Below are 57,671 nucleotides of genomic sequence, written 5' to 3' on the forward strand. Positions count from 1 at the left end.
TTGGAGCGTAGCATATCAACACCATCCGTTCTACAATAGTTACCTATATTATACAACATTAACGCGGTGTCGTCTTAAACAAAATTAACATAAAATAGGCTGTCGAGACTTTCTCGACAGCCTGAAAGCATTCCTTCATTATTTTATGAAGGAATGCTTTTTTTCTTTAGATGACGAGTTTTCGTCCATCATATGCTGATTAACAGCAAAAGCGGTTCTAAATCATACGGCCCCCTTCATAAGCTAAGAACAGAAGGAGGGGTACATGCCATGATTGAACAAGGGAAGTCGAAGCACCATGATCTGCGCATGCAAAGCCGCAAGCAACTCGATATTTCAGGCGTCAGCAATGTGGAGAGCTTTGACAGTGAAGAATTTTTGCTTCAGACCGAGCTGGGCCATCTCACCATTCGCGGACAACATTTACATATCAAAAACCTCAGCCTAGAAGAGGGACTGTTGTCCATTGAAGGTCTGATTACTTCCCTCGTCTACCTGGAGCCCGGGGCCCCGGCTAAAAACGGAAAAAGCCTATTCGGCAAGATCTTCAAATGAACCCTTACACGCAATGGCTGACGTTAACGTGGATGCTGGTGTCGGGCATAGCCATGGGAGTGGTGTTTGACAGCTACCGGGTGCTGTCCATCCGCTTTCATTTTGCCCGCTGGAGCGTTCATATATTGGACGTGCTGTACTGGGTGGCCTCGGCTTTGTTTATTTTCCGTGTGCTATACGCGAGTAATCGCGGTGAGCTGCGGTTTTATGTCTTTTTAGGACTACTTTTGGGGGTTTGGCTCTATTTTTGGGCCTTTAGTGTTACAACCCAACGTTTTGTGGTAATGTTATTAGAGTTAGTTCGCAGACTGACGTTGATCGTGAACAGCATACTGCGCATCCTGATTGTTCTTCCGGTGTTAGCGCTGTATCGGCTGTTACGCAAGCTAGTCGGATGGACATGGGCACTTATTGTGTTCCTGGGAAGGATGCTGATATACATCCTGATGCCGGTTTGGAAGCCGATCCTATGGCTGATCGGTCCACTTAAGGCGCGCTGGAGGACTCCAGAGTCGCTCGTAAAGCTGGGTATCAGACTGAAAAACACAGCGAAAAGATGGTTTGGAAGGAGGTAGTATCATGCGTAATTCGTCTGTAGATCGCCATTCATCTTCTACGTCCAAGTCCAACGCGGGCGGGCGCAGGCGAATCATGATTTGGTTGCTATCGCTTGCCGCCTTTGGTAGTTGGGCAATTTTTACCTTTTTTTCTCAAGGCATGATTATGGCCGATCGAAATGAACAGCTCATCCAGAAGGAAAAGCAGAAGCAAGCTGCTACACAAACGGAACAACAGCTTCAAACCGAAGTGAATCGTCTCAAGGACCCTGAGTACATTGGCGAGATTGCCAGAAGCAAGTACGGTCTTTACAAACCGGAAGAGACGCCAATCATCGGAGATCAGAAATAGGAACATTATCGGGCCAATGCTTAGTTGACCTTGGTTCCGCCATTTTGTATAATCAAATCACCACAGCGGGATTTTTTTGCAAAAAAATCGGTTGTATATTTTAAGGGAGGATCATTTTATTCTATGGCAATTGAAGTGGGCACCAAGTTAGAGGGCAAAGTGACAGGCATCACGCATTTTGGAGCATTTGTGGATTTGTCTGGAGGTGTCACGGGTCTCGTTCACATCTCGGAAATCGCCGATAACTATGTTAAGGATGTTAACGACCACCTGAAGATTAATGATGTCGTGACGGTGAAAGTCATTAATGTTGACAAAGATGGCAAAATCGGACTTTCCATTAAGCAAACGATTGACAAGCCGGCAAGTGAAGCCCGTCCCCCAAGAGCTCCAAGACCGGAGCGTACAGGAGGACCAGGCGGAGGCGACCGTTTCGGCGGTGGAGGTTCAGGTCCAAGTCAAGGACGCGGTGGTGGCGGTGGTTTCAACCGCGATCGTGGAGGCCGTTCTTTCAAGCCTGCACCGGGTAAACCTTCATTTGAGGATAAAATGTCACGCTTCCTGAAAGATAGTGAGGAACGCATTTCGTCGCTGAAAAAGAACACCGAAGGTAAACGCGGAGGACGCGGCGCGAAGCGTGTTTAATTCACTTTGACAACCGTATCAACCATACACGGAAAACCGTACAGTCGAAAGACTGCTACGGTTTTTTTGCGTTCTACCGACAATAGATGCGACATGCAATGGGTGTGGGCGATAAATCCGGTTATCGTTATACATGTATTTTATGAGATTCGCAATTTTGATGAAGACGAGGAAGCATTCGTGCTGGAAAGCGAATGTTTTTTTTGTCGTGAGGACATAATCGTCCGACAAACTCCAACGGTTTTCCGTCTATCTTCTGTGCAAATCGCTAGTCTTGGTCATAGTGATGGACGACATAGAGAGGTCAAGCAAGGAGTTAAGAGACGCAACTTCCATCTGCTTCCATACGGGCGTAGCTTGATGTTCAAGGTGATGCTCTGTCCTTTCGCGCAGAACGTTTTTTTGTCGGAAATTTCTTGGAATAAGACGTGAGGTTCTGACAAACTTTCTCAATCATTCCGGTTTAAGATGGGAACATCAAATTGATGAATGGGGTGCCTGACGCATGATGGAGAAATGGAACGTGGTACATTTTCCGGGGTTAAAATCTAGAAAGTCCAAATCCAAAGAGCGTACGGAAGGTTGGTCTTCCAGACTCAGAAAACGGCTGGATTCACATAAAGTGGTGCAATGGGTAACAGCGCAAAGATGGATGCTGCTATTGTCGGCTATGGGAGTTCTACTGGGACGCGCCACTATTTTGGACGAGCTTTCTCCTTTTGCCCTCGCTTATTTTGCGGTCATAACGTTCCTTCGGCGTGACCTGATGCTGCCTGTAGCTGTGTCCGTTGTGTTAGGCAGCCTGTTAGCTCCTTACCCATCGTTATTTATGATTGGTGGTGAGCTACTGGTATTTTATCTCCTGTATCGCGGGTTACGAACCTTCGATCGTCTGGAACTATCCTATGCTCCGCTTATGGTTTTCTTGTCTGTGTTTATGGTCAATTTATTTAACGCCGTGATGGCTCCAACTTTCACATGGTATGAACTTATCATTGTGGGAACGGATGCGGTTCTCAGCTTTATGCTTACGCTGGTATTTACACAGGCCATACCGTTGTTTACGTACCGCAAGAAGACAAGCCAGCTCAAAAATGAGGAAATTTTATGTCTTATTATATTATTAGCCTCTGTGATGACGGGAGCAGTAGGATGGACTGTTCATTCATTGTCTGTCGATCATGTATTGTCGCGATATTTGGTCTTGGTGTTTGCTTTGGTGGGAGGTGCTTCGCTGGGTGCATCGGTCGGTGTAATTACCGGTTTAATTTTAAGCTTGGCCAATATGTCTGCAATTGTGCAGATGAGTTTACTCGCTTTTGCAGGTTTGCTGGCAGGGATGCTGCGTGAAGGGAAAAAAGGTGCTGTTGCGCTTGGGATGCTGCTAGGCTCCTCCATTCTGACGATCTATTTGGATGGGACCGGGGACGTGCTGACGTCAACCTGGGAGAGCTGTGCGGCGATTCTATTATTTTTAATGACCCCAAAAAGTTTCTTTAAAGCGGTTTCTACCTATGTTCCCGGTACGCAGGACCATGCTAAATATCAGCATGAATATGCCAAAAGGGTTCGCGATCTCACCGCAGAGCGGGTAACGAAGTTTTCCCGTGTATTCAGTCAGTTATCCCGCAGCTTTCACCAGATATCTGCGAGTGAGAGTACGAAGTCGGACGGAGAAATCGAACATTTTATGAATGCGGTGGCCGAAGGGACATGTGCCTCCTGCTTCAAGTGTGAGCAGTGCTGGGACGGCAAGTTTATGCAAACCCATCAGTATATGACGGAAATGATGAGCGCCATTGAGGATAACCCGGATTTGGAGCCGGAGCAGATACCCCCGCAATGGAGCAAGGCATGTGCTAAAACGGGCGCTGTCCTGCAAGTGATGAAGCAGCAGTATAGCCTCTACCAACATAATATGCAATGGAAGCGCCAAGTATACGATAGTCGTCAGCTTGTTGCTGACCAGCTATCGGGTGTATCACAAATTATGGAGGATTTAGCGCGAGAAATTCAGCGGGAAGGGCAGACCATGCATCGGCAGGAGGAGCAAATACGAGAGGCTCTTGATAGACTGGGATTGTCCATCCAATCTATTGAGATTATTAACCTGGATGCAGGTCAGGTAGAAATAGAGATTGTCCATGCCTATACAAGGGGATTTGATGAATGTCGGAAAATCATTGCTCCACTGCTGTCGGACATACTGGACGAGCATATAGCTGTGATGCGCGAAACGGAGGCAGATCGCCGCCAAGGCTTAGCTACAGTCATGTTCGGCTCTGCTAAAACGTATGAGATTGCTACAGGGGTAGCTAGCGCCGCCAAAGGAGGCGATTTTTTCTCAGGAGACAGCTACAGCATGATGGAGCTAGGGAACGGGACTTTTGCAGTCTCGTTAAGCGATGGTATGGGGAACGGAGAGCGCGCGCAGCAAGAGAGCAGTGCAGCACTTAACATTTTAGAGGAATTACTGCAATCGGGTATGGACGAAAAATTGGCGATCAAGTCGGTTAACTCTGTCCTGATGCTGCGATCACCTGAGGAAATGTATGCTACGGTCGATATGGCGCTGATTGATCAGTATACGGCCCAGACAACCTTTATGAAAATTGGGTCTACGCCAAGCTTTATTAAAAGAGGAGAGGAGGTCATTCCCGTATCTGCCAGCAATTTGCCGATTGGCATTATACAGGATATTGAAATTGATTTGGTATCCCTGCAGCTCCAGCCGGGTGATATTCTCATTATGATTACAGACGGTATATACGACTCACCGGGTTACGCGGTTAATAAGGAAATATGGATGAAACGCATGATTCAGGAGATTGAAAGCGAAGATCCTCAGCAGTTGGCCGACTGTTTGCTAGAACGGGTTATTCGATACCAACAAAATCAAATCTATGACGATATGACAGTAGTCGTTAGTAAAATAGATCACTTCCGCCCAGAATGGGCAACTCTCCATGTACCTGGCATGAGGTGGTTGGAACGTCCACGGACGGTGAGCTAATCCGACATTGCCCGGGAAATTCCTTATTCGCTTTTTAAAAATCCGCATCCTTCGTTTGAATCGTTCCGGATTAGGCAAAGATAGAATCTATCGGAATAGATTAAGAGGAAGCGGAGGTCAAAAAACGATGAAGCAAATTTTGATCATAACAGACGGGTGCTCAAATGTAGGTGTTAGTCCAGTCATGGCGGCTGCCCAAGCTCTACGGGAAGGTATTACAGTGAATGTCGCCGGAGTCATAGATTATGGAACTATTGGCGAGCTTGGCAGCGCGGAGATTCAAGAAATTGCTAAAGCAGGGGGAGGGTTTAGCCAAATCGTTGGGACGAAGCAGTTGGCACAGACCATGCAGATGATGACGCGCAAAACGGTGGTTCAAACCATTCAGCAGGCGGTTAATAGAGAGTTAACGCACATTTTGGGCGAGGGTGGCGCCAAACATATCGGTGAACTTCCTCCGGCAAAACGAGCCCAAGTGGTTGAGGTGATGGATGAGCTGACAGAAACAAGCACCCTGGAGATTGCTTTACTCATTGATGCAAGTGCGAGCATGAAGCCCAAGCTGCCTGCTGTAGAGGACAGCATTCGTGATTTGCTGCTCAGTTTACAGTCCAGAAGCGGACACAGCCGTATATCTGTATTTCATTTTCCGGGCGGCAAAATGGGAGAAGACGCAGTCATGGATATCGGTTGGACCTCTGAGCTTAATCAGATCAAATCGATATTTGGACGCTTGCGGATGAAAGGGGCAACACCGACAGGTCCTGCCATTTTACAAGTGATTGATTATTACCGATATGTTACACTAGGAGAACAGAAAGATCTGGAAGAATCCTATGGCAAAGGAGAAGGGATGCTCGGTGACTACGTCGTCTGATCCCGTTCTTGCACCCGGAACGGTCATCAAGGGCAAGTGGAAGCGGAGCAGCTATGTCATCCAGCGCTTGCTGGGCCGGGGAGCGAACGGAACTGTATATTTGGTAAAAGAAGCACAGGCCGATCGGCAATTTGCTCTGAAAATGGGGAAGAACACGCTTGATCTGCAATCGGAGATTAATGTGCTAACCACATTGCAGTCTCAGGGCACTCAGACCGCCCTCCAGCGAAATGGGAATCCTTCCTTTTTGTTTGAGGTGGATGATGTAGTGTTACGCAGCGGAGAGATACCCTTTTATGTTATGCGGTACGTTAAGGGTGATCCACTTCATCGCTTTGTGGCAGCCAAAGGGCCGGAATGGTATGGCGTGGCTGGAACCGGTATACTGAATCGTCTGGCGGATCTCCATCAGGCAGGGTGGGTGTTTGGCGACCTGAAGCCGCAGAATATTTTGGTCAATGCCTATGGAGAGGCTGAATTAATTGATTACGGTGGGGTGTCTCTTGCTGGCCGGAGTGTTAAACAATTTACAGAGTGGTATGACAGGGGATTCTGGAATGCTGGCAGCCGAAATGCCGATTCCCAGTATGACCTGTTTGCCTTCGCTCTTCTAACGATTCATATATTGGAGAGCGAATCTTTAAAGGCGGCTGCAAGTAGGCTGCCACAGTTGCGTAATACGGCAGAATTGACGGTCATCATTCGCCGCAGCCGTGTATTACGCCCCTATGCCGAATGGCTGCTGGGTGCAGTGCGTGGAGAATATTCCGATACTCGTGCAGCGGCCCGATCTTGGTCACGTTTGGCTTCCGCACATGTCAGGCAATCGTCGGTCAAAAAAGGGAACCCACGCTGGCTGGGATATGCTTTCACGGTATCGCTTTTGCTGCTTGCCGGAGCGCTCTGGATTGCGTTAAGGTAGCAGCATGACTTACATAAGATAACAGATGATCATCATTTTTACGGTCGGAAGAAAAGAGGGTCGGGAATGGGAACAACAAAACCGACCGGTGTTGTACAGGAAGTGCTCGCCTTGGCGCGAGATCATTCACTGTGGAGCCCCGGAGACCGCATTGTGGTTGCTGTATCCGGTGGGCCGGATTCGGTGGCCCTTTTGCACATTTTACATGAAATATCCGTTATACATATGCCTTTACAACTCGTCTGCGCTCACGTTCATCATGGATTCAGACCAGAGGAATCGGATGCGGAGGCTGAAGTGGTACGCAATATTGCCCGAAAGCTTGAACTTCCATTTGAAATGACTCGGGTCGATGTACCCGCTTATATGAAGGAGAGTGGTAAGGGACCACAGGAAGCAGCACGCGAGCTGCGCTACAGCTTTTTACATGATATGGCTACAAAGTGGGAAGCACAGCATATTGCAATGGCTCACCATGGCGACGATCAAGCCGAAACGGTTCTCTTGCACTTGCTGCGTGGTAGCGGCCCAGCAGGTTTGGCGGGTATGCGTTTGGCACGCAATGAAAAAAATGTGCAACTCATTCGCCCGCTGCTACGTATGTACAAGGCTGACCTGATTGAGTTTTGTAACTTGTATGGTCTTTCCTACGTGATAGACAGCACTAATTTATCGTCCAAATACCGCCGTAACGCCATCCGCATGGATGTGCTTCCTTTTTTGGGGCAATATAATGAGCGACTGACACCATCTCTGAACCGGCTGGCCGAAACGATGGCTGACGAAAATGACTTTATGGAGGCATCTACGCTGTCAGTATACGAGAAAATGGTGAGCTTGGATAATGGCAGGTACATGTTTCCCATCGCTTCATACCGTAAGCTACCCGTTGCTTTACAACGGAGGTTGATTAAACTAATATTAAATTATCTGCCTTCGGACAGTGAAAATTTTGATTTTCGTAAAATTGAGACCGTTCGACTAAGACTTCTCCAAGAGGCATCGTCTACATGGAGTTTGGATTTGGGAGGCGGTGCGGTTGGAGTCCGCGAATATGACCAAGCGGTTTTGTTTGACCGTACGCAAGTCGTTATGGGCGAATGGTGCTATGGACTAAGTGTATTGCCTATTTCCGGTGAGCTAGAGTTGCCTGAGGCAGGTGGTATACTTCGGTGGCGAAGGGCTTCCTATTTGGATGGGGATCATCCGGCCAATAAGGAGGAAGCGTGGTTCGACGCAGATCAATTGAGTCTGCCTTTGACTGTACGCTCGCGATTACCTGGAGATACCATGTATGTAATGGGATTAAACGGAAGAAAAAAGGTTAAAGATATTTTTATTAATGAAAAAATACCTCCTTCAATGCGTTCCGTTATTCCCATCGTCTGCGACCACTCTGGAGCTATTCTCTGGATTCCGGGCGTACGACGTTCTGTACATGCCGCGGTGCAAGAGCACACGTCTTCGGTTATATATATGTCATGGCAAAGACGAGAGAGTCCGGGGCACCGGTAATTGCACAGGAACGGCTTTCATAGTATAAACTTAGGAGGTTTACACCGTTGCAAAATGATATTCAGGAAATATTGATCAGCGAAGAAGAAATTCAGAGTAAAATTAAGGAATTGGGTGCACAGCTCAGCGTAAAATATGAAGGGAAAAATCCATTGGTGATTTGCGTACTGAAAGGTGCGTTTATCTTTATGGCTGATTTGGTTAAATCCATTACAGTGCCATTGGAGCTTGATTTCATGGCTGTATCAAGTTATGGAGCGTCCACAAAATCCTCAGGTATCATCAAAATCATTAAGGATTTGGACGCATCTGTGGAAGGACGCGACGTTCTGATTGTCGAAGATATTATCGACAGCGGCCTGACGCTGACACATTTGATTGAACTGCTCAAGAATCGTAATGCCAATTCGGTATGTGTCGTAACCTTGTTCGACAAGCCTGCACGCCGGACGGTTAATCTTGAAGCAGATTATACTGGATTTACGCTTCCAGATGCGTTTGTTGTCGGCTATGGTCTGGACTATGCCGAGCACTACCGGAACCTCCCATACATAGGGATTTTGAAGCCGGAAATCTATACCAGCTAATCTCAGCCTCCAGTCCTAGGACTAAATAAGGCCCTTTGTTGAGAAGGACTTACAGGCTATGGTAAAATAACTTAAGTGTCTCGAGAGGAGGTAGGGGATGAATCGGTTCATCCGGAATTCTGGTTTTTATTTGATTCTTTTTTTAGTTGTGGTGGGTATCGTTCAGTTTGTTAGTAACAGTAACGAAGCCTCCGATCTCCCTAGATATGACCAATTACGGCAAGAGGTTAAAGCTAATAACATCTCTAAAGTAACGGTCCAATTTGACGGTTACGCCTATCTTGTAACCGGTGCATATAAGAAGCAGCCGGCTAATGCTAAATCGACCAATTTTTCCGTATATGTTCCACCAACGGATCAAGCACTAAGTGAACTGGTAAATGCCAGCGAAACGAACGGGTTTGAATATGTACAGAAGAAAATGGAAGGCGAAAGCATCTGGCTGACGTTTTTGACTTCTATCATTCCTTTGGTGATCATGTTCCTGTTGTTCTTCTTCCTGTTTAATCAGGCACAGGGCGGTGGCGGCAAAGTTATGAACTTCGGCAAGAGCAAAGCCCGTCTGTATAACGAAGAGAAGAAGAAGGTTACGTTCGAGGACGTGGCAGGGGCTGACGAAGAGAAGCAGGAGCTTGTCGAAGTCGTAGAATTCTTGAAGGACCCACGCAAGTTTGCAGCTGTGGGCGCTCGTATTCCGAAAGGTGTCCTGTTAGTGGGCCCTCCAGGTACGGGTAAAACACTCTTGGCAAGAGCTGTTGCAGGCGAGGCTGGAGTACCGTTTTTCAGTATCTCAGGTTCTGATTTTGTAGAAATGTTCGTCGGGGTCGGTGCTTCCCGTGTTCGTGATTTGTTCGAGAACGCTAAGAAGAACGCACCTTGTATCATTTTCATTGATGAGATTGATGCCGTTGGACGTCAACGTGGCGCTGGATTGGGTGGCGGACATGATGAACGTGAGCAGACGCTCAACCAATTGCTCGTAGAGATGGATGGATTCGGCGCAAACGAAGGTATTATCATCGTAGCTGCTACAAACCGTCCGGATATTCTCGACCCGGCGTTGCTTCGTCCAGGACGTTTTGACCGTCAAATTACGGTTGACCGTCCAGATGTTAAAGGCCGTGAAGCAGTATTGTATGTACATGCTCGCAACAAGCCGTTAACGAAGGATGTTAAATTGGACGTAATTGCGAAACGTACAACAGGCTTTACAGGCGCTGATCTCGAAAATCTGTTGAACGAAGCTGCCTTGTTGGCGGCTCGTCGTAACCGCAGGGATATTTCGATGCGAGAAGTAGATGAAGCAATCGACCGTGTTATCGTAGGTACAGAAAAACGCAGCCGCGTAATCAGTGACCGCGAGAAACGAATTGTTGCTTATCATGAAGCAGGCCATACGATTATTGGTTTCTTCTTGGAAAATGCCGACATGGTTCACAAGGTAACGATTATTCCACGTGGACGTGCAGGCGGATATGTCATCATGCTTCCGAAGGAAGACCGCATGCTGACAACTAAGCAGGAATTGCTGGACAAAATCACTGGATTGTTGGGTGGACGCGTATCCGAGGAACTGTTCATTGGTGAGATCGGAACAGGAGCCTATAGCGACTTCCAACAAGCAACAAGCATCGCACGTAGCATGATCGTAGAATATGGTATGAGTGAGAAACTTGGTCCGATGCAGTTCGGTACTTCACAAGGCCAAGTATTCCTTGGACGCGATATCGGTCATGAGCAGAACTACAGTGATCAGATCGCTTATCAGATTGACCAGGAGATGAATCGTTTCATCACTGAATCTTATGAGCGTGCTAGAGAACTCCTGACCAAGTATTCCAAAGAGGTTCATTTGATTGCTCAAACCTTGCTGGTAGAAGAAACCTTGGAACTTGAACAAATCAAACGTTTGATTGAGACAGGTTCTTTGGATGGTGGCACGACTGAGGGAGAAGGAACACCGGAAAACGGTGAGCCTGTGATCGACAACATTGGAGACGTCCGTGTACGTATTCAAGGTAAGGATGAAGAGCCTAAGAATACAACAGATCAACCGAATGATATCCCTAATCTGCAAAAGCCAGAGGATGATAACAATTCGGGCAACTCCGGTGGTACTCCACCGACAACAACCTAATCATTCAATGGATAGTTGAATAAGCTTATATGCAAGCTCCGGGGAACCAGGTATTATTGGTTTTCCGGAGCTTTTTAAATGGAAGATTATTGCTAACGTGATTTGACAGACACCGGAACGTTGTGTACATTTATTGTTAAATAAACGGCTGTCGTCTTCTTAGCTTATAAAAGCCAACAGCTGCTGCAATCGACTTTCTATTATTTTGAACATATACGTGAGCGCATACTGTAGAACCTATGGTGTGCGCTATTCTTCTGTGAAATCAGGTGAAGGCATGATTCCAAGATATCTAGTTGATTTTGATGTAGCGGAATTGACCCGATTGGAAGCCGACGTGTTAATTATCGGCTCGGGCATTGCGGGCTTATATACAGCCATTAAGGCTGCAGAGAATCGGAAAGTGTTGCTGATCACCAAGAAGACTTTGATGGAAAGCAACACACGTTATGCTCAAGGCGGCATTGCTGCTGTCACATCGGATGAGGATACACCTGCTTATCATATGCAGGACACCCTGATTGCTGGTGCAGGTTTGTGCGAACCAGAGGCGGTCAGAACGCTTGTCCATGAAGGTCCAGTTGGTATTCAAGAGTTAATACGTATGGGAACGGCTTTTGATCGTGTGGATGGTGAACTAGCATTGACACGGGAAGGAGCGCATAGCCATCGGCGTATTTTGCATGCGAATGGAGACGCTACGGGTTATGAAATTGTTCGTGCGTTGTCAAAGCAGGTTGCTGCTCATCCCGGTATCGAAGTGTGGGAAGAGTGCATGGTCATCGACCTGCTGACTGAGCATGGTGAGTGTATTGGGGCCCTCGTCCAAAAGCCAGGTGGGGAAAGGTCGTATATCACTGCTAATGCAACGATTTTGTGCTCAGGAGGTAGCGGGCAATTATACCGTTATACGACTAACCCGGATATTGCAACCGGGGATGGTATTGCTATGGCGTATCGTGCTGGGGCGATTGTCCGGGATATGGAATTCATACAGTTTCATCCTACGGCGTTGTGCCATCCGGGCGCTCCAAGGTTTCTAATTTCCGAAGCTGTACGGGGAGAAGGAGCCGTGTTACGCAATATTCACGGAGAACACTTCATGGACAAGTATGATTCACGGCAGGAGCTTGCACCCAGAGATATCGTAGCTCGTGCTATCATTCATGAGATGGAACGCACCCAAGCTGCGTTTGTATACTTGGATATTACGCATGAGCCGCCTGAGCGGGTGAAGCGACGTTTTCCAACCATTTATCGGACATGTCTGTCATTTGGTTTGGATATGACGACAGACTGGATTCCCATTGCGCCTGCTGCCCATTATATGATGGGTGGTGTTCAGACCAATTTACACGGGGAAAGCTCCATTGCGCGTTTATTCGCCTGCGGGGAGACCTCTTCTACAGGTGTTCACGGAGCTAATCGTCTTGCGAGCAATTCATTATCTGAAGCTATTGTATTCGCCAGCAGGATTATTGAGCGACTGCATTCATTGCCACCGCTGGTCGGCCATACGTTGATATCTTATAGCGATAACCGCACAGAGTTCCCGGCTTCATCCGTCACGGAGCAACGGCATAAGATGCAAGAAGCAATGGTTCGTTATGCTGGAGTTCGTCGGCACGGCGAGGGGCTGCAAGCAGCATTAGATGAGCTGCAAGGGCAATTGCCTATTTTCGAGGCTGTGATCGCTAGCCGGGAAGAGATCGAATTTGCCAATTTGCTCACATGTGCTTTATTAGTAACAGATGGTGCGTTACTGCGTGAGGAGAGCCGGGGAGCGCATTATCGCGAGGATTTTCCTGAGACAGATGATAGCGCCTGGCGAAAGCATGTTCAGCAGCGACGTGATCAAGGGATAACGGAGGAGTACGTTCATGACATCTAACAGCGAGCTTTATGGAGAGTTTAGTGGATATCAGGAGGAACTGACGGCACAAATTCGCAGCTGGCTGCGAGAAGATACAGGCTCTGGCGATGTGACCACGCGCTGGACGATTGAGCAGGGCCACCAATCCAAGGCTGTCATTCATGCCAAGGAGAGCGGCGTAGTTGCGGGTTTACCCGTGGCTGCCCTTGTATTTCAGGTAGTGGACCCTTCCTTGTCGTTTACTCCGCTGGTGACCGATGGACAGTGGATTGAAAAGGGAAGCGTTTTGGCTGAAGTAAATGGAAGTACCCATGCGATTTTGACTGGAGAGCGACTGGCGTTAAATTTGCTCCAACGAATGTCTGGCATTGCCACGCGGACTCGAGCTTTTATAGATCAATTGCATGGCTTGTCCACCCGCTTGGTGGATACACGCAAAACAACACCGGGACATCGGCTGCTGGAGAAGTATGCTGTTCGTGTAGGCGGTGGCTCGAATCATCGCTTTGGCCTGTACGATGCTGTTATGATTAAGGATAATCATATTAAGGGCGCAGGTGGGATTGAACAAGCTGTGAGTCGAGCGCGCGCTAATATACCGCATACGATGACGATTGAAGTAGAGACGGAAAACATGAAACAAGTGCAGGAAGCCCTGGAAGCTGGGGCGGATATCATTATGCTGGATAACATGTCTGCCCCAGATATGAAGGAAGCCGTTCGGTTCATTCGGGAACGGGCACCACATGTCAAAACAGAAGCCTCGGGCAATGTATCGCTGGATACAGTGCGTGAGATGGCTGAGAGTGGCGTAGATGTGATTTCTGTAGGCAGGCTGACATACTCTTTTCATAGTCTGGATATCAGCCTTGACCTTAACGCAAAGAAAGATAGGTGACACCCATTGATTCTTGTAGTGGATGTAGGTAATACCAATATTGTTCTGGGGATGTACGAAGGGCGGGAGCTGTTGCACCATTACCGGATAAGTACCTCCAGACAGGCAACCGCAGATGAATACGGCGTACTCATACATAATCTTTTTAGTATGGGTGGCGTATTAAAGGATGACATCCATGGAGTTATTATTTCCTCTGTCGTTCCGCCATTGGTCCGTGTATTAGAAGAAATGTGCGATAAATACATAGGCAAAACGCCGTTAATCGTCGGACCGGGAATCAAGACCGGTCTTAACCTGCGTTATGAGAATCCGCGTGAAGTAGGTGCGGATCGGATCGTGAACGCTGTTGCGGCTGTCGAACGGTTCGGCGGGCCGCTGGTTGTGGTGGATTTTGGAACCGCGACGACGTTTGATTGTATTGACGATAAGGGAAACTACTTGGGTGGTGTAATAGTGCCGGGTATCGGAATTTCGACAGAGGCACTGTATCAACGGGCTTCCAAGCTGCCCCGTATCGAGTTGGAGAAACCCAAAAAGGTTATTGGTCGTAATACGGTTCATGCCATGCAAGCTGGGATTATCTTCGGTTATGCTGGGCAAGTGGATGGCATTGTGAGGCGCATTAAGGAAGAAATGCAGGCGGAGCCTACGGTTATTGCTACCGGAGGTCTTGCAGAGCTAATCGCATCAGAGACAGAGAGCATTCAGAAAGTGTTGCCGATGTTGACGCTTGAAGGATTACGTATCATTTACCAACGTAACGCTGAATAAAAAAAAGTGGATATAAGCTGCCGCTGCGTCCAACCGATGATCTTATCGGTTTGGATTAGCGGCGTTTTTCGTCTATACTGAAATATGTTACGTTTTTGAACAATTCGCGTGATCTGTCGATGCAGGTTGTTTATATAGTAGGAAATTATGCTTCAATGATGAGCAATACTAACGAAAATAAGCAGCATAGCTGTCCTGGAGAATAGGGGAGGATATCAATATGGAAAATAAGCAGGATCGACTTATTCGTGGCACAGCCATGGATGGGAGGGTTAGAGCTTTTGCTGTTCGGACAACTCAATTGGTAGAGGAATTGCGGAGAAGACATGATACGTATCCAACGGCTACCGCTGCTTTAGGGCGAACCCTCACAGCAGGAGCTATTATGGGTTCTATGCTAAAAGGCAAAGAGCGATTGACCATTCAAGTTAAAGGTGATGGACCGATTGGGCAAATCGTCGTTGATGCCAATGCTGTAGGGGAAGTACGAGGTTATGTTACTGAACCACATGTGCATTTGCCGAGCAATAGTATGGGCAAACTGGATGTAGCGGGTGCTGTAGGTACAGAGGGGTTCATTCATATCATCAAGGATTTGGGGTTAAAAGAACCGTATCGCGGCAGTACTCCGATTATTTCCGGTGAACTGGGTGAGGACTTTACCTATTATTTTGCCAAATCGGAGCAGACCCCGTCAGCGGTGGGCTTGGGTGTGCTGGTAGATACTGATAACTCGGTTATTGTGGCCGGTGGATTTATTATTCAGTTGCTTCCAGGCTTGAATGATGATGAGATAACTGCGATCGAAAATGCAGTCAGCTCCATTCCGCCCGTTACCGCTTTGCTGGATCAAGGGCTGGAACTTGATGAAATGCTGCGCTGGATGCTGCCGGACGTTCGGATTCTCGATGAATTGGATATCCATTTTCAATGTGAGTGTTCACGTGAGCGCGTGGAAAAAACATTGATCAGTTTGGGAGAAAGCGAATTAGAGCAGTTAATTGAGGAAGAAGGACAGGCTGAGGTCGTATGTCACTTTTGTAATGAGGCTTATCAGTTTAATAAAGATGAGCTGCAAAATCTGTTAGATCAAGCCAAAGCCTAACCGGATGGGCGGTGCAAGCGATGACTACACGGGAAAAGGGATTATGGACAGCTGTCATTATTCTGACCGTTAGCGTCGCCGCCTTGGGTGGTCTTATCATGCTTCGGGGGCTGCCAAAGCCGGGTGATGTAAGCAAGGATGACGGCGATCATACTGTGGCGGAGATGGGTCAGGAAGGCATATCGGAGGAACAGTGGGTAGCGGAACTGAAAAAGCGATATGGAACCAATACGCTGTTGCAAATGTTGAATCGTAAAGCCGTGCAGGCTGAAACCAAGCGTCTCGGTATCAAGATCACCCAAGAGGATTTACAGCAGGTGCTGGAGCAGGATAGTAAAGGGTATGAATCAGATCATACCTACTTTGATGAAATGCAGCGACAGTTTGGCTTAGATCCGGTTGACTTGCGGAATGAAGCGGAATACCGGATTGGTTTGGAGAAAATAGCTACGCAGGGTATTCAAGTTCAGGAAGCTGAGATTGACGAGTATTGGGAGCAGCATCCCGAGGAATTTGCCGTCGGTAAGCAGATCCAATTGGCAGCTCTTTATGTGGATAATGCGGAGGAAGCAGAAGCGTTGCTAGACCGGGTTAAGAAGGGGGAGAGCTTCGATGTGCTGATTCAAGAGCATTCAGGTAAGCCTTTCGACAAAGATAGCAGTGGACAGCTGGGATGGGTGGATGAATATGATCCATTGCAACCGGAGGCGATTATGAAGGCGGCGAGAGAGCTAAGCTCTGGGGATGTTGCGGGTCCAATCTCTGTTAACGATGGCTATGCTGTCATTTATGTACAGGATGTCCGGTTGAAGAATTCTCCGGATAAGCAGCAGATCCGGCAGCAAATTCGTCGATCTCTTGCGCTTGCACAAGCCGCTCCTTTGGAAGAGGTTGAGAAGAGTCTGCGTGATAAGTATGGAGCGCGTATTTTATCTGGAAAGAATGCATCCTCCGCTTCTCTGTAACGTAGTGAAAGAACATTGGTTTGAAGGAAGCGCGATGCTGATAACGCGGGTTGACAGCATCGCAGCTTACTCACTCGTATTGACATTGGAATTGAAGATTGTTATGATTAGCGTATAAAACCCACTATTTTTATCGGAAATTAAATGAACGGTACAAAATTAAAGTGATTGACTAAGATTGATCTACAATATGATTTCGCATTTTTTAATATATCATCTACAGTCAGGGAGGAATTATCATGGCTAAAGTTGTTAATAACATCACCGAACTTATCGGGGAAACCCCCCTCGTTCGCCTCAACCGGATCGTACCGGAAGATAGCGCTGAAATCTATTTGAAACTGGAATATCAGAACCCAGGCTCCAGTGTAAAAGACCGTATTGCGATTAGTATGGTAGAAGAAGCTGAACGTGAAGGTCTGCTTAAGCCAGGCGGTACCATTATTGAAGCAACTAGCGGTAATACAGGAATCGGCTTGGCTATGGTTGCTGCTGCGAAGGGCTATAAGGCAGTCATCGTTATGCCAGAAACGATGAGCATAGAGCGTCGTAATTTGTTGCGCGCTTATGGAGCCGAACTTGTGTTAACACCAGGATCAGAAGGCATGAACGGGTCCGTTAAGAAAATGGAAGAATTGCTGAGTGAAAATCCGGATTATTTTGCTGCTGAGCAGTTCAAGAACAAAGCTAATATCAAAATTCACCGTGAAACGACCGGTCCTGAGATTGTGGAAGCCATTCATTCCATTGGCGGAACTCTGGACGCTTTTATAGCGGGAATAGGTACTGGCGGAACCATTTCTGGAGCCGGTGAAGTGCTTAAGAAAGAATTCCCTGATATTAAAGTTGTGGCCGTAGAACCTGCCTCTTCCCCGCTGTTAGCAGGCGGTAAGCCAGGACCCCACAAGATCCAAGGGTTGGGTGCCAACTTTATTCCTGAAATTTTAAACCGTGATATCTATGATGAAATTATTCATGTAGAAAACGACGAAGCTTTCGAGGTAGCACGTAGAGTGGCCAAGGAAGAGGGCATTTTGTCCGGTATTTCATCTGGCGCGGCTGTCCATGCGGCTTTGAAACTTGCTAAGCAATTGGGCAAGGGTAAACGGATCGTTGTCATTATTCCAAGTAATGGAGAACGTTACCTGAGTACACCACTGTACAATTTCGAGCTGTAATTATGTCGTAATTGTGTATACTATACGTAAGGATTCCCTCATTTCCCTGTTGCAGGGGAGTGGGGGTTTCTTTTTAAGGAGAGAATGTAGACTTATTGAAAAGTTGGGAAGGGGAAGCACACACGGATGAAATCGACAGCTAGAGTGACGGAGGCGCAGTGGCAGGTTTGGCAGGAGGAAGGCTGGAGCATACTTCCCTATATCGCTGAGTACCCATTACCCGTGGGAGGGCTACCGTCATCGTGGCGGAAGGCTTGGGAGGATTCGTCGCCATATGCCTTTTTGCTGGAGAGCGCTAAAGGTGGGAGGTACACCTATCTGGCCTTAAATCCGGTTGCTGTATTGGAAGGCAAGGGAGAACATGCAGTTTGGACTGACTTGCAAAGTGGGAAGCATGGAGATATACATGGTCAACCTTTGAAAGTCATGAACAACTGGATCGCTCCTTACCGTGCACCGCGTGTACCTGGCATGCCCTTTTTCTCTGGAGGATTTGCGGGTTATCTTGGATACGATGTAGCTCGCTCGTTGGAGCGTTTGCCATCTCAAGCTGCAGACGATACGGGCATACCTGATTATGTATGGATGAGGGTGAATGAGTTATGGATTTATGATCACGAAAAATCCTGCATATATTGTGCTGTTCATATGCCCAATCCTGCCCGCTCCGGTGAATTCAGTAGCCAGACTGATTTGGCTAATGAGCTTATGGTGGATGAGACCATATCGATACTTGGCAAACTTTATGCCGAAGCGGTCCAACGTGTAGAACGCATGCTGACTCAGTGGAAGAACATCATACATGCGGGAGAGACTGATCCAGCTCATCCTCGCCGTTGTGCTCGGCTGTCCGAAAAAGGATTAGAGGCTGCTCATCAAGAATCTGAAGGTTGGACAGCGGCATTCAGCCAACAAGATTTTGAACAGGCCGTAAGACGTGTGCAGGAATATATTGCCCAAGGGGATGTATTCCAGGTTAACTTGTCGATTCGTCAGCAACGTACGCTTGCAGCCCTTCCTGAGAATATATATGAATGGCTTCGTCTGCTGAATCCATCCCCTTATATGGGTATGCTGCGTATGCCGGATTTACGGATCGTCAGTGGATCGCCAGAATTGTTGGTGAAGCTGGAGGATGGACGTGTGAGCGCCCGACCTATTGCAGGTACGAGAAGAAGGGGGCTAACACCGGATGAAGATGCCGCTATGGCAGCAGAGCTTCTATCAAGCGAAAAAGAACGCGCCGAGCATATTATGCTCGTCGATCTGGAGCGTAACGATATCGGACGGATTGCCGAATACGGATCGGTGCATGTACCTGAACTGCTGACTGTCGAGTATTATTCGCACGTTATGCATTTGGTTTCTCAGGTGGAGGGGAAGTTAGCCTCAGGTCGTACAGCTATAGATGTAATTGCGGCTACCTTTCCAGGCGGAACCATTACCGGGGCACCCAAGGTGCGCACGATGGAAATCATCGAAGAATTAGAGCCTGTCCGGCGGGGGCCTTATACTGGGTCCCTTGGATGGATTGACTATAACGGTAATATGGAATTAAATATTATAATAAGAACACTAGCTGTTAAAGGCAGCACTGCCTATTTACAGACAGGTGCGGGGATCGTCATTGATTCAGACCCGTACAGGGAATATCGGGAATGTCGGAACAAGGCCAAAGCTGTCATGAAGGCGGTACAATGTGGTGAAGAAGAAGCCGCTTTGAGCAGAAGCGGTATCACAGGAGGGTGAGTCGTATGATTTTGGTGATTGATAATTATGATTCGTTTACGTACAATCTTGTTCAGTATTTGGGTGAACTTGGCGAAGAAGTAACCGTAAAACGGAACGATGAGATTGATGTGAAAGGCATAGAAGAGCTGGCACCAGAGCATATTTTGATCTCGCCGGGTCCATGCACGCCGAATGAGGCGGGGATATCACTGGATGTGATCAGCCATTTTAAAGGTCGCATTCCGATTTTTGGCGTTTGCCTCGGCCATCAGGCCATCGGACAGGCTTTTGGCGGTAAGGTTATCCGGGCTGAACGACTCATGCACGGTAAAACCTCACCGATTCTTCATCACAATACGTCAGTATTTGAAGGCTTGCCTTCTCCGTTCACAGCAACCCGGTATCACTCATTGCTGGTAGAGCGCGAGAGTCTACCTGAGTGTCTAGAGATTACCGCTGAAACCGCAGAAGGTGAAATTATGGGTTTGCGGCATAAAGAATTTGCCGTAGAAGGAGTTCAGTTCCATCCAGAATCCATTATTACGGATTACGGGCATCAGCTGTTACGCAATTTCCTAAAACGCAAGGTAGGCGTTTGATTCATGAAATATATCGGAGTCAACGGCGTCCTCACGGAAGCCGCAAAAGCCGTGGTTCACGTAAGTGATCACGGCTTTTTATACGGAATGGGCTTGTTTGAAACATTCCGCACCTACAAGGGCGCCCCATTCTTGCTGGATCGGCATCTGCATCGACTACAGGAAGGCTGCCGAATGCTCGGCATTCCTTTTCAACCTGATGAGGAGCAGCTTACGAAACACATCCAGCATCTGATGGTGGCAAATGGGTTGGATGAAGCCTACATCCGCTACACCGTATCAGCGGGTGAAGAGGTGCTAGGATTGCCGACGGGTGACTATACGCGTCCCAACCATATTTTGTTTGCCAAGCCGTTGCCCTCTACCAATACACAAATTGGGCAATCGACTTCCCCATCGGCGCTTCAGTTGTTGCGAATCCCCAGAAACACTCCAGAGGGTGAGGTTCGCTTAAAGTCGTTGCATTATATGAATAATATTCTTGCGAAACGGGAACTTCAGCAGTATGCCGAAGCTGTCCGTTATAAGGCTGAAGGAATGATGCTTACGGCCAATGGTTTCCTGGCAGAGGGAATGGTCAGCAATTTGTTCTTTGTGCGGAATAATACGCTGTATACCCCTGACTTGTCTACAGGGATTCTGCCAGGCATTACGCGTGAATTCATTTTGGAGCTGGCGCATCTGCGAGACATTCCTTGTGAGCAAGGCCTGTACCGCTGGGACGAGCTGAAACAGGCTGACGAAATTTTTATGACCAACTCTATACAAGAAATACGGCCCGTGGATTTGTTGTTGGAGCCGGGAGGAACAACGAATCATTTTTCGGTTCCCTTGACGCAGCCCAGGTCCATAGCAGCTTTGCTGTTGCACGATTATAGACAGAAAGCAGGGATCAAGTGAACATACCGACCCTTTATCAACGTAGTTACCGAATGGGGGATGCCGAGCTTACACTCGGACATTCCACACAGATCATGGGTATACTGAATGTGACCCCGGATTCATTTTCCGATGGAGGATTACATTATAACCCGGAGATTGCTGTTTTACATGCATTGAAGCTGGTGGAAGATGGAGCTGATATCATTGACATTGGCGGGGAGTCTACCCGTCCCGGTCATGATCCAGTAGGTGTGGAAGAGGAGCTGGCTCGGGTCATTCCGGTCGTCCAGGCCATCCATCGTATCGCACCGCACATTCCATTATCTGTAGATACTTACAAAGCTGAAGTAGCCAGAAAGGCACTCGAAGCTGGCGCACATATCATTAATGATGTGTGGGGGTTTAAGGCAGACCCTGATATGGCACGTGTAGCTTCGGAATTCGATTGCCCGGTCATTTTGATGCATAATCGTCATGACCATAACTATAGTGATTTGGTTTCTGATATGCTGTCCGATTTAAAAGAGAGTATCCGATTAGCGCTGGATGCGGGGGTACGTGAGGAACAGATCATTTTAGACCCAGGTATCGGTTTTGCCAAGGATTACGATGAAAATATTCATGCCATGACTTCTCTCGATAGATTGGGTCAGCTGGGCTTTCCGCTGTTATTGGCTACGTCGCGCAAAAGATTTATTCGTACAGCACTGGATTTGCCTGTGAATGATGTGGTGGAGGGCACGGCGGCTACTGTTGCTTTTGGCATTGCTCAAGGGTGCCAGATTGTGCGTGTACACGATGTGGCGCAAATCAAGCGCACCGTACGTATGTGTGATGCGATGGTGTACGGGTCTAAAAATGCACTGAGTTATGGTGGTTAGGAGACGCTTCATGAATGATTTGATCCTGTGATCGCTGTTGCAACGGGATTCTTTTGAATTGGTAAAACATATGACTGTAGGAATCCCGTTGAGTATATGCTTACGATGTAGCTTTTCCTTGAAAAGCTTTGGAGGCGAGCGCTACGCTTCTCCGGATTCAAATCCTTCATTCCGCTACAACGCACCATAAAGTCACTGTATTTTTTAGAGAGAAATTAATGTAAGAAGAACGGAAAAAATAGTAGAACGAAAACGAAGTGGACGGAATGGTGCTGTACAAGCGAAGCGGTCGCCTTTGTGCCAGGATTCCAACCATTTTATCCTAATATAAGGAAATCTGGGCACAACAGCGATGGGAAGTACCATCCGACCGCGTAGTGGTGCCGCGTGTACACCTTTAGTTGAGCTTATTTAGAAAAATCTAATAAATAACAGGGGGCCTACCCACAATGGATAAAATGAAATTGCATCGTATGGAGTATTACGGATATCATGGCGTTTTTCCAGAGGAACGTAAGCTGGGACAACGTTACTATATTGATTTGGAACTGGAGCTTGATCTGCGTGAAGCGGGTGAGCAGGATGCTTTGGACAAAACGGTTAATTACGCAGAGGTGCATTACACCGTTAAAGATATTGTAGAAAAGGAGTCTTACCAATTGATTGAAGCTTTGGGCGAACGTATTGCATCTTCCCTACTGGACACTTATACTAGTGTCAATGCACTGACTGTCAAAGTCACGAAGCCGCATCCGCCATTTGATATTCATTTTCAAGGCGTGACGGTTGAGCTTTATCGCGCAAGAAAGTAGGAACGATACATGAATGCACATTCGACCTCTGAGGCATCAGAGGCTTATATTGCTTTAGGGGCTAATTTGGGGGAGCGCGAGCATACCCTGTATGAAGCCATTACGGCGCTGGACGAACATCCGGGTATCCGGGTAATACGGTGCTCCAGCCTGTACGAAACAGAGCCTGTTGGGTATCTGGATCAACCTTCTTTTTTGAACATGACGGTAGCCCTATCTACAACACTTGCTCCAGAGGAGCTTCTGGTATATATGCTGGAGGTGGAGAGTCGTCTGGGGAGAGTAAGACATATTCCTAATGGTCCACGAACCATTGATCTGGACTTGTTATGGATGGGAGCGGCACAACTGGCTACACCGGATTTGGAGCTTCCTCACCCTCGCATGTTGGAGCGTGCTTTTGTACTGGTTCCCTTGGCTGACATCGTTCCGAACCAAGATCCGTCCGGTCTGTACAGTATCGTGCATACTGCATTGAATTCTGTGGATGGAAAGGACGGCATACAGCTTTGGAAAACATGCAGCTGGCGCAACGACTCCGCGCCTTTCGGAAACTAAAAGGGTTCACACAGCAGGAGTTGGCAGAGCGTACCGGTATATCTTTGACTGTATTAGGTGCTGTGGAGCGAGGCAATCGTACAATAGACTTAGACATGCTGAACATTATCGCCCAAACGCTAGAAATTGAAGTCCGGGAACTGACAGAATGACGATAAATAATGATACAAAAGAAAGAATAAAGGGGTGAACAGATATGTTGAAAATCGGCGGTATTGAAATGAAAAACCAAGTCGTTCTGGCTCCGATGGCAGGCGTGTGCAACCCTGCTTTTCGCCTGATCGCCAAGGAATTCGGTACAGGCTTGGTATGTGCAGAGATGGTTAGTGATAAGGCGATCATTCACGGCAACAAGCGTACACGTGAGATGCTGTTTGTAGATGAGCGCGAGAAGCCGCTTAGCTTGCAAATTTTCGGAGGCGACCGTGAAACTCTGGTGGAAGCAGCGAAGGTCGTAGATCAGGAAACGAATGCAGATATTATTGATATCAATATGGGTTGCCCGGTTCCCAAAGTGACCAAATGTGATGCAGGTGCTCGTTGGCTGCTCGATCCAAACAAGATTTATGAAATGGTATCGGCGGTAGTGGAATCAGTAAACAAGCCGGTTACTGTGAAAATGCGTATTGGTTGGGATAGTGAGCATATTTATGCCGTAGAGAACGCTCGCGCTGTTGAACGTGCCGGAGGACAGGCCGTTAGCGTACATGGCCGTACACGGGAGCAACTGTATACGGGACTTGCGAATTGGGATATTATAAAAGAAGTTAAAGAAGCAGTTTCCATTCCTGTAATTGGAAATGGCGATGTGGCATCACCGGAAGATGCTCGCCGTATGCTGGATTTGACCAATTGTGATGGCGTTATGATCGGACGCGGTGCTCTGGGAAATCCGTGGATGCTTTACCGTACGATTGAGTACTTGCAATCAGGTGAGCTGTTGCCCGATCCTTCACCGGAAGAAAAAATTCGTATTGCCATTCTGCATATGGATCGTCTGGTTGCTTTGAAGGGTGAAGCAGTAGCTGTTCGTGAAATGCGCAAGCATCTGGCTTGGTACCTCAAGGGGCTTAAAGGTTCAGCACGTATTAAGGATGTCATTATGGAAGAAACAAAGCGCGACGATATGGTACGTATTTTGGATCAATTTGTATCTCAATTGCACATGGTAGAAAACGATGAGCCTTTTACAAGTGCTGCATCTCCTGCTGCTGTTGCGCAATAAGGAAGATGTTCCTGCCTGTGCGCGCGATTGACTTTTCCAATTGCTTGCCCTATAATCGTTCAGTATAAAATCTTGATGTATGCTACAAATTGTGTGCAGCTCTCAAGACAACAGCAGGAAATGTTCTCATTCCCTCAGAGTGGCATATTATGTTTTGAAAGCGTGCATTCCGATGCACTTTTAAACTTTTCCCATGACAGGAGAATCGGTTAAGATGAGCGATAAAGAAGTCATTCTGACACAGGAAGGTCTTAGAAAGCTCGAAGATGAGCTTGAGAACTTAAAGTCTGTCAAACGCCGCGAAGTGGCTGAACGGATTAAGGTAGCCATCGGATACGGAGATATTAGTGAAAACTCCGAATATGAGGATGCGAAGAATGAGCAGGCCTTTATTGAAGGCCGTGTAATTACGTTGGAAAAGATGCTACGCAATGCCCGCATTATCAATAGTGATGAAATTGACACCGATGTTGTGGGAGTAGGCGCAACTGTGACCGTTGAAGATTTGGAATTCGGAGATATTACAGAGTATGCTATCGTAGGTTCCGCTGAATCCGATCCGCTTCAGAACAAGATTTCGAATGAAAGTCCGGTTGGCAAAGCAATTCTCGGTAAGAAAAAGGGAACTGTTGTGGATGTCACCGTTCCAGCAGGCGTTATTCAATATAAAATCGTGGATATCAAGAAATAAGACACGGACTTTGGAATTTAATGTAAAAGCTTCCTTGTGGAAGCTTTTTTTCTCTACACCCGGACGGACCCCGGCCCGTCTATTCATATTGAAGGAGCTGATTTAGCACCATGTCGGATGAAACTACTAACCAGGAAACACAAGAAAATCGCGAGGAATTAAGTGAACTATTGCAAATTCGTCGTGCCAAATTGGACGAGCTTCGCTCATTGGGCATTGATCCTTTTGGACGCAAATACATACGCACGGCTGAAGCGGGCGTACTACTGAGCAAGTATGACAGTTTGACTAAGGAAGAACTGGAAGAAAAGAATATTGAAGTTAGCATAGCAGGCCGTATTATGGCTAAACGTGTGATGGGGAAAGCCAGCTTTGCTCATATACAGGATCTTAGCGGACGTATTCAAATTTATGTTCGTCAAGACACTGTACCTGAGACAAAATATAAAGCATTTGGTATTTTGGATCTCGGCGATATCGTTGGTGTTAAGGGTGTGCTCTTTAAGACCAAAACAGGTGAAACTACGATCAAAGTGCTGGATATTGAGGTCTTGTCCAAATCCTTGTATCCATTACCGGAGAAATACCATGGTCTGAAGGATGTTGAATTACGTTACCGTCAGCGGTATGTCGATTTGGTTATGAACCCTGAAGTACAAAAAACGTTCATTACACGGTCCCGTATTATTCAATCCATGCGTCGTTATCTCGATTCGCTCGGCTATTTGGAAGTTGAAACCCCAACTTTACATTCCATTGCTGGCGGGGCGGCGGCGAAGCCATTTGTTACCCACCATAATGCATTGGACATGCAGCTTTATATGCGTATTGCTATTGAACTCCATTTGAAACGACTAATTGTCGGTGGAATGGAGAAAGTATATGAGATCGGTCGTGTTTACCGTAATGAAGGTATTTCGACCCGCCATAACCCTGAGTTTACGATGATTGAGCTGTATGAAGCGTATGCTGATTATAAAGATATCATGCAATTGACGGAAAACATGGTTGCACATATTGCGCAGGAAGTACTGGGCACACAGCACATTCAATATCAAGGCCAGGAAGTGGATCTGACGCCGCAATGGCGCAGAGTCTCCATGGTTGATGCTGTTAAAGAAGTAACAGGCGTAGACTTTAGCGTGCAGATGAGTAATGAAGAAGCTCACCGCCTTGCGAAAGAGCATAAAGTTCCGGTCGAACCACACATGACCTTTGGCCATATCCTGAATGCATTCTTTGAGCAGTTCGTAGAAGAAACGCTCATTCAGCCGACCTTTATTACTGGACATCCGGTTGAAATCTCGCCGTTGGCCAAGAAAAACGAACAAGATCCGCGGTTTACGGATCGCTTCGAGCTGTTCGTGGTCGCTCGTGAGCATGCGAATGCGTTTACTGAGCTGAATGATCCAATCGACCAGCGCCAACGTTTTGAAGCTCAATTGCTGGAACGTGAGCACGGTAACGATGAGGCTCATGAAATGGATGATGACTTTATCCGCGCCTTGGAATACGGTATGCCGCCAACAGGCGGATTGGGCATCGGCATCGATCGTTTGGTCATGTTGCTGACAGATGCGCCTTCCATTCGCGATGTGCTGCTTTTCCCGCATATGCGTAACCGTACAGTAGAATAACATAACATTATGAATATAGAGGATCAGCCGGGTTTCCCGTGTCTTGTTCCTCTTTTTCATAAGAACGGATGGAGAGAATACTCTAATGAAACGCAGCGTCAAGCTTAGTCGGTTCGCATCGCCTCCTTTTATATTGGTCATTGGATATTTATTGATTATTGCATTGGGTACTTTGCTACTGATGCTTCCTGTTGCCAATCATAGTGGTCATGCTCCGCATTGGATTGATTCGCTTTTTACGTCCGTCTCAGCCGCTTGTGTCACAGGACTGGTCGTCGTTGACGTCGATTCAACGTATACGATGTTTGGCGAAACCGTCATTTTGGTGCTGATGCAGCTAGGCGGGCTGGGGTTTATGACCTTAGCGACCTTGTTTGCGCTGTTATTGGGGCGGCGATTATCGCTGAAGGATCGGTTGCTGCTTAAGGAGGCTATTAATGCCGATAGCATGGAAGGGATCGTGCGTATTATTCGCAAGGTGCTGATCTTTTCTTTTACCATTGAGGCGATAGCTGCCGTCGTCTTGGCTTTGCGGTGGATGCGAGAGATGCCTGTCGGACAAGCGATCTATTATGGAATATTCCATTCCGTATCCCTCTTTAATAACGGGGGATTCGATCTGTTCGGGACTAGCTTCCAACAGTACGCTGGAGATTTTGTTTTCAATATGATTGCATCTGTGCTCGTTATATCAGGAGGCTTGGGTTTCCTGGTGCTTAGCGATCTGTTCGATTTTCGCCGTACCCGGAGACTGTCTCTACACTCCAAAATGGTGCTAAGCGTGTCGGGAGTGCTCATTGTGATTGGTGCGCTGGTTTTATTTATTTTTGAGTTTACCAATGCACGAACCTTGGGTGCACTGAACTGGGAAGGCAAAGTATATGGAGCTGTCTTTCAATCGGTCTCCACGAGATCATCGGGTACGAGCACAGTCGATATCAGCGGGTTAAGGCAGGCAAGTCAGTTTTTTATTATGTTGCTGATGATTATCGGTGCTTCTCCAGGCTCAACTGGAGGAGGAATCAAAACGACTACGTTTCTGCTTATGGTAGGTGCGCTAATCGCCGTCATGCGAGGACAGAAGGAAATCGTGTTTTTCCGTCATAGGGTCCCCAAAGATATCATGATGCGGGCGCTGACCATTATTGTACTAGCCCTATTTATATTCTCGATTGTGGTTATACTGCTCTTAATGACAGAGGATGCCCCATTTCTCTCCCTGGCATTTGAGGCTGCTTCCGCAATTGGAACGGTAGGGTTGTCCGTAGGAGTGACGCCAGGGTTGTCTGACGCAGGCAAGCTGATTATTTGTGTGACTATGTTTATTGGTCGAATTGGTCCTCTTACGATTGCCTATGCCATTCGTCCACGCTCAACCAAGACATTGTACCGTCGTCCCGAAGGGCATATCGTAATTGGATAGTGTATCTGTAAAAAAGATGTACCCGTGCTGATTAGCATAGGTACATCTTTTTTTTCATTTCAGATCATCATCATTCTTTATGGGTAGCATATGATGTAAAATGCCCATTTTGAGAACAAGACGAAATAGTTTGAACAGATACTGTTTTTCACAGAAAAAACGGCTATTTGTTTCCTTTTATGTAATTATAGACAAAATACTAGGAATATTATGTATAATATTGTATGATAGTGGGCATGAAAGGGGGATAGTTGAGGTGAATACCAATTTCTAATTTGAAAGGAATCGTCCATTATGTATTTATTTATTATTAGTGCTGAGGTTTTGTTTTGGGTTTTTGTTGTTGCAGGGTTAGTCGCAAGGTATATGTTTGGGTTGAAGAAATTAGGTGGGCTTCTTTTACTCTTTACCCCAATTATTGATATCCTGTTACTAATTGCAGTGTTCATCACGGTGAAAAGTGGCATGGAGATTACGACTGCTACTGGCTTGGCGGCCTGTTATTTTGGTATTACAGTAGCATTTGGTCATAGGTTAATTAAGTGGGCGGATGTACGGTTCTCCCATTGGTTTGGTAAGGGACCCAAGCCTGAACGCAAGTATGGTGCTGCTCATGCAAAAGAGGAACGGATAGGTTGGTTGCTTCACCTTTTGGGCTGGGCTATAGGTAATGCTTTGTTGCTCGCCATCATTGTGTATGTTGATGATCCACAGCGTACGGCGTCTTTGGAGGGCATTATGCAAACATGGGCGATCGTTCTGGTAATCGACTTTGTTGTCTCCTTTAGCTATACTTTAGCTCCCAAAAAACAAAAGCGTAGTCTATAAAGGTTAAGGTTTTACACTTAGATGATATCTGGCTGGTCACTCAGGATGTTCAAATCGGGAGAGTCATTGTTGGTGAAAATGAAGTGGTTACTTCCGGTAGTGGGGTGAGTCTGTCATCGGAATGTAAATATTTACAAAAATATGCGGATTTTATGTTTAACTTACTTTGACAGTCACCTTATTTTCGCCTCGCTATCTTTTTTCACACACATGTATCCCTTTCGATTTGAACACAGACCAACAGAAGCAACACAATTATTTTTTGTGAGATGACAGACAGCATACATGATGTGTTACACAAATTTTAAAATAAATTTTGTGATTTGCCTAAAACGTCGCCTATCTAAGTTTGGCAATTAACGCGATAATATTCCAGGAAAGATTACATATGTCTATAAATGTAGACATACGCAATTAAGTTGTTATTTTGTTTAATAATGTAAAAAAAGAAAGGTGGTTTCTGTGGCAGTACTACTGAGCGGTAAGAACATTTTGATTATGGGCGTGGCTAATAACAGGAGTATTGCTTGGGGGACAGCTCAATCTTTAGCTGCTGAAGGGGCACAACTCATTTTTACTTACGAAAATGAGAGGGTTGCAGAGCGGGTACTAAAGCTTGCTGAAACCATTCCGGGAGCACTGGTCTGTCCTTGCGATGTACAAAGCAATGAAGAGCTTGATGCATTGGCGGATTTTCTAAAAGAAAAAGTAGGCGTGTTGCATGGTTATTTTCACAGTGTCGCCTATGCTAAGGCTGAGGATTTGGATGGCTTGTTCGTTGACACTTCTCGCGAGGGATTCGCCGTTGCACAAGAAATCAGCGCCTATTCCTTGGCTGCTGTATCCCGTCGAGTGTACCCACTGATGACAGAGGGTGGGAGTATCGTCACCATGACGTATATTGGCGCAGAACGAGCGATCAAAAATTACAATGTTATGGGTGTGGCGAAGGCTTCACTGGAAGCCAGCATGCGCTATCTGTCGAATGATCTGGGCACATATGGCATTCGTGTAAATGCGATTTCCGCTGGTCCGATACGGACTTTGGCTGCCTATGGCATTAAGGATTTTAACACAATGCTCAAACATATTGAAGAAACTACGCCCTTACGCAAGACGGTTGATACGTCTGAAGTCGGAGATACGGCGTTATTCCTATTTTCCCATTTATCGAGAGGCATTACGGGTGAAGTTATCCATGTAGATGCTGGATACCATATTACGGGGATGTAAGGAGGGAACGTTGTGCTTATTACGCATACGGATTGCCGGATTATCTCATCTGAAGGAATTATGACCAGGGAGCGTCTGGAGCGAGACGTTACGATCTTCTCCCGGATGTTGACTCTCAGAGGCATTCCCGAAGACGGTAGAGTGATTCTGAAAGCGGCCAATTCTTATTGGTTTGTTGTGTCTCTGTTCTCCCTGTGCAATATCGCTGTTTCGGTGACTGTGGTGGACGAGCAGACTGTGCTCGATGAGGTGGCCCAAATCTATGATGAAGCGGATGCCTGTTGCATCCTTACGGATTCCGATTTAGAACTTCCTCATGCACTCGTTATTCTGATTCAAGATCTGATTCAAGAAGAAACAGTGCACCCGGATTGGGTGGGAGAGCCAAAGCTTGAAGCCCTCGACTTTAACAAGTGGTGCGAGAGGCCAGATGCGCTCATTCTGTATTCTTCAGGTACGACGGGAAAACCCAAGGGAATCGTGAAAGCTGGTTCAGCTTTTATGGAGAACATCAGGCATTCCATACACGCCATGAACTACCTACCGTCTGACCATATGCTCCCCGTTGTGCCTTTCTCTCATTTTTATGGAATCTCACTTATCTTCTCCTGGTGGTTAACCTCATGTTCTCTCATCATCTGCAATCCAAAAAACCTCTGGAGCGTCATTGCAAGTATTACGAAAGACCGGGCGACGGTCGTAGATGCTAACCCCTCTGCTTTTTACACCTTGTTGCGTATGCTAAACCGAAAACCCGAACAACTGGAAATGGTCAAGGAAGCCCCGGTGCGCATGTGGTGCGTAGGCGGTTCTCCACTTACCCAAGACCTTGAAGAGAAATTTAACAACATATTTGGACAGCCCCTGCTGAATGGTTACGGTCTTTCTGAACTGGGCAACGTTACGCTGGGGACGCTAGAGTGTCCGAAGGGTTGTGGACTACCATTACCTGGTGTGGATTTGAAAATACTAGATTCTACAGGCAAACAGCAGACGGACGGTGTCGTAGGCGAAGTGTGGATACGCAGTGCTGGATGCATGGAAGGTTATCTGAATCGTCCAGACCTGACGCAATCCGTTCTACAGGACGGTTGGTTCAAGACGGGGGATCTGGGCTATCTGGATGACGGAATGCTGTATGTCATTGGACGCAGCGGCAAGACGGTCAACCGGATGGGCTATATGGTATCTCCGGTCTATATTGAGGACCGGATTGGTTCTCTAGGTTACCGATCCTGCGTGATCACCTTGGAGGATGAGGCTAAAGGGACATTACTTGTTGCCTTCATCGAAGGCGAATCCTTGCAAGCCTTGTCTGTACTCCGCAAAGAAATAAATCGTGTGCTCCCTTCATACATGTTTCCCGATCTTTTGCTTCCGCTCGACCACTTTCCTTTAAATCGCAATGGAAAAGTGGATCGTTTGGAGATGGAGCGTATTGCCCTGGAAAAAGTTGCTTCTCGCAAAGTATAGCAAGATATTTACCAAAACCGCATATAGGAAAGGGAGAATGTGCCATGAATATAAATCCAGAATTGGCAGAAAACACACTGTTTTTGGAAAGGCATGAATCTATTCTGAAATGCCTCAATTATTTGATTGAAAATCGGCAGGAAGTGATGGATATTCTCACGCAGTTTTCATCCTATCGGGCCGCCAATGCAGAAATTGACTCCACGATCCTCACACTTCAAGGTGCTCTGCAAGAAGTGCAGACCTATCAGCCAAGTCGGCAACGATCTATGGCTGTATTCATGCCTTCCAACGTCATTTTATACTCCTATGCATTATACCTTTTGATTCCGTCCCTGTACGTTGAAAATATAGACTTTCGCCCTTCTTCTCACGTAAATGAGTACGTCAACATGCTGCATGAAAAGCTTCAGGCTGTACATGGATTACCCATCTATATTCGTAAAGTTAGCCAGAAGGTGTTCATGGAGAATTCCGTTATGCCAGCTGATATTGTGGTGTTCACCGGAAGCTATACCAATGCAGAGAAGATCAAAAAACAGATTCGAAAAGATCAGCTCTACATTTTTTACGGACAAGGGCTAAATCCTTTCATTATCGGGCCTGATGCAGATCTGGAGCTGGCGGTTACCGATGTAATCCGAATGAGATTGTTCAACTCTGGACAAGACTGCCTAGGCCCCGACATCATTCTGGTACATCAAGATGTGAGTGAGCATTTCAAAGATCTGCTGATTCAACAGCTTGACCAACTCGTGTTTGGAGCCAACAATGATCCGAACGCAAACTATACCCCTATATTCTACAAAGACACGCTATATTCGGTTTCTGAGTATTTTAACACGAACGACAAATTTATTATTTACGGCGGCGGCATTGATTTCCGTACGAAAAAGATGGAGCCAACGGTTGTATATAGTGAATTGGATCAGAATCTGGAGATTATTGAGTATTTTTCGCCAGTCTTCAATGTAGTTAGCTACCAAGACGACGAGCAACTGATCAAGCGTATTTCCTCCAGTTATTTCAGTGAACGTGCAATGGGTTGCAGCTTATACGGATCGGAGCACCTGACTGACGTTCTACGAAAGAAGCACACATTGACCATTAATCAGACGCTTGAGGATGTGGATCAAGGCAATAAGCCTTTTGGTGGCTACGGCACGATGTCGAACTATATTTTTTACGATTTCAAGCTCATTTCGAAGCCGATCTTGATTTCAGAAATTGTCGCAGAATATTTGTCGGAAAAGAGGAGTTTGGTATGACTGCGAGCTTCTTCCCCTGGGATGCCATTATTGGCTACTTAAAATCGGCTGGAGTTCAGCATCTCTTTGGATTACCAAGTGATGATCTCAAAATCGTATCGTCACTCCCCTCATCCGGTATGGATTTTATTTTGTGCAAAGATCAACGTAATGCTGTGTTCATGGCAGCAGGTTATGCGCTCACCACCAACCAGATGTCCGTATGTGTTGTGGGGAAAGGCCCTGCGCTCAGTAATACACTTACAGGGCTGCTGGAAGCCAAGAACCTGGGCGCTCCGCTCCTGCTTCTGGCGCTTGGTACTGGCGGAGACAAGCTGGGTACCCGATCCTTTCAGGAAGCCGATCAAATCTCACTCGTGAAGCCGCTCGTAAAATGGGCTTATCGTGTCGAGCATGTGGATCGGCTTGTATGGGCGATGGAGCGGGCTGCCTTTTTGGCTATCAATGGAGCACCGGGTCCTGTCTATATCGAACTCCCTGAAAACCTGATGGACCAGCCTGTGCCAACAGGGCTTCAGTTTACCCCACCAGAAAAGCTGTCGTGCTCTCCGTCTCGTCGGGAGTTGGATGCGGCTTGGGCGATTATAAAGACGGCGCGCAGGCCGCTCATTCTAGTCGGAGGGGGAATGAAGTCAGGTACAGGTGATGTGATTGAGCGGTTCGCTCACCAACATGGAGCGGCCTTGTTCGCAACTGCCTCGGGACGGGGTGTAGTGGATGAAGAACACGAACTTTTCTGCGGTGTTGCCGGACTCTATACGGATCTCAGTCTAAGACAAATCTGGAAGGAATCTGATGTGGTGATCACACTGGGCAGCCGCTTGGAAGAAACGGCTACGTTCGAGTGGGATATTCTGCTACAGGATACACCTTTGATTCAAGTCAATGTAAATCTGGAGGATTTTGCACACGAATATAGGGGTATCAAAGTGCTTGGTGATGGATATGCAGCAGTGGAGCAATGGCATGATCGGCTAGGGCAGAAGCCTGATGGAGTGTGGCTTGAAACAATCAGGAGCTGTAAAGAGAAGGCTTTTTCTCATAGGGCTATCTATCTGGAGGAATTGCAAAAGGCTCCTGGGATCCACGTTCCTGAGCTGTTGGACATGATTCAGACGGAGTTCCCCAAAAATCTGGTGCTTCTTCAAGAGAATGGATTGCAGGATATGTGGTCCTATTTTTATCCATATTTCCGCTTTGCCCAAGGCTCTCTTTCGATTGTTCCTAGTGATCAAACGAGTCTTGGATTCGGTGCGGCGGCTGCTCTGGGAGCAAGCGTGGCAACACAACGTCCAGTAGTGGCACTTGTAGGTGACGGTGCGTTCAATCTCTTCTGTTCGGATTTTATGACGGCGGTGGAGTATCAAATACCATTAATCTATGTCGTACTCAATAATGGTGGGTATGGTTGGTTACAGAATCAGATGAATTATAAGCATCTCACAGGGCAGTCCCTCCCGTTTGTTTCTGAGGCGGCCAAGACAGGAATTCAAATTCCCCAGTATGAGTTTGTAGAGAGCCTCGCAATTCGGAGTAAGGGAGAGGCACGGGAACAGCTTCAGCTTGCTTGGCAAAAGTATCAGGAGAACAAGCTTGTGGTCGTCGAGGTATATGCTGATCTTGCGGATGTGCATGAAAAAATCAGCCATGTGTATGGCGACTTTCCTCTCTACGAGCAACAGGCTTCCAAGAATTAATTTCAACGAAGGACGTGGATACAGTGAGAAGACGTGTTGTAGTGACTGGACAGGGAGTCGTAACGCCGGTTGGGCTTAATCTTACGGATTTCTGGAATTCACTGTTGAAAGGAAAAAGCGGAATTGGACCGGTCACTGTTTTCGATACAGCGGACATTCCGACAAAGATCGGTGCACAGGTTACGGGCTTTGACCCATTGCAATATATGAGTAAGAAGGAAGCTAATAAAGTGGCACAGTTCACTCAGTTTGCTTTGGCGGCTGCCCGGCAGGCGGTGGAGCAATCCAAATTAGTGATTGATGAGCGGAATGCAAGTCGCGTGGGGGTTATTGTCGGCTCTGGAGCAGGCGGCCTCGACGTTATAGAGGAGAACTATGGGAAATTAACAAAGCTTGGTCCCAAAAGAGTTTCTCCTTATTTTGTTTCCTCGATGATGATTAATTCAGCACCTGGTGAAATCTCCATTGCTATTGGGGCCAAGGGGCCTTCGTTTGCTGTGGTTACAGCTTGTGCTACAGGAAGCAATGCCATCGGTGAGGCATTACGTACGATCCAGTACGGCACGGCTGATGTCGTGGTTGCCGGTGGAGCAGAAGCCAATTTTAGTCAGCTTGATCTGGCATCATTTGCGAATATTCATGCTCTCTCCAGACGTAATGAAGAGCCGCAGAAGGCTAGTCGTCCGTTTGATGTGGATCGTGATGGATTCGTCATCGGTGGAGGAGCAGGAGTCTTGGTGCTGGAGGAGTTGGAGTATGCTTTGAACCGCGGAGCCACCATTCTGGCCGAAGTTGTGGGTTACGGATGCACAACGGATGCGTATCATATCACAGCTCCAGATCCCTCTGGCTCCGGCCCGGCAGAAGCGATCAACATCGCACTGCAGGATGGCGGCTTAACACCGCAGGAAATCGACTATGTCAATGCCCACGGTACGAGTACGCCATTTAATGATCGTATGGAGATTAATGCTATTCAAAAAGTGTTCGGGGAGCATGCCCCCCTTTTGGCGATATCGTCTATTAAATCCATGACTGGCCATTTAATGGGCGGTGCAGGGGCAGTCGAATTAATTGCGACTGTGCAGAGCATGATTCACAGCAAAATACCACCGACACTCAATTGTGACAATCCGGAAGCTCCTGAATTGAACTTTGTGCCGCATGTATATCAGGAACGCGAGGTCCGCGCAGCGATTAGCAATTCATTTGGTTTCGGAGGGCACAACGTCTGCCTTGCTGTTCGCAAGTGGGAAGGGGAATAAGCCTGTGAGCGAAGAGCTAATCCATATCCCGGATGTGCTTCCTCACCGGTACCCTTTTCTTCTGTTGGATGGCGTGACCGGGTACGAAACGTCGCAGTGGGCGAAGGGATACAAGCTTGTCACCTGGAGTGAGTGGTTCATTACAGACAGTAATCCATACATGCCTCCTATGTTGATTGTGGAGTCGCTTGCACAATTGGCGGCATTCGTGGCGGTTGATAAAAAAGGGATTTCATACCTGACCAATCTCAATGGGATTCGGTTCCATAGCTTGGCGAAGCCTGGGGACCGAATTGATCTCTACTTTGAAGTGATCAAGCGTCGACGGGGCTATATTCTGGGAAGTGGTCGTGCTTCCGTAGGGGATCGATTGGTAGTTGAGGCGGAAGAAATTGTTTCACTGGATCAATGACGGGGTGGAAGCGCACGTTAAACTTTCCTTTTGTCCTCCTGACTGCCAGGTGCAGCGGGAGGATATTCACATCATGGAATAGGAGTGAATGAGATGAATGACATGCAGTTATATGATTTAACAAATGCGCAGAAGCGTATATGGTATACCGAATTACTCTACCCAGATACGTCAGTGTCACAGCTTTCCGGTACAGCTAAGATGAAGGGGCATATCCATATCACTGCCTTCATGCAGTCTATTAATTTGATTATCAAACAGTATGATGCGTTCCGTATTCGTATTACCTCAGTGGATGGAGTGCCTCAACAGTATGTCGTTCCTTATGAAGAAAGACAGTTGGAGTGCCTGGATCTTTCCCACTATGAAAGTATATCTGAAGTGGAAGCCTTACTTGAGCAACACAAAAGCAAACCCTTGCCCCTGCTGGATTCTGAACTCTTCCAGTTTTTAATTGTGAAGATTAGCGAGGAAGAGTATTGGATTAATATCAAGATGCACCATATTATTTCTGACGGAATATCAATGGTGGTCTATGGCAATCAGCTAACAGCGTTTTACATGGAGTTAATTCAAGGAAATGAGCCGAAGCTGGGCGACGATTGCTCGTATATTGAATATATTGCAGATGAGAATGCATACGAACTTTCTGACAGATACCAGAAAGATAAGGCATACTGGCTGGATAAATTTTCTGATTTGCCTGAGCTTACGGGTTGGAAGTCATATAATCCATTGTCTTTAAGCACCCACGCTGTTCGGGAGCATTTTACTGTACCAGAAGTGCTGTATCACGAGCTGCAGGCATTTTGCCAACAGAACAGAATTTCCTTGTTCCAGTTCTTCATGGGTGCGATGTATATCTACATACACAAAATGACGAATCAGCCGGATGTGGTGATTGGAACTTCGTTCGCTAACCGGGGGAACAAAAAAGAGAAGCAAAAGATAGGTATGTTCGTCAGCACCGCTGCTGCCAGAACATACGTCGAAAAGGATATGGATGTGCTGAGCTTCGTGCAGGATGTAGCCAGAGATCAGATGTCAATCCTGCGGCATCAGAAATATCCATACAATCAGTTAATTCAGGATCTTAGAGAAATGCATGGCAACAAGGATATTCAGCGGCTTTTTGGCGTTTCAATGGAATATCGTCTTATCAATTGGGTTGATTTGGATGATGTGCGTATTTTGACAGATTATGATTTCTGCGGGGATGAAGTGAACGATTTCGTACTTCATATCGTAGAGATCCTGGATGAAGGCGAACTGGTACTGGATGTCGATTATCGGACGGAGCTGTTTGAACGCAGCGAAGTTAAGGACATGGTTTCCCAGTTGCTTACGATCGCCGAGCAGATCATTCATTCACCTCAGCTTTCTATCGCAGAGGTAAACTTATTGGGCGAACCCGAAGAGCAATCCATTTTGGCTCTTTCGGAAGGCACTACAGTTGACTATCCACGTGAGAAGACCATCCATGGCTTATTCGAAGAACAAGCCGAGCGCACGCCAGATCACGTAGCCGTTCAGATGGACGAGCAGAGCATTACATACCTAGCTCTAAACGAGCAGGCTAACCAGCTTGCGAGATATTTGCGCTCCGAGGGAGTAGGGGCAGATACGCTCGTAGGGATTATGGCTGACCGTTCCTTGGAGATGGTCATCGGGATGTTGGCCATTTTGAAAGCAGGGGGTGCCTATGTACCGATTGACCCCGATTATCCGGAAGAGCGTATCCATTATATGCTGGAGGATTCAGGTGTCCGTCTGTTGCTCACCCAAAGTCATCTGTGGGAGAGTACCACTTTTGACGGAAAGCTTGTGAGTCTGGACGATTCTGTAACGTATACAGGAGATGCCTCCAATCTGGAGAGCATTTCGGGACCAAACCATCTGGCCTATGTCATCTACACGTCGGGTACAACCGGCAAGCCGAAGGGCACGCTGATTGAACACAAAAATGTAGTTCGACTGCTCTTTAACGATAAAAATTTATTTGACTTCAACTCTCAGGATACGTGGACGCTGTTCCATTCGTTCTGCTTCGATTTCTCCGTTTGGGAGATGTACGGAGCGCTTCTTTACGGAGGGAAATTGGTGATTGTTCCATCTCTCACAGCCAAGAGCCCAGCAGCTTTCCTGGAGTTGTTGAAAGACAACCAAGTCACCATCTTAAATCAGACGCCGACGTATTTTTATCAGGTGCTACAGGAAGAGTTAATGCACTCTTCGACAGAGCTTGGCCTTAGAAAAATCATTTTTGGTGGAGAGGCTTTAAGTCCATCTCTTCTGAGAAACTGGCGGGTCAAGTATCCTGATGTGCAGCTGATTAATATGTACGGAATTACGGAAACAACGGTTCATGTCACCTATAAGGAAATCACGGAACATGAGATTGAAGCGGGGAAAAGCAATATTGGCAGAACGATCCCCACACTTAGCGCTTACATTCTCGATGAGCAAAGACGCCTGCAGCCTGTTGGGGTTCCAGGAGAGCTATACATTGCGGGAGACGGTCTTGCCCGTGGGTATTTGAATCGGCCGGATTTGACGTCTGAGAAATTCGTTGAGCATCCGTATCGGGTGGGAGAGCGGCTGTACCGAACTGGGGATCTTGCTCGTTGGTTGCCTGATGGCAATATTGAATATTTGGGGCGGATCGACCATCAGGTCAAAATTCGCGGCTACCGAATTGAGCTTGGCGAGGTAGAAGCCCAAATTCTCAAGGCTCCAAGCGTACGAGAAACGATTGTCCTCGCACGGGAAGACGAACAGGGCCAAAAATTGCTGTGCGCCTACTATGTAGCCTCCAGTGACCTTTCGCCGGGGGAATTGCGGTCTCAGCTGGCGGCGGAACTCCCCGCTTACATGATTCCTTCTTATTTTGTCCGGCTGGAGCAAATGCCGCTTACACCAAATGGCAAACTGGATCGCCGTGCGTTGCCGGCTCCTGAAAGCAGCGTACAATCCGGTGAGGCTTATTTGGCTCCGAGAACTGCTGTGGAAGCTCAGATGGTACTCATCTGGCAAGATATCTTGGGCGTTGCTCGTGTCGGTGTCAGAGATAATTTCTTTGAAATTGGTGGTCACTCTTTGCGGGCAACAGTGCTCGTTTCACGGATTCACAAAGAATTGGGATGTAGCATTTCGCTGCGTGAGGTGTTTCAGTCACCTACGGTCGAATCCTTGGCGCAACTTGTGAAAAAACACATTCCGACCATGTACGAATCCATCCCACAGGCAACGGAAAGCGAGGCTTACCCAGTGTCCTCAGCGCAAAAGCGGTTATACGTGCTGAGACAGATGGACGGGGGAGAGCTCAGCTACAATATGCCAGGGGTCTTCACAGTGGATGGACCGTTGGATTGCACGCGGCTGGAGTCTGCGTTCCAGGCACTGATCCAGCGTCATGAATCCCTGAGAACCGGCTTTTATATGCAGGATGGAGAGCTTGTTCAGCGTGTGCATAGGAATGTGCCGTTTGCGTTGAACTACACAGAGGCTTTGGTGGAGGAGACGGATACGCTCATTCACAACTTTATTCGTGCCTTTGATCTGAGCCAGGCTCCATTACTGCGTGTTAGCTTGGTGAAGCTCCAGGAGGAGCGTCATCTGTTGCTGTTTGATATGCATCACATCATTTCAGATGGGGTTTCTATTCAAATATTGATAGAGGAACTTACTCATTTGTATCAAGGAGAACAGCTCCCAGAGCTGCACATCCAGTACAAGGATTATGCCGTATGGCAACGGGAACAGTCAGAGAACCAATGGCAAGATCTTGAGGAATATTGGTTGCAATCCTTTGAAGGAGAGTTGCCGGTATTGGATTTGCCTACAGACTTCCAACGACCTTCAGTTCGGAGCTTCGAGGGTAGCCGAATTGATTTTACATTGGATGAGTCTGGCAATAAGGCGATACAAGAGCTTGCATCCCGTACAGGTACTACACTGTATATGGTATTGCTGGCCGCCTATTCGGTACTACTGCACAAATATACAGGACAGGAGGACATCGTCGTAGGTTCTCCAGTAGCCGGAAGACCGCAGGCTGAGCTTGAGGGCATCATCGGGATGTTTGTCAACACACTGGCCTTGCGCAGCTACCCGGCAGGAGATAAAACCTTTCAGGATTATCTTCTGGAAATCAAGGAAACAGCGCTCAAGGCGTTTGAGCATCAGGATTACCCTTTTGAAAAATTGGTCGAAAAGCTGGGCGTAGGACGTGATGTCAGCCGCAATCCGCTCTTTGACACCCTATTGGTATTACAAAATACCGAGCAGGAAGAGCAGGAAATGGACGGAGTGCACTTTACTCCTTACTTGATGGACACCGTCACAGCCAAATTTGACCTGTCCCTCAATGTAGAGGAGAAGGGCTCAAAATTAGCCTTTGGCCTCGAGTATAGTACGGCTTTATATCGGCGTGAAAGTGTAGAGCGACTTGCAACGCACTTGCTCCGGATTCTGCACGCAGTCTCGGCCAATCCCCAGTTGCAACTGGCCGAGATAGAAATGATCACACCGGAGGAGAAAGTACAGATCGTTGAAGTATTTAACGCGACATCGACTCCTTATCCAAGCCACAAGACCATTCATGAGCTGTTCGCAGAACAAGTCAAGCGTACACCGGAACAGACGGCGCTTGTATTCGGCGATGTCCAGCTAACGTACCTTGAATTGGAAGACAAGGCGAGCCGACTGGCCCAAACACTGCGTCGTTTGGGAACGTTGAGGGAGCAGCCTGTGGCCGTGATGGGCGGACGAAGCATCGAAATGGTCATTGGTATGCTCGCGGTGCTTCAAGCGGGTGGAGCCTATGTGCCGATTGATCCTGATTACCCGGAAGATCGGGTGCGTTATATGCTTAATGATTCCGACGCCAAGCTATTATTGGTGCAAAAGAGCGAGCTTATAAATGTAGACTACGGTATACCGATTGTCGATCTTAGCAGTGAAGAGGCTTATGCAGCTGAACCTGCCCAGCCGGAGACTGCCCAAGGATCGCAGGGGCTTGCTTATGTCATCTATACATCGGGTACGACGGGTAGACCGAAGGGCGTTATGGTTGAACACCGGAACGTGGTTCGTCTGGTCAAAGAGACCAACTATGTGGAGCTGAATGAATCCACACGAATTTTGCAAACAGGAGCCGTGGCCTTTGATGCTTCTACATTCGAAATATGGGGAGCGTTGCTTAACGGTGGGCAACTCTATTTCGTAGAGAATGACGACATTCTGATTGCCGATAGGCTCAAAGCAGCTATTGCCAAGTACGGGATTACGACATTGTGGCTTACTTCACCGCTTTTCAATCAGCTTTCCCTGCAGGATGAGTACCTGTTCAGAGGGCTCAAAGCATTACTAGTCGGCGGTGACGTACTGTCCATATCTCATATGAATCGTGTAATCGAGGCTAATCCTGATCTTGTCCCTATCAATGGCTATGGTCCGACAGAGAATACGACCTTCTCCACCACCTACGAGATTCCAGGTCGTGCCGAAGGGGTCGTACCGATTGGTCGCCCAATTAGTAATTCGACCGCTTATGTGGTCAATGGATCGCTGCAATTACAGCCTATTGGTGCTTGGGGTGAACTCATTGTCGGCGGTGAAGGTGTAGCGCGCGGATATCTCAATCGTCCTGATCTCACAGCAGAGAAATTTGTCCCTAGTCCTGTGAAGGACGGAGAACCCTGCTACAGAACTGGGGATTTGGTACGCTGGCTTCCAGATGGAAATTTGGAGTTTAAAGGAAGAATTGATGAGCAGGTCAAAATACGTGGTTACCGCATCGAACTCCCTGAAATCGAGGCCCAACTGGCCAAGGTGGAGTCAGTAATCGACGCCGTAGTGGTCGTTCGCGCGGATGAGCTTGGAGAGAAGCAGCTTTGCGCTTATTATGTGGCGGATCGTGCGCTCACGGCAGGCGAAGTACGCCTTGCCCTATCGCAGGTACTTCCGGGCTATATGATGCCATCCTATTTTATTCAGATGGATCGTATGCCATTAACGTCAAACGGAAAAGTGGACCGCAGGTCTCTGCCGGCTCCGCAAGTAGGCGCGCATACAGGACGGAAGTATACAGCTCCTCGTACACCGGCTGAAGAAGCTTTGGCATCTGTCTGGCAAGGGGTGCTGGGTGCCGAACAAGTGGGTATCCATGACAATTTCTTTGAATTAGGCGGAGACTCCATCAAGGCCATTCAGGTGTCATCACGGCTACTACAGGCCGGTTATCGGTTAGAGATGAAGCAGTTGTTCAAATCGCCAACCATTGCCGAGCTAGGCGCGGAAATACAAACGGCTGTGCATATGGCTGAACAGGGAATTGTGCGTGGAGCGACTCGCTTGACTCCAGTCCAACAGTGGTTCTTTGGACGGAAGCAGGCAGAACCTCATCACTTCAATCAAGCGGTTATGCTGTATCGTGAACAGGGATTTGAGGAAAAGGCCTTGCATCAGGTGCTGAGAAAACTTGCTGAGCATCATGACGCCCTTCGTATGGTTTTCCGTCAGACAGAGCATGGCTACGAAGCTTGGAATCGTGATCTTGAAGAAGGAGAGCTTTATAGCTTGTTCACCGCTGATTTACGAAATGAATCTGATCCGACTGCAGCCATTACATCGTTGTCGGATGACATTCAGCGCAGTATCCATCTGGCAGAAGGCCCGCTGCTGAAGTTAGGACTTTTCCATTGCCAGGATGGAGACCACCTTCTGATCGTGATCCACCATTTGGTGGTGGACGGAGTATCCTGGCGGATTTTGTTCGAGGACATCGCAGCAGGCTATGAGCAGGTGATTCAAGGCCAAGCACTGACACTCCCGCAGAAGACGGATTCCTTCCGTGACTGGGGTGACGCTCTTGCTCGTTATTCGGAAGGCCCTGAAATGGAGACTCATCGGGCGTATTGGAGAGAGCTGGAGGATCAGCCACTCGAACAGTTGCCGAAGGATGAGGCTGTGGAAAGCCTTCTTTTACAGGATAGCAAAGTAGTAACAGCACAATGGACTATAGAAGAAACCGACCAATTGTTGAGAAAGGCCCACCGTGCTTATCAAACAGAGACGAATGATCTGCTATTGACTGCTCTAGGCATGGCGATATCCAAGTGGTCTGGGATCGAAAAGGTTGCTGTGAATCTGGAAGGGCACGGTCGTGAGCCGATTATACCGAATATCGACATCACCCGTACCGTCGGCTGGTTTACAAGTCAATATCCGGTGATTTTAGACTTGGGGGATAACTCGGAAGTGGCCTCCTTGATCAAGTCTGTGAAAGAAGGGTTGCGCCGAATTCCGAACAAAGGTATTGGCTACGGGTTGCTCAAAACGGTGGCAAGTCAGTTGGATGAAGATAGCTTCAGCTTGCAACCTGAGATTTCTTTTAACTATCTGGGGCAATTTGATCAGGATTTGCAAGGAAGCTCATTGCAGATCTCTCCTTATCCGACCGGAAGCGCGCAAAGCTTGTTGGAGGAACCGGCCTATACGCTAGATATCAATGGCATGGTGACGGACGGAGCCCTGACTCTGACGATTACTTATAACGGAAAACAGTATAAGTCATCTACGATGGAACAGCTCGCTGGATATATTGAAGAAAGCCTGCGGGAGCTTCTTCAGCATTGCGTAACCCAAGAAAAAACCGTATTGACACCAAGCGACGTGCTTGCGAAAGGTCTAAGCATTGCCGACCTGGAGGAGCTTTCTAAGCAAACGAGCCACATTGGCGATATTGAGAATGTATATAGTCTGACGCCGATGCAGAAGGGCATGCTGTTCCATGATATGTTTGAGCCGCGTACAGGCGCTTATTTTGAGCAGGCTGCTTTTGACTTTAAAGGTAGCTTTGATCCGAACGCCTTCGGACACAGTCTGGATGCAGTGGTGGAGCGTCATGCCATCCTGCGCACGAACTTTTACAGCGGATGGGGCAGCGAGCCTTTGCAGGTTGTATTTCGGCACAGAGGCGCTAAATTGGTGTACGAAGACCTGCGGGAGATGAATGCATCGCAGCGTGAGGCTTACCTGAAGACATTTGGTGCTAAGGACAAAGCACGGGGCTTTAACCTGGCTGAAGACGAGCTTCTTCGTGTATCGATTTTACAAACAGATGAAGAGAGCTTCCGTCTCTTATGGAGCTTTCACCACATCGTCATGGATGGGTGGTGTGTTCCGTTAATTACGCAGGAGGTATTTGAACACTATTTTGCCCTTCTGGAAGGAAGAGAGCCGCAGCTGGCAGAGGTTCATCCGTACAGTCGATATATCGAATGGCTGGAACAGCAGGATGAAGCAGCTGCGTCCAACTATTGGAGCCGATATCTGGCCGGTTACGAGCAGCAGACGCTTTTACCTCAAGTCGGTGGAGCAAGTAAGGGAGAAGGCTATGTAGCAGAAAAGCTGAATTATCCTCTCAGCAAGGAATTAACTGAGCGCCTTGAAAAGGTGGCCAGGGATGCTCATGTCACGATGAACATATTGCTGCAGTCCCTCTGGGGCATTGCACTTCAACGCTATAACGGTAGCCGGGATGTCGTGTACGGAAGTGTAGTATCAGGCAGACCAGCAGAAATTCCGGGCATTGATCGGATGATTGGTTTGTTCATCAATACGATTCCTGTTCGTGTGAAGACAGAGGAGAATCTCCCCTTCACGGTTCTGATGAAGCAGCAGCAGGAACAATATATGGCTTCTCATATGTATGATACCTACCCGTTGTTTGAAATTCAGGCTCAGACGGATCAGAAGCAGGATCTCATCTCTCATATTATGGTGTTTGAGAATTATCCTGTGGAAGAGGAAGTAGAGCGTCTGGGTGGTGGCGAGGCTGCCTTTGAGATTGAGGAAGCGGAGCTTCTTGAACAAACGAATTACGATTTTAACTTAATTGTTCTACCGGGCAAAGAGATGAGATTGTTGTTCCAATACAATGCGCTCGTCTATGATCCAGCCACGATCGAGCAAATCAAGGGCCACTTGTTCCACCTGATGGAACAAATTGTGGAGAATCCTGCAATTTCCGTGGATGCTCTAGAATTAGTCACGCCGCAGGAGAAAGAACAGATTCTGAACGTATGGGGAAATACACCAGGCATTTACGAGCAATGTAACACGTTCCACGGGCTGTTGGAGGAACAGGCGGGACGAACGCCAGACGCGACTGCCCTTTTGTTTGGGGACGAGATGCTGACCTACGCCGAGCTCAATGCAAAAGCCAATGGACTGGCGAGAAGGCTCCGTACTCAGGGAATCAAGACGGGAGATCTGGTGGGACTGATTGCTGCACGGTCGCTCGAAATGATCGTTGCGATCTACGGCATTATGAAAGCCGGGGGTGCCTATGTTCCAATCGATCCAGAGTATCCGAAAGAACGAATCAGTTACATGCTTGAAGATTCCGGGGCGAAGCTGATCCTTACACAGGCCCATCTCTTGGAGCATCTCGGATGGACGGAAAATGTTTTGCTGCTGGATGAATCATCGACCTATGATGCCGACACCTCGAATTTGGAGGCTACTGCCGGCCCGGATGATCTGGCTTACGTGATCTACACTTCAGGTACGACGGGTCAGCCTAAGGGCGTATTAGTCGAGCATCGGGGACTACCCAATCTTTCGGACGTATACGGGACACACTTCGAAGTTACACCGCAGGATCGGATCGTTCAGTTTGCAAGCCTGTCGTTTGATGCATCGGTTTCGGAAATTTTAACGGCGCTGAGCCACGGGGCTGTTCTGTGCATCCCTTCTCCACAGGATATTTTAGATCATGCCCTGTTCGAGCAGTTCATGAACGATAAGGGGATTACGGTAGCGACTTTGCCACCCGCTTACGCTATCCACCTTGATCCAGAGCGTTTGCCAACACTGCGGTGCTTGCTAACCGCTGGATCGGCCGCATCGATCGAGTTGATCGAAGAGTGGAGGAAGCATGTACGTTACTCTAATGGCTATGGCCCAACAGAGGACTCCGTATGCACCACAATCTGGTCTGTCCCGGACAGTGAGGGAGCAACGGATATTGTATCTATTGGACGACCTATTGCTAACCATAGTGTGTACATCTTGGATGACCATTTTAGATTGCAACCTGTCGGTGTAGCTGGAGAGCTATGCATTTCGGGTATCGGGTTAGCGCGGGGGTATCATAACCAGCCTGAGTTAATGGACGAGAAGTTTGTGGACAATCCATTTGCTCCAGGAGAGCGTATGTATCGGACGGGTGACTTGGTTCGCTGGTTACCGAATGGAACCATCGAGTACTTAGGTCGAATAGATCACCAAGTCAAAATCCGCGGCTACCGTATCGAGCTAGGCGAGGTAGAAGCACAAATGCTCAGAGTGCCGTCCGTTCAGGAAGTCGTGGCCATGGCTGTAGAGGGCAATGATGGCTACAAAGATCTAGTCGCTTACTTCGTAGCCGCTCAGAAACTTGAGGTATCCGAACTTCGGGCCGTCCTGTCGGAGATGTTACCTGGATATATGATCCCTTCCCGCTTCATACAAATGGACGATATGCCTCTGACGTCGAACGGAAAAATCGATCGAAAAGCGCTGCAGGGCGAGCGTGGATGGGCAGTTGCTTCATCTGAGGCTCCAAAGACACCTGTAGAAATGCAATTAGCCCAAATCTGGCAAGAGGTGCTAGGTGTAGAGAATGCGGGAGTGAAGGATAATTTCTTCCATTTTGGAGGTCATTCACTGCGTGCAGCCCTGCTAGTCTCACGAATTCGCAAGGAAATGAATCGAGAGATTAGTCTGAGAGCAGTGTTCGAGTCTCCTACTATTGAAGGATTGGCCCGTGCTATTGAGGGCTATACACCGCTGAATTTCGAAGAAATTCCTACAGCGGGAGCGAGAGAGCATTATCCATTGTCCTCTGCCCAAAAACGACTGTTTATTCTAAGTCAGCTGGAAGGTGGAGAGCTGAGCTACAATATGCCAGGTATTCTTACCGTTGAGGGAGCTTTGGATCGGGAACGACTAGAGCAGGCATTCCGTCGTCTGATTCATCGTCATGGTTCGCTGCGTACTCGTTTTGTGACCGTGAACGGTGAACCTGTACAGCAGCTCCTGACGGATGTTCCGTTTGCTGTGGAATATGCGGAGTTGAGCGAGGAAGAGGCAGGAGCTACCCTTCAGCAGTTCGTCCGTCCTTTTGATCTGGGTGTAGCTCCATTGCTGCGGGTCGGCCTTATTCGAATTGCACATGAGCGCCATTTACTATTGTTTGACATGCACCATATTGTCTCAGATGGGGTTTCTATGAATATTCTCATAGAAGAGTTTCTCCGCTTCTACCAAGAGGAGGACGTACTTCCTGAGCTACAGATCCAGTACACAGACTATGCGGTATGGCAGCAAGAGCAGCTCGGAAGCGAGCGTCTTAAGGCCCAGGAGGCTTACTGGCTGGATGCTTTCCGCGGAAGCTTGCCAGTGCTGGATTTGCCAGGAGATGAAGTTCGTCCTGCGGTGCGAAGCTTTGCGGGCGATCGAATCGACTTCCAAATTGATTCTTCTCTGAGTGCTTCACTTCAGGAGCTGGCTACCCGAACGGGTTCCACTCTGTTCATGGTACTGCTGGCAGCCTATACAGCGCTCTTGCACAAGTACACAGGTCAGGAAGATGTCATCGTCGGTTCACCTGTGGCAGGAAGATCCCATGCGACACTCGAAGGCCTCATCGGTATGTTCGTCGGCACAGTGGCACTTCGTACTTATCCAGAAGGAGAGAAGCCTTTCGAGGCTTATCTGCAGGAAGTGAAGGAAACAGCGCTGCGGGCCTATGAAAACCAGGATTACCCGTTCGAGGAGCTGGTAGAAAAGCTGGAGCTTCAGCGTGATTTGAGCCGTAACCCGCTATTTGATACTATGTTTGTCCTGCAAAATATCGAGCAGGGAGAACAAGAAATAGAAGGATTGCGCTTCACTCCTTACGATAATGTACATCCGGCTGCCAAGTTCGATCTTACGCTGACCGTGAGTGAAGCAGACGGGGTATTGAACTGCACGCTTGAGTATGCGACTGCGATCTACAAGCAAGAGACTGCTGAGCGGATGACAGGCCACTTTGTACAGCTTATTCGGGAAGCCATCGCCAATCCGGCACTGCCGTTGTCATCCCTTGATATCGTGACACCTCAGGAAAAATCAAGGCTGATGAAAGCGCCGGACGAAGCCAAGGCAGATTATCCTCGTGACAAGACGATCCATGCGCTGTTCGAGGAGCAGGCCGCACATACTCCGAATGCAGTGGCAGTCGTATGTGAAGATGCGACCCTGTCCTACATCGAGCTGAACGAGCGGGCCAATGGACTTGCCCGAACGCTGAGGGAACGTGGTTTGCAACCAGACGGTTTGGCTGGAATCATGGCGGATCGTTCCCTTGAAATGGTGGTCGGAATTTTAGCCATCTTGAAAGCAGGCGGGGCCTATGTCCCTGTAGATCCTGAATATCCAGAAGACCGCATTCGCTTTATGCTTGAGGATTCAGGAGCCAAGCTACTGCTGACACAAGCGCATCTGGAGCAACGGGTCTCCTTCGCCGGGGATATCGTAAGTCTGGACAAAACGGCTTCCTACAAGGAGGATGTCTCAAACCTGGAGTCTGCAGCCGGACCGGGGAATCTTGCCTACGTCATCTACACATCGGGTACGACAGGCAAGCCAAAGGGAACACTGATTGAGCATAAAAATGTAGTTCGCTTGCTCTTTAATGATAAAAATATGTTTGACTTTGGTCCTCAGGATACGTGGACACTGTTCCATTCATTCTGTTTTGACTTCTCTGTATGGGAAATGTACGGAGCATTGCTGAACGGAGGACGGTTGGTCATCGTTCCATCGCTTACCGCGAAGAGTCCAGATCGTTTCTTACAATTGCTTAAGGATCAGAAGGTCACCGTTTTGAACCAGACACCGACTTACTTCTACCAGTTGCTACAGGAAGAGCTCGGTCATCAGGCGGCAGAACTGAGCCTCCGTATGATTATCTTCGGTGGAGAGGCATTAGCTCCGGCCCTGCTCAAGGACTGGAGAACGAAGTATCCGCAAGTGCAGCTCATTAACATGTACGGCATTACCGAAACGACCGTGCATGTAACCTACAAGGAAATTACAGAGTTGGAAATTGAACAGGGCCGCAGCAATATCGGCACCACGATTCCGACGCTGCGAGCGTACATTTTGGATGAACAACGCCGTCCACAGCCGATTGGCATTCCAGGTGAACTCTATGTGGCGGGCGTAGGTCTGGCGCGAGGTTATCTGAACCGACCGGAATTGACGGAAGAGAAGTTTGTCGCTCATCCGTTCGAAGCAGGCGAGCGTATGTACCGCTCGGGTGACTTGGCACGCTGGTTGCCGGATGGCAGCATGGAGTATTTGGGACGGATTGACCATCAGGTAAAAATCCGTGGTTACCGTATTGAGCTAGGCGAAGTGGAAGCGAAGCTGCTCCATGCTCCGTCTGTAAGAGAGGCCGTTGTGCTCGCCCAAGAGGATGGAAGTGGACAAAAAGTGCTTGTCGGCTATTTCACAGCCGATCAGATGCTGACGGTAGGAGAGTTGAGAAAAGCCTTGGCTGCCGAACTGCCGGCTTATATGATTCCATCTTACTTTATGCAATTGGAACAGCTGCCTTTGACACCAAATGGCAAACTGGATCGCAAAGCGCTTCCGGCTCCGGAGGCCAATGTGCAGACTGGAGCGGTTTATGAACCGCCAAGGACGAAGGCTGAGGAAGCTTTGGCTTCCGTATGGCAAGGTGTGCTGGGAGCACAGCAGGTCGGCATCCACGATCATTTCTTCGACCTGGGTGGTGACTCCATCAAGGCGATTCAAGTGTCCTCGAGATTGTTCCAAGCTGGATATAAATTAGAGATGAAGGATCTCTTCAAATATCCGACAATTGCCGAGCTCAGCCCGTATCTTCAGGCAGCCGGACGTACAGCCGAACAGGGCGAAATTAAAGGTGCAGCAGAGTTAATGCCAATTCAGCGCTGGTTCTTTGAACGCCATACAGCGGAGCCGCACCATTATAATCATGCCGTCATGCTCTATCGGAAAGACGGCTTTGATGAGGCTGCACTCCGATTGACAATGGACCAAATTGCGATCCATCATGACGCGCTGCGCATGGTTTTCCGGCCTACAGAAGCTGGATACGCAGCTTGGAATCGGGGAACGGATGAAGGCGAGCTCTACACATTGGACATTGCTGATATGCGGCAGGCGGAAGACCAGACAGCTGCGGTTCAGGCCCAAGCCAATGCCATTCAGGCAAGCTTTGACTTGGAAGGTGGCCCACTGTTCAAGCTAGGCCTGTTCCATTGTGAAGATGGCGATCATTTGTTGATTGTCATTCATCACCTCTTGGTTGACGGTGTGTCCTGGCGCATCCTGTTTGAAGACATTGCAACAGGATACGAGCAGGCGTTGAATGGACAAACGATTGTTCTTCCGCAAAAGACCGATTCGTATCTTGTATGGTCCGAGCAAGCGGCGAAGTATGCAGCAGGTCCTGCCCTGGACGAGGAGCGTTCATACTGGCAGCAGATTGAGGAGACGCTTCTGGCTCCACTGCCCAAGGATAAGGATCAGGAGCCAGGCACCGTTCGGGATACCGAGTCGGTTACGGTAACGTGGTCTGCTGAAGAAACAGAGCTGCTGTTGCGACAAGCAAACCGGGCTTATCATACGGAGACGAATGATTTACTCTTGACTGCTCTGGGAGCAGCTATTCAGCGCTGGACAGGCATGGAGCAGGTTCTGGTTAACCTTGAAGGACATGGACGGGAAATGATCATACCAGATCTGGATATTACCCGTACCGTGGGCTGGTTCACAACTCAGTACCCTGTTCTGCTGAACCTGCAAGATGGGCAGGAAGTATCTACCCGGATCAAGCGCATCAAGGAGAATTTGCGAGAGGTTCCGCACAAAGGTATCGGCTACGGTCTGCTGAAATATATGGCACCGGAAAAAGACACTCGATTCAGCGTAGAACCAGAAGTTTCCTTCAACTACCTTGGACAGTTTGACCAGGATTTGGAGGGGAATGCTCTTAGCTTGTCTACACATTCAGTCGGTAAGGCGCTCAGCGATCTCACACCACAGCAATATGCTCTGGATGTGAATGGCATGATTGCTGAAGGACAGCTATCACTGACGATTACGTACAGCAACAGGCAGTATCGTAACGAGACGGTGAGTCATTTTGCTGAATTATTACAGTCAAGCCTTAGTGAGGTCATCCGGCATTGTGTAGCTCAGGAGTGTTCACAGCTTACACCTAGTGATGTTCTGTTCCAAGGATTAACATTGGAGCAGCTTGATCGACTTACGGCGCAGACGGCTCATATCGGAGAGATTGAGGATGTGTACAAGCTGACGGCAATGCAGAAGGGCATGCTGTTTCACAGCCTGCTGGAGCCGGATTCCTCTTCATACTTCGAACAGGCAACGTTTGAGATGCGTGGCAGCTTCGATGTAGATATCTTCTTCGAGAGCTTCCAGGCTTTGGTGCAACGACATGCCATACTACGTACCGGCTTTTACAACAACATTGCGGATGTACCGCTGCAAGTTGTCTTTAAGCAACGGTTAATCCCTCTGCACTACGTAGATTTGCGCGACGCATCTATGCAGGAACAAGAAGCCCGGATCAAGGCTTATATTGCTGAAGATATGGTTAAGGGGTTCAGCTTGTCAGATGATCCGCTGATGCGAGTGACCGTCTTGCAGAAGGATCAAAGCTGTCTTGTATTGTGGAGCTTCCACCATATTGTTATGGATGGCTGGTGTATCCCGATCATTACACAGGAGCTGTTCGATTATTATTCTGCCAAGAAACAGCAATTACAGCCTGTCCTGCCGCCAGCTCAGCCCTATAGCCGTTATATCGAGTGGCTTGATGCACAGGATGATCAAGAAGCTTCAACATATTGGAGCCAATATCTCGAAGATTATGACGGGAATACCGTATTGCCGGAAGGTAAAACGAAATCTCAAGCCAAAGAAGCGGGCTATGTCCTAAAAGAGCATGTTCTCCATCTGGGTGCATCTTTGACCGGTAAAATGGATGTTGTCGCGAAGCGCAATCACGTGACCGTCAACACACTCATGCAGACAGCTTGGGGACTGATTCTTCAACGTTATAATGCCAGCTCGGATGTCGTTTTCGGCGGCGTTGTGTCGGGTAGACCGGCTGAGATTGCAGGGATCGAGAATATGGTGGGTCTGTTTATTAATACAGTACCTATCCGTGTACAGTCATCCAAAGACGAGGCTTTCGTCGAGGTAATGAAACGTACACAGGCACAATCATTGGCTGGTCGTGTCTACGATACCTATCCACTGTATGAGATTCAGGGGAAAACAACCCAAAAGCAGGACCTGATTTCTCATATTATGATCTTTGAAAATTACCCGCTCGACGAACAGGTGGAGCAATCGGGTAATCAAACGGAGGACAATCTCGAAGTTGCCAACTTCACCATGTTTGAACAAACCAACTATGACTTTAACCTGGTTGTGATTCCAGGCGAAGACATTAAGGTCTGCATTCGCTACAATGCTTCGGTCTACGAGCAAGAAAGCATTGTGCGAATCGGAGGACATTTATTGCAAATGCTCGATCAGGTAGCTACTCATCCGCAAGCGACGATACAGGACCTGGAGATTGTAACATCTGAGGAACGGACAAACCTGCTTGACTGGGGTGGCAAGGCTCATGTCTACCCAAGTGATCAGGGCCTGCATACCTTGTTTGAGGAACAGGTGGCCCGTACGCCGGATAAGATCGCGGCAATAAGCGGCGACATCCAGATCACATATCGGGAGCTGAACGAGCAGGCGAACAGACTAGCTTCCACCTTGATAGCCCAAGGACTACGGAGTGAACAAGTAGTGGGGCTGTTGGCGGATCGGTCAGTGGAACTGCTGGTTGCCATCATGGGGGTACTCAAAGCGGGCGGAGCCTATGTACCGATTGATCCTGAATATCCGCAGGAGCGGATTCAGTATATTCTGAAGGACTCTGGCGCTGAGATTCTGCTCACACAGAGCCACCTGACGAAACTAGCGGCCTTTGAGGGAATGGTTATGGAATTGGATGCCCCGCACATCTACGGAGCTGGAGTGAATAATCCTAATATTCCTGTGAGAGGAAACGATTTGGTGTATCTAATCTATACTTCGGGTACAACAGGAAATCCGAAGGGAACCATGATTAACCATAAAGGAATCGTGAACTACATCTGGTGGGCCAATAAAGTCTATTGTGCAGGGCAACCAACGGACTTCCCGCTGTATTCGTCCATTTCGTTTGACTTGACGATGACATCAATGTTTACTCCGTTAATAAATGGAGGAATAGTACGGATTTATGATGGTATAGATAAAGCGGAGGTTGTTCAGCATATTTTGCGCGAAAATGCGGTGGATATTCTCAAGCTGACGCCGACGCATCTCAGTCTGATTAAAGATATGACCATCCCGGTAGAGAGTCGCATTCAGCAGCTTATTGTGGGTGGAGAGAATCTGACCACACATTTGTCAAAAACGATTACCGACCTCTTTGGTGGCAATATCAAAATCTACAATGAATATGGACCAACCGAAACGGTCGTCGGCTGCATGATTCACCTGTACGATCCTGCGAAGGATACACGGGAATCCGTACCGATTGGTTTGCCGTCAGACAATATATACATTCATATCCTGGATGAACAGCTTCGTCTCGTACCGTTAGGTGTGGAGGGCGAAATGTACATCGCCGGGGACGGAGTAGCCCGTGGATACCTGAACCGTCCGGATCTTACCGCAGAAAAATTCATTAGGAATCCGTTCGCTGCGGAAGGAAATATGTATCGCACCGGAGATTTGGCTCGTCGCCTTCCTAATGGAGACATTGAGTACATTGGGCGTATTGACCATCAAGTCAAAATACGGGGCTATCGTATTGAGCTTGGTGAGATTGAGGCCAAGTTGCTGGATATGCCCCTTGTCGAGGAAGCTCTCGTTGTTGCGTGGGCAGACGCCAATGGACAGAAGTCTCTGTGTGCTTACTTTGTAGCGGATCGCGAAATGTCTGTCAGCGAGCTGAGAAACGAACTGTCTGCCGGACTGCCTGCATATATGATTCCGTCTTACTTCGTACAACTGGACGTGATGCCTCTGACACCGAATGGCAAACTGGATCGCAAGGCACTGCCTGAACCGAACTCGGGTATAAAGGCGGGAGCAGACTTTACCGCTCCGCGGACGGATGTGGAGAACATTTTGGCTTCAATCTGGCAAGGTGTACTTGGCGTGCCGCTTGTCGGCATTCATGATAATTTCTTTGAACTTGGAGGTGACTCGATCAAATCCATTCAAGTATCCTCAAGGCTTCTTCAAGCAGGCTACAAGCTTGAAATGAAGGATTTGTTCGGTTATCCGACAATTGCAGAGTTGGCGCAGCGCGTTAGTGTGGTCAGCCGAATTGCGGACCAAAGCGAGGTACACGGATCGGTAAGACTGGGACCTGCTCAGCACAGATTCTTCGATGAACAGTCAATGGATCTGCATCACTTTAATCAGTCGGTCATGTTGTACCGACGGGATGGCTTCAATACCGATGCGCTCGCCGAGGTTGTTCGGACAATTGCAGAGCATCATGATGCTTTACGACTGGTGTTCCGCCAAGGAGAGCAGGGATTGGAGGCCTGGAACCGGAGCGTAGGTGAGGGTGAACTCTATAGCCTCCAAATCCACGACCTGCGGGATGAGACAGACCCGGCTTCAGCAATAGAAGCGGGTGCGGAAGCCATTCAGCGCAGCATCTCTCTGGAGGATGGACCTCTCTTTAGACTGGGTCTGTTCCGCTGTGCGGAAGGCGAACATCTGTTGATCGTTATTCATCATCTGGCTGTGGATGGCGTATCCTGGCGTATCCTCTTTGAGGACCTGCAGGAAGGCTACGAGCAGGCAGCACGTGGAGAAGCAGTCAAGCTTCCGCAGAAGACGGATTCGTACCGTGCATGGGTTGAGGGAATCACACAATTTGCTAACAGCCCGGCGGCTGAACAAGAACTCAGCTATTGGGCAGAGGTAGAAGGAGATGGCTTTGTCCCTCTTCCCAAAGACAAGGTAGATGGCGCACTTCTCATCAAGGATAGCGAGGCTATCACGGTCAGATGGTCACCAGAAGAGACAGAGCAGTTCCTGAAAGAAGCGAACCGTACTTACAATACGGAGGTCAACGATCTGCTCCTGACAGCCCTTGGTATGGCTGTTCACGAGTGGACGGGAATCGAACGTGTAGGCATCCTTCTGGAGGGACATGGGCGGGAGCCTGTTGTACCGGAACTGGATATTACTCGCACAATAGGCTGGTTTACAAGTCAATACCCTGTCGCCCTTGAGATGGACGGGGAATTGGAGATCGGGGCCAGAATCAAGCATGTAAAGGAAGGCTTGCGTCGTATCCCGAACAAAGGTGTCGGATATGGGATTTTGAAATATTTAAGCGACAGTCCCGATACCTCCTCCTTCTCGGCTGAACCGGAGATTACGTTCAACTACTTGGGTCAGTTCGATCAGGATCTTGCAGGAGGGACGATGGAAGTATCGCCTTACTCCGTAGGACCTGAGGTCAGTGAGCAGATGGTGCAGCATCAGGCATTGAACATTAATGGACTGATTGCCGAAGGGCAGCTTCAACTCTCGGTCAGCTATAACCATCATCAGTTCCACGGGGAGTCCGTGGCTAAGTTTGTTGGCATTCTGAAGAACTGTCTTAGTGAAGTCATTGGACATTGCGTAAGTAAGGAAAGAACAGAACTAACACCAAGCGATGTACTCCTCAAAGATATCAGCTTGGAAAAGATTGAGGAGTTAGAAGAGCAGACACGGCATATCGGTAGTATTGAGAATATGTATAAACTGACGCCGATGCAAAAGGGGATGTTGTTCCACAGCTTGCTGGAGGCTCATTCAGAGGTCTACTTTGAGCAGGCCACATTTGAAATTCAGGGAGTGTTCTATCCTGAGGTTTTCAAACGCAGCTTACAGCAACTGATGAAACGGCATGCCATATTGAGAACGAATTTCCATGCTGGATGGGGCGATTTCCCTATACAGATTGTGTTCAAAGAAAGAGCATGCGATTTCGTATACGAGGATTTGCATGAGCTGGATTCCGCTGAAATAGAAGCGCGTCTTGCAGCTTATGTTGCCCAAGACAAAGCAAGAGGCTTTGATCTTGCGAATGAAGCCTTGCTGCGTGTTGCTATTCTACGTACTGCAAAAGAGCATTACCATCTGTTGTGGAGCTCTCATCACATCATTTTGGATGGCTGGTGTATGCCACTTGTGCTCCAGGAAGTGTTTGAAACATACGGAGCTCTACGTGAGCAAAGGGAACCTGAGCTTCCTGTAGCAGCATCGTACAGCCAGTACATTCAATGGTTGGAGAAACAAGGCGAGGAAGAGGCATCCTCTTACTGGAGAGGGTACCTGAAAGGCTACGAGCAGCAGACGAAGCTGCCACAAGCCATCACACAGCCATCGGCAAAAGCAGAGGCCTATGTGTCGGAGAAGCTGGTATTCACGTTGGATGCGGAACTGACCGATCGCCTGGAACAGGTGGCCAAACAGCATCAGGTGACAATGAATACGCTGATGCAAGCAGCCTGGGGAATCGTGCTGCAGCGCTACAATAGAAGCCAGGATATCGTCTTCGGAAGTGTGGTATCGGGAAGACCTGCCGAGATTCCGGGTATCGAAAGCATGATCGGTCTCTTCATTAATACAGTTCCAGTTCGGGTTCAGGCCGAGGGAAGCGATACGTTCTCCCATGTGATGAAAAGACAGCAGGAATTATATTTGGCAGGACATGCTTATGATTCCTATCCGCTCTATGAGATTCAAGCACAGAGCGAACAAAAGCAAGATTTGATTTCTCATATTATGGTGTTCGAAAATTACCCGGTAGAAGAGCATCTGGAAGAGAAAATTGCCAGTGAAGAGGCTGAATACAAAATTACAGATGTTCAGATGTTTGAACAGACGAATTATGATTTTAACCTTATTGTGCTGCCGGGACGTA

At 48.0% G+C, this 57,671-nt stretch carries 36 protein-coding genes (1 of these 36 running past the window's edge); all 36 read left to right on the forward strand.

The features are described 5' to 3' along the window. Positions 1–270: 270 nt before the first annotated feature. Complete coding sequence (gene yabP / locus ACWA2B_RS25060) at positions 271–555, forward strand: sporulation protein YabP (protein ID WP_025721693.1); 285 nt, start codon at positions 271–273, stop codon at positions 553–555. Then, a complete protein-coding gene (yabQ, locus tag ACWA2B_RS25065) occupies positions 552–1,130 on the forward strand; it encodes a spore cortex biosynthesis protein YabQ (RefSeq protein WP_449292759.1) in 579 nt (192 codons plus the stop codon). Before yabP ends, yabQ begins: the two co-directional genes overlap by 4 nt. 4 nt (positions 1,131–1,134) lie before the next feature. Next, the gene (locus ACWA2B_RS25070) at positions 1,135–1,464 is read left to right on the forward strand and encodes an FtsB family cell division protein (protein ID WP_029514621.1); all 330 of its coding nucleotides are present in this window, start codon (positions 1,135–1,137) and stop codon (positions 1,462–1,464) included. 123 nt (positions 1,465–1,587) lie between these two features. Beyond that, on the forward strand, positions 1,588–2,109 hold the full coding sequence (locus ACWA2B_RS25075) for a S1 domain-containing RNA-binding protein (protein ID WP_053324323.1): 522 nt from the start codon (positions 1,588–1,590) through the stop codon (positions 2,107–2,109). A 6-nt stretch (positions 2,110–2,115) separates the two neighbouring features. Beyond that, positions 2,116–2,541, forward strand: coding sequence for a hypothetical protein (locus ACWA2B_RS25080; protein WP_318628341.1), 426 nt, complete (start codon positions 2,116–2,118; stop codon positions 2,539–2,541). Between the two features lie 73 nt (positions 2,542–2,614). Further along, the gene (gene spoIIE, locus ACWA2B_RS25085; protein WP_318628340.1) at positions 2,615–5,122 is read left to right on the forward strand and encodes a stage II sporulation protein E; all 2,508 of its coding nucleotides are present in this window, start codon (positions 2,615–2,617) and stop codon (positions 5,120–5,122) included. A 127-nt stretch (positions 5,123–5,249) separates the two neighbouring features. Further along, positions 5,250–5,999 carry a vWA domain-containing protein gene (locus tag ACWA2B_RS25090; RefSeq protein ID WP_023986444.1) on the forward strand — a complete coding sequence of 250 codons (750 nt, stop codon included), beginning with the start codon at positions 5,250–5,252 and terminating at the stop codon, positions 5,997–5,999. Then, on the forward strand, positions 5,983–6,921 hold the full coding sequence (locus ACWA2B_RS25095) for a protein kinase domain-containing protein (protein WP_449292766.1): 939 nt from the start codon (positions 5,983–5,985) through the stop codon (positions 6,919–6,921). Before ACWA2B_RS25090 ends, ACWA2B_RS25095 begins: the two co-directional genes overlap by 17 nt. A 66-nt stretch (positions 6,922–6,987) precedes the next feature. After that, on the forward strand, positions 6,988–8,436 hold the full coding sequence (gene tilS / locus ACWA2B_RS25100) for a tRNA lysidine(34) synthetase TilS (RefSeq protein ID WP_069011235.1): 1,449 nt from the start codon (positions 6,988–6,990) through the stop codon (positions 8,434–8,436). Positions 8,437–8,483: 47 nt separating this feature from the next. Then, a complete protein-coding gene (gene hpt / locus ACWA2B_RS25105; RefSeq protein ID WP_023986447.1) occupies positions 8,484–9,023 on the forward strand; it encodes a hypoxanthine phosphoribosyltransferase in 540 nt (179 codons plus the stop codon). Positions 9,024–9,120: 97 nt separating this feature from the next. Continuing rightward, positions 9,121–11,160, forward strand: coding sequence for an ATP-dependent zinc metalloprotease FtsH (gene ftsH, locus ACWA2B_RS25110; protein ID WP_029514626.1), 2,040 nt, complete (start codon positions 9,121–9,123; stop codon positions 11,158–11,160). Between the two features lie 277 nt (positions 11,161–11,437). Then, positions 11,438–13,051, forward strand: a complete 1,614-nt coding sequence (gene nadB / locus ACWA2B_RS25115; RefSeq protein WP_069011236.1) for an L-aspartate oxidase — start codon at positions 11,438–11,440, stop codon at positions 13,049–13,051. Next, a complete protein-coding gene (gene nadC / locus ACWA2B_RS25120) occupies positions 13,041–13,931 on the forward strand; it encodes a carboxylating nicotinate-nucleotide diphosphorylase (RefSeq protein WP_039274023.1) in 891 nt (296 codons plus the stop codon). The genes nadB and nadC overlap by 11 nt, the downstream gene beginning before the upstream one ends. A gap of 6 nt (positions 13,932–13,937) precedes the next feature. Further along, complete coding sequence (locus ACWA2B_RS25125) at positions 13,938–14,705, forward strand: type III pantothenate kinase (protein ID WP_039274025.1); 768 nt, start codon at positions 13,938–13,940, stop codon at positions 14,703–14,705. Positions 14,706–14,925: 220 nt separating this feature from the next. After that, positions 14,926–15,810: an Hsp33 family molecular chaperone HslO gene (gene hslO, locus ACWA2B_RS25130; protein WP_025718327.1), complete on the forward strand. Its 885-nt coding sequence runs from the start codon at positions 14,926–14,928 to the stop codon at positions 15,808–15,810. A gap of 20 nt (positions 15,811–15,830) precedes the next feature. Beyond that, entirely contained in the window at positions 15,831–16,775 is a 945-nt protein-coding gene (locus ACWA2B_RS25135) for a peptidyl-prolyl cis-trans isomerase (protein WP_449292760.1), read from the forward strand. A gap of 239 nt (positions 16,776–17,014) precedes the next feature. Continuing rightward, entirely contained in the window at positions 17,015–17,953 is a 939-nt protein-coding gene (cysK, locus tag ACWA2B_RS25140; RefSeq protein ID WP_029514630.1) for a cysteine synthase A, read from the forward strand. A 126-nt stretch (positions 17,954–18,079) separates the two neighbouring features. Beyond that, positions 18,080–19,702: an anthranilate synthase component I family protein gene (locus ACWA2B_RS25145; RefSeq protein ID WP_449292761.1), complete on the forward strand. Its 1,623-nt coding sequence runs from the start codon at positions 18,080–18,082 to the stop codon at positions 19,700–19,702. 5 nt (positions 19,703–19,707) lie between these two features. After that, positions 19,708–20,283, forward strand: a complete 576-nt coding sequence (pabA, locus tag ACWA2B_RS25150) for an aminodeoxychorismate/anthranilate synthase component II (protein WP_013308153.1) — start codon at positions 19,708–19,710, stop codon at positions 20,281–20,283. 3 nt (positions 20,284–20,286) lie between these two features. Beyond that, positions 20,287–21,183 carry an aminotransferase class IV gene (locus tag ACWA2B_RS25155; protein WP_449292762.1) on the forward strand — a complete coding sequence of 299 codons (897 nt, stop codon included), beginning with the start codon at positions 20,287–20,289 and terminating at the stop codon, positions 21,181–21,183. Then, positions 21,180–22,046, forward strand: coding sequence for a dihydropteroate synthase (folP, locus tag ACWA2B_RS25160; RefSeq protein ID WP_029514634.1), 867 nt, complete (start codon positions 21,180–21,182; stop codon positions 22,044–22,046). The genes ACWA2B_RS25155 and folP overlap by 4 nt, the downstream gene beginning before the upstream one ends. Positions 22,047–22,495: 449 nt before the next feature. Next, complete coding sequence (folB, locus tag ACWA2B_RS25165; protein WP_013368705.1) at positions 22,496–22,858, forward strand: dihydroneopterin aldolase; 363 nt, start codon at positions 22,496–22,498, stop codon at positions 22,856–22,858. 9 nt (positions 22,859–22,867) lie between these two features. Then, a complete protein-coding gene (folK, locus tag ACWA2B_RS25170) occupies positions 22,868–23,416 on the forward strand; it encodes a 2-amino-4-hydroxy-6-hydroxymethyldihydropteridine diphosphokinase (protein ID WP_029514636.1) in 549 nt (182 codons plus the stop codon). Continuing rightward, positions 23,368–23,568: a helix-turn-helix domain-containing protein gene (locus ACWA2B_RS25175; protein WP_185156379.1), complete on the forward strand. Its 201-nt coding sequence runs from the start codon at positions 23,368–23,370 to the stop codon at positions 23,566–23,568. The genes folK and ACWA2B_RS25175 overlap by 49 nt, the downstream gene beginning before the upstream one ends. A gap of 44 nt (positions 23,569–23,612) precedes the next feature. Beyond that, a complete protein-coding gene (gene dusB / locus ACWA2B_RS25180) occupies positions 23,613–24,641 on the forward strand; it encodes a tRNA dihydrouridine synthase DusB (protein ID WP_209950323.1) in 1,029 nt (342 codons plus the stop codon). A 214-nt stretch (positions 24,642–24,855) separates the two neighbouring features. Beyond that, positions 24,856–25,332, forward strand: coding sequence for a transcription elongation factor GreA (gene greA, locus ACWA2B_RS25185; protein WP_013308160.1), 477 nt, complete (start codon positions 24,856–24,858; stop codon positions 25,330–25,332). A 110-nt stretch (positions 25,333–25,442) separates the two neighbouring features. Then, positions 25,443–26,969: a lysine--tRNA ligase gene (gene lysS / locus ACWA2B_RS25190; protein WP_449292763.1), complete on the forward strand. Its 1,527-nt coding sequence runs from the start codon at positions 25,443–25,445 to the stop codon at positions 26,967–26,969. A gap of 85 nt (positions 26,970–27,054) precedes the next feature. Beyond that, positions 27,055–28,392 carry a TrkH family potassium uptake protein gene (locus ACWA2B_RS25195; protein WP_029514640.1) on the forward strand — a complete coding sequence of 446 codons (1,338 nt, stop codon included), beginning with the start codon at positions 27,055–27,057 and terminating at the stop codon, positions 28,390–28,392. Positions 28,393–28,686: 294 nt separating this feature from the next. Next, entirely contained in the window at positions 28,687–29,220 is a 534-nt protein-coding gene (locus ACWA2B_RS25200) for a hypothetical protein (RefSeq protein ID WP_318628332.1), read from the forward strand. A gap of 462 nt (positions 29,221–29,682) precedes the next feature. Then, the gene (gene fabI, locus ACWA2B_RS25205; protein WP_029514642.1) at positions 29,683–30,453 is read left to right on the forward strand and encodes an enoyl-ACP reductase FabI; all 771 of its coding nucleotides are present in this window, start codon (positions 29,683–29,685) and stop codon (positions 30,451–30,453) included. Between the two features lie 12 nt (positions 30,454–30,465). Continuing rightward, positions 30,466–31,926, forward strand: coding sequence for a class I adenylate-forming enzyme family protein (locus ACWA2B_RS25210; protein ID WP_069011241.1), 1,461 nt, complete (start codon positions 30,466–30,468; stop codon positions 31,924–31,926). Positions 31,927–31,970: 44 nt separating this feature from the next. Next, the gene (locus tag ACWA2B_RS25215) at positions 31,971–33,194 is read left to right on the forward strand and encodes an aldehyde dehydrogenase family protein (RefSeq protein WP_069011242.1); all 1,224 of its coding nucleotides are present in this window, start codon (positions 31,971–31,973) and stop codon (positions 33,192–33,194) included. After that, complete coding sequence (locus ACWA2B_RS25220; RefSeq protein WP_449292764.1) at positions 33,191–34,891, forward strand: thiamine pyrophosphate-binding protein; 1,701 nt, start codon at positions 33,191–33,193, stop codon at positions 34,889–34,891. The genes ACWA2B_RS25215 and ACWA2B_RS25220 overlap by 4 nt, the downstream gene beginning before the upstream one ends. A gap of 23 nt (positions 34,892–34,914) precedes the next feature. Beyond that, positions 34,915–36,156 (forward strand): beta-ketoacyl-ACP synthase II, encoded by a 1,242-nt coding sequence (gene fabF, locus ACWA2B_RS25225; protein WP_165150700.1) that lies wholly within the window; start codon positions 34,915–34,917, stop codon positions 36,154–36,156. 19 nt (positions 36,157–36,175) lie between these two features. Continuing rightward, positions 36,176–36,568 (forward strand): 3-hydroxyacyl-ACP dehydratase FabZ family protein, encoded by a 393-nt coding sequence (locus ACWA2B_RS25230; RefSeq protein WP_029514647.1) that lies wholly within the window; start codon positions 36,176–36,178, stop codon positions 36,566–36,568. 93 nt (positions 36,569–36,661) lie between these two features. Next, a protein-coding gene (locus ACWA2B_RS25235; protein WP_449292767.1) for a non-ribosomal peptide synthase/polyketide synthase crosses the window boundary here: on the forward strand, positions 36,662–57,671 show its 5' portion. 2,717 nt of this gene lie beyond the right edge of the window; 21,010 of the gene's 23,727 nt are visible here — the first part of the coding sequence; it begins with the start codon at positions 36,662–36,664; its stop codon lies off the right edge, out of view.

This window comes from Paenibacillus sp. CMM36 (assembly GCF_053570945.1).

Bases quoted from the DNA above. Each gene is read 5' to 3' on its own strand.
- yabP (WP_025721693.1), top strand. From the start codon at position 271: ATGATTGAACAAGGGAAGTCGAAGCACCATGATCTGCGCATGCAAAGC.
- yabQ (WP_449292759.1), top strand. From the start codon at position 552: ATGAACCCTTACACGCAATGGCTGACGTTAACGTGGATGCTGGTGTCG.
- ACWA2B_RS25070 (WP_029514621.1), top strand. From the start codon at position 1,135: ATGCGTAATTCGTCTGTAGATCGCCATTCATCTTCTACGTCCAAGTCC.
- ACWA2B_RS25075 (WP_053324323.1), top strand. From the start codon at position 1,588: ATGGCAATTGAAGTGGGCACCAAGTTAGAGGGCAAAGTGACAGGCATC.
- spoIIE (WP_318628340.1), top strand. From the start codon at position 2,615: ATGATGGAGAAATGGAACGTGGTACATTTTCCGGGGTTAAAATCTAGA.
- ACWA2B_RS25090 (WP_023986444.1), top strand. From the start codon at position 5,250: ATGAAGCAAATTTTGATCATAACAGACGGGTGCTCAAATGTAGGTGTT.
- tilS (WP_069011235.1), top strand. From the start codon at position 6,988: ATGGGAACAACAAAACCGACCGGTGTTGTACAGGAAGTGCTCGCCTTG.
- ftsH (WP_029514626.1), top strand. From the start codon at position 9,121: ATGAATCGGTTCATCCGGAATTCTGGTTTTTATTTGATTCTTTTTTTA.
- nadB (WP_069011236.1), top strand. From the start codon at position 11,438: ATGATTCCAAGATATCTAGTTGATTTTGATGTAGCGGAATTGACCCGA.
- nadC (WP_039274023.1), top strand. From the start codon at position 13,041: ATGACATCTAACAGCGAGCTTTATGGAGAGTTTAGTGGATATCAGGAG.
- hslO (WP_025718327.1), top strand. From the start codon at position 14,926: ATGGAAAATAAGCAGGATCGACTTATTCGTGGCACAGCCATGGATGGG.
- ACWA2B_RS25135 (WP_449292760.1), top strand. From the start codon at position 15,831: ATGACTACACGGGAAAAGGGATTATGGACAGCTGTCATTATTCTGACC.
- cysK (WP_029514630.1), top strand. From the start codon at position 17,015: ATGGCTAAAGTTGTTAATAACATCACCGAACTTATCGGGGAAACCCCC.
- ACWA2B_RS25145 (WP_449292761.1), top strand. From the start codon at position 18,080: ATGAAATCGACAGCTAGAGTGACGGAGGCGCAGTGGCAGGTTTGGCAG.
- pabA (WP_013308153.1), top strand. From the start codon at position 19,708: ATGATTTTGGTGATTGATAATTATGATTCGTTTACGTACAATCTTGTT.
- ACWA2B_RS25155 (WP_449292762.1), top strand. From the start codon at position 20,287: ATGAAATATATCGGAGTCAACGGCGTCCTCACGGAAGCCGCAAAAGCC.
- folB (WP_013368705.1), top strand. From the start codon at position 22,496: ATGGATAAAATGAAATTGCATCGTATGGAGTATTACGGATATCATGGC.
- folK (WP_029514636.1), top strand. From the start codon at position 22,868: ATGAATGCACATTCGACCTCTGAGGCATCAGAGGCTTATATTGCTTTA.
- dusB (WP_209950323.1), top strand. From the start codon at position 23,613: ATGTTGAAAATCGGCGGTATTGAAATGAAAAACCAAGTCGTTCTGGCT.
- greA (WP_013308160.1), top strand. From the start codon at position 24,856: ATGAGCGATAAAGAAGTCATTCTGACACAGGAAGGTCTTAGAAAGCTC.
- lysS (WP_449292763.1), top strand. From the start codon at position 25,443: ATGTCGGATGAAACTACTAACCAGGAAACACAAGAAAATCGCGAGGAA.
- ACWA2B_RS25195 (WP_029514640.1), top strand. From the start codon at position 27,055: ATGAAACGCAGCGTCAAGCTTAGTCGGTTCGCATCGCCTCCTTTTATA.
- ACWA2B_RS25200 (WP_318628332.1), top strand. From the start codon at position 28,687: ATGTATTTATTTATTATTAGTGCTGAGGTTTTGTTTTGGGTTTTTGTT.
- ACWA2B_RS25215 (WP_069011242.1), top strand. From the start codon at position 31,971: ATGAATATAAATCCAGAATTGGCAGAAAACACACTGTTTTTGGAAAGG.
- ACWA2B_RS25220 (WP_449292764.1), top strand. From the start codon at position 33,191: ATGACTGCGAGCTTCTTCCCCTGGGATGCCATTATTGGCTACTTAAAA.